This is a genomic window from Oceanobacter antarcticus (assembly GCF_044962685.1).
In the GTDB taxonomy this organism is placed as follows: domain Bacteria; phylum Pseudomonadota; class Gammaproteobacteria; order Pseudomonadales; family Oceanobacteraceae; genus Oceanobacter; species Oceanobacter antarcticus.
Map to the genome: position 1 here is coordinate 1 of NZ_JBBKTX010000030.1, position 51,343 is coordinate 51,343.

The 51,343-nt window shown below is 53.9% G+C and carries 46 protein-coding genes, 1 other RNA gene and 1 pseudogene; 18 read left to right on the forward strand and 30 right to left on the reverse strand.

What is annotated here, in order from left to right:
* Nucleotides 1-248 precede the first annotated feature (248 nt).
* Entirely contained in the window at nt 249-1,100 is an 852-nt protein-coding gene (locus WG929_RS18535) for an AraC family transcriptional regulator (RefSeq protein WP_416207260.1), read from the reverse strand.
* Nucleotides 1,101-1,185: 85 nt separating this feature from the next.
* Between WG929_RS18535 and WG929_RS18540 the strand changes: the two genes are divergently transcribed.
* Nucleotides 1,186-2,586 (forward strand): SLC13 family permease, encoded by a 1,401-nt coding sequence (locus WG929_RS18540; RefSeq protein WP_416207261.1) that lies wholly within the window; start codon nt 1,186-1,188, stop codon nt 2,584-2,586.
* An 88-nt stretch (nt 2,587-2,674) separates the two neighbouring features.
* On the opposite strand, the gene WG929_RS18545 is transcribed toward WG929_RS18540, so the two are convergent.
* Nucleotides 2,675-4,531, reverse strand: coding sequence for a DEAD/DEAH box helicase (locus WG929_RS18545; RefSeq protein WP_416207262.1), 1,857 nt, complete (start codon nt 4,529-4,531; stop codon nt 2,675-2,677).
* Nucleotides 4,532-4,820: 289 nt separating this feature from the next.
* Between WG929_RS18545 and ppnP the strand changes: the two genes are divergently transcribed.
* Nucleotides 4,821-5,102, forward strand: a complete 282-nt coding sequence (gene ppnP / locus WG929_RS18550) for a pyrimidine/purine nucleoside phosphorylase (protein ID WP_369854688.1) — start codon at nt 4,821-4,823, stop codon at nt 5,100-5,102.
* Between the two features lie 51 nt (nt 5,103-5,153).
* On the opposite strand, the gene WG929_RS18555 is transcribed toward ppnP, so the two are convergent.
* Nucleotides 5,154-7,796, reverse strand: coding sequence for a putative bifunctional diguanylate cyclase/phosphodiesterase (locus WG929_RS18555; RefSeq protein ID WP_416207263.1), 2,643 nt, complete (start codon nt 7,794-7,796; stop codon nt 5,154-5,156).
* A 390-nt stretch (nt 7,797-8,186) separates the two neighbouring features.
* Here WG929_RS18555 and WG929_RS18560 point away from each other — a divergent pair, with 390 nt between their 5' ends.
* Both WG929_RS18560 and WG929_RS18565 read left to right on the forward strand, forming a co-directional pair.
* The gene (locus WG929_RS18560) at nt 8,187-8,441 is read left to right on the forward strand and encodes a DUF3820 family protein (protein WP_416207264.1); all 255 of its coding nucleotides are present in this window, start codon (nt 8,187-8,189) and stop codon (nt 8,439-8,441) included.
* Nucleotides 8,438-9,157, forward strand: a complete 720-nt coding sequence (locus WG929_RS18565) for a glutamine amidotransferase-related protein (RefSeq protein WP_416207265.1) — start codon at nt 8,438-8,440, stop codon at nt 9,155-9,157. The genes WG929_RS18560 and WG929_RS18565 overlap by 4 nt, the downstream gene beginning before the upstream one ends.
* Nucleotides 9,158-9,177: 20 nt before the next feature.
* Here WG929_RS18565 and WG929_RS18570 read toward each other — a convergent pair whose 3' ends face one another.
* Nucleotides 9,178-9,492: a DUF3301 domain-containing protein gene (locus tag WG929_RS18570; protein ID WP_416207266.1), complete on the reverse strand. Its 315-nt coding sequence runs from the start codon at nt 9,490-9,492 to the stop codon at nt 9,178-9,180.
* A 199-nt stretch (nt 9,493-9,691) separates the two neighbouring features.
* Between WG929_RS18570 and WG929_RS18575 the strand changes: the two genes are divergently transcribed.
* Both WG929_RS18575 and WG929_RS18580 read left to right on the forward strand, forming a co-directional pair.
* On the forward strand, nt 9,692-9,970 hold the full coding sequence (locus WG929_RS18575) for a peptidylprolyl isomerase (protein WP_369854694.1): 279 nt from the start codon (nt 9,692-9,694) through the stop codon (nt 9,968-9,970).
* Between the two features lie 111 nt (nt 9,971-10,081).
* A complete protein-coding gene (locus WG929_RS18580; RefSeq protein WP_416207267.1) occupies nt 10,082-11,209 on the forward strand; it encodes a CvfB family protein in 1,128 nt (375 codons plus the stop codon).
* Between the two features lie 121 nt (nt 11,210-11,330).
* On the opposite strand, the gene WG929_RS18585 is transcribed toward WG929_RS18580, so the two are convergent.
* On the reverse strand, nt 11,331-12,173 hold the full coding sequence (locus tag WG929_RS18585; protein ID WP_416207268.1) for a zf-HC2 domain-containing protein: 843 nt from the start codon (nt 12,171-12,173) through the stop codon (nt 11,331-11,333).
* Nucleotides 12,170-12,721: a sigma-70 family RNA polymerase sigma factor gene (locus tag WG929_RS18590; protein WP_416207269.1), complete on the reverse strand. Its 552-nt coding sequence runs from the start codon at nt 12,719-12,721 to the stop codon at nt 12,170-12,172. The genes WG929_RS18585 and WG929_RS18590 overlap by 4 nt, the downstream gene beginning before the upstream one ends.
* A gap of 158 nt (nt 12,722-12,879) precedes the next feature.
* On the opposite strand from WG929_RS18590, the gene WG929_RS18595 reads away from it, so the two are divergent.
* Entirely contained in the window at nt 12,880-14,187 is a 1,308-nt protein-coding gene (locus WG929_RS18595; protein WP_416207270.1) for a c-type cytochrome, read from the forward strand.
* A gap of 290 nt (nt 14,188-14,477) precedes the next feature.
* On the opposite strand, the gene norR is transcribed toward WG929_RS18595, so the two are convergent.
* Nucleotides 14,478-16,031 carry a nitric oxide reductase transcriptional regulator NorR gene (gene norR / locus WG929_RS18600; protein ID WP_416207271.1) on the reverse strand — a complete coding sequence of 518 codons (1,554 nt, stop codon included), beginning with the start codon at nt 16,029-16,031 and terminating at the stop codon, nt 14,478-14,480.
* Between the two features lie 183 nt (nt 16,032-16,214).
* On the opposite strand from norR, the gene hmpA reads away from it, so the two are divergent.
* Together hmpA and WG929_RS18610 are read left to right on the forward strand one after the other, a co-directional pair.
* The gene (gene hmpA, locus WG929_RS18605) at nt 16,215-17,405 is read left to right on the forward strand and encodes an NO-inducible flavohemoprotein (RefSeq protein WP_416207272.1); all 1,191 of its coding nucleotides are present in this window, start codon (nt 16,215-16,217) and stop codon (nt 17,403-17,405) included.
* A 32-nt stretch (nt 17,406-17,437) separates the two neighbouring features.
* A complete protein-coding gene (locus tag WG929_RS18610) occupies nt 17,438-18,640 on the forward strand; it encodes an NnrS family protein (protein ID WP_416207273.1) in 1,203 nt (400 codons plus the stop codon).
* Here WG929_RS18610 and WG929_RS18615 read toward each other — a convergent pair.
* From WG929_RS18615 to WG929_RS18640, 6 genes and pseudogenes are all read right to left on the reverse strand, one after another.
* On the reverse strand, nt 18,608-19,000 hold the full coding sequence (locus WG929_RS18615; RefSeq protein ID WP_416207298.1) for a transglutaminase-like domain-containing protein: 393 nt from the start codon (nt 18,998-19,000) through the stop codon (nt 18,608-18,610). The genes WG929_RS18610 and WG929_RS18615 overlap by 33 nt on opposite strands.
* A 22-nt stretch (nt 19,001-19,022) precedes the next feature.
* Nucleotides 19,023-19,286: pseudogene (locus WG929_RS18620) on the reverse strand (transposase); the annotation flags it as partial.
* A 215-nt stretch (nt 19,287-19,501) separates the two neighbouring features.
* Entirely contained in the window at nt 19,502-20,104 is a 603-nt protein-coding gene (locus WG929_RS18625) for a flavodoxin family protein (RefSeq protein WP_416207274.1), read from the reverse strand.
* A 56-nt stretch (nt 20,105-20,160) separates the two neighbouring features.
* Complete coding sequence (locus WG929_RS18630; protein WP_416207275.1) at nt 20,161-20,613, reverse strand: Rrf2 family transcriptional regulator; 453 nt, start codon at nt 20,611-20,613, stop codon at nt 20,161-20,163.
* Nucleotides 20,614-21,087: 474 nt separating this feature from the next.
* A complete protein-coding gene (locus WG929_RS18635; RefSeq protein ID WP_416207276.1) occupies nt 21,088-21,918 on the reverse strand; it encodes a transglutaminase-like domain-containing protein in 831 nt (276 codons plus the stop codon).
* 111 nt (nt 21,919-22,029) lie between these two features.
* Nucleotides 22,030-23,418, reverse strand: coding sequence for a DEAD/DEAH box helicase (locus tag WG929_RS18640; protein ID WP_416207277.1), 1,389 nt, complete (start codon nt 23,416-23,418; stop codon nt 22,030-22,032).
* Between the two features lie 297 nt (nt 23,419-23,715).
* Between WG929_RS18640 and WG929_RS18645 the strand changes: the two genes are divergently transcribed.
* The 3 genes from WG929_RS18645 (at nt 23,716) to efpL (ending at nt 27,857) form a co-directional block, all read left to right on the forward strand.
* Nucleotides 23,716-25,311: an ABC-F family ATPase gene (locus tag WG929_RS18645; protein WP_369854701.1), complete on the forward strand. Its 1,596-nt coding sequence runs from the start codon at nt 23,716-23,718 to the stop codon at nt 25,309-25,311.
* 647 nt (nt 25,312-25,958) lie between these two features.
* Nucleotides 25,959-27,140, forward strand: coding sequence for a MalY/PatB family protein (locus WG929_RS18650; protein ID WP_416207278.1), 1,182 nt, complete (start codon nt 25,959-25,961; stop codon nt 27,138-27,140).
* Between the two features lie 144 nt (nt 27,141-27,284).
* Nucleotides 27,285-27,857 carry an elongation factor P-like protein EfpL gene (gene efpL / locus WG929_RS18655; protein ID WP_416207279.1) on the forward strand — a complete coding sequence of 191 codons (573 nt, stop codon included), beginning with the start codon at nt 27,285-27,287 and terminating at the stop codon, nt 27,855-27,857.
* Between the two features lie 134 nt (nt 27,858-27,991).
* On the opposite strand, the gene WG929_RS18660 is transcribed toward efpL, so the two are convergent.
* The 10 genes from WG929_RS18660 to ybfE form a co-directional block, all read right to left on the reverse strand.
* A complete protein-coding gene (locus WG929_RS18660; protein ID WP_416207280.1) occupies nt 27,992-30,196 on the reverse strand; it encodes a VWA domain-containing protein in 2,205 nt (734 codons plus the stop codon).
* A 366-nt stretch (nt 30,197-30,562) separates the two neighbouring features.
* Nucleotides 30,563-30,937 carry a hypothetical protein gene (locus WG929_RS18665; protein ID WP_369854705.1) on the reverse strand — a complete coding sequence of 125 codons (375 nt, stop codon included), beginning with the start codon at nt 30,935-30,937 and terminating at the stop codon, nt 30,563-30,565.
* Between the two features lie 3 nt (nt 30,938-30,940).
* Nucleotides 30,941-31,381: a YcgN family cysteine cluster protein gene (locus WG929_RS18670; protein ID WP_416207281.1), complete on the reverse strand. Its 441-nt coding sequence runs from the start codon at nt 31,379-31,381 to the stop codon at nt 30,941-30,943.
* Nucleotides 31,378-31,662: a YcgL domain-containing protein gene (locus WG929_RS18675; protein WP_416207282.1), complete on the reverse strand. Its 285-nt coding sequence runs from the start codon at nt 31,660-31,662 to the stop codon at nt 31,378-31,380. Before WG929_RS18675 ends, WG929_RS18670 begins: the two co-directional genes overlap by 4 nt.
* A 33-nt stretch (nt 31,663-31,695) precedes the next feature.
* Entirely contained in the window at nt 31,696-32,841 is a 1,146-nt protein-coding gene (rnd, locus tag WG929_RS18680; protein WP_416207283.1) for a ribonuclease D, read from the reverse strand.
* A 51-nt stretch (nt 32,842-32,892) separates the two neighbouring features.
* Entirely contained in the window at nt 32,893-33,441 is a 549-nt protein-coding gene (locus tag WG929_RS18685; protein ID WP_416207284.1) for a toprim domain-containing protein, read from the reverse strand.
* The gene (locus tag WG929_RS18690; RefSeq protein WP_369854710.1) at nt 33,441-33,767 is read right to left on the reverse strand and encodes a YbaB/EbfC family nucleoid-associated protein; all 327 of its coding nucleotides are present in this window, start codon (nt 33,765-33,767) and stop codon (nt 33,441-33,443) included. The genes WG929_RS18685 and WG929_RS18690 overlap by 1 nt, the downstream gene beginning before the upstream one ends.
* Before the next feature lie 44 nt (nt 33,768-33,811).
* Nucleotides 33,812-35,968 (reverse strand): DNA polymerase III subunit gamma/tau, encoded by a 2,157-nt coding sequence (gene dnaX / locus WG929_RS18695; protein ID WP_416207285.1) that lies wholly within the window; start codon nt 35,966-35,968, stop codon nt 33,812-33,814.
* Nucleotides 35,969-36,046: 78 nt separating this feature from the next.
* Nucleotides 36,047-36,143, reverse strand: an RNA gene (gene ffs / locus WG929_RS18700) — signal recognition particle sRNA small type.
* A gap of 127 nt (nt 36,144-36,270) precedes the next feature.
* Nucleotides 36,271-36,540: a LexA regulated protein gene (gene ybfE, locus WG929_RS18705; RefSeq protein WP_369854712.1), complete on the reverse strand. Its 270-nt coding sequence runs from the start codon at nt 36,538-36,540 to the stop codon at nt 36,271-36,273.
* 164 nt (nt 36,541-36,704) lie between these two features.
* Here ybfE and WG929_RS18710 point away from each other — a divergent pair, with 164 nt between their 5' ends.
* Entirely contained in the window at nt 36,705-39,098 is a 2,394-nt protein-coding gene (locus WG929_RS18710) for a Lon protease family protein (protein WP_416207286.1), read from the forward strand.
* Nucleotides 39,099-39,408: 310 nt separating this feature from the next.
* Here WG929_RS18710 and WG929_RS18715 read toward each other — a convergent pair whose 3' ends face one another.
* Nucleotides 39,409-39,873, reverse strand: coding sequence for a DMP19 family protein (locus WG929_RS18715; RefSeq protein WP_416207287.1), 465 nt, complete (start codon nt 39,871-39,873; stop codon nt 39,409-39,411).
* 239 nt (nt 39,874-40,112) lie between these two features.
* Nucleotides 40,113-41,051 carry an alpha/beta fold hydrolase gene (locus WG929_RS18720; protein ID WP_416207288.1) on the reverse strand — a complete coding sequence of 313 codons (939 nt, stop codon included), beginning with the start codon at nt 41,049-41,051 and terminating at the stop codon, nt 40,113-40,115.
* A 252-nt stretch (nt 41,052-41,303) separates the two neighbouring features.
* Between WG929_RS18720 and WG929_RS18725 the strand changes: the two genes are divergently transcribed.
* Entirely contained in the window at nt 41,304-41,483 is a 180-nt protein-coding gene (locus tag WG929_RS18725; RefSeq protein WP_416207289.1) for a hypothetical protein, read from the forward strand.
* Between the two features lie 20 nt (nt 41,484-41,503).
* Here WG929_RS18725 and WG929_RS18730 read toward each other — a convergent pair whose 3' ends face one another.
* From WG929_RS18730 to WG929_RS18745, 4 genes are all read right to left on the reverse strand, one after another.
* Nucleotides 41,504-42,121, reverse strand: a complete 618-nt coding sequence (locus tag WG929_RS18730; protein WP_416207290.1) for a MiaE family protein — start codon at nt 42,119-42,121, stop codon at nt 41,504-41,506.
* Entirely contained in the window at nt 42,118-42,534 is a 417-nt protein-coding gene (locus WG929_RS18735; RefSeq protein ID WP_369854718.1) for an acyl-CoA thioesterase, read from the reverse strand. The genes WG929_RS18730 and WG929_RS18735 overlap by 4 nt, the downstream gene beginning before the upstream one ends.
* Before the next feature lie 165 nt (nt 42,535-42,699).
* Complete coding sequence (locus tag WG929_RS18740; protein ID WP_416207291.1) at nt 42,700-43,497, reverse strand: 5'-3' exonuclease H3TH domain-containing protein; 798 nt, start codon at nt 43,495-43,497, stop codon at nt 42,700-42,702.
* Nucleotides 43,498-43,591: 94 nt separating this feature from the next.
* Complete coding sequence (locus WG929_RS18745) at nt 43,592-45,478, reverse strand: ABCB family ABC transporter ATP-binding protein/permease (protein ID WP_416207292.1); 1,887 nt, start codon at nt 45,476-45,478, stop codon at nt 43,592-43,594.
* A 65-nt stretch (nt 45,479-45,543) separates the two neighbouring features.
* Between WG929_RS18745 and WG929_RS18750 the strand changes: the two genes are divergently transcribed.
* From WG929_RS18750 to WG929_RS18765, 4 genes are all read left to right on the forward strand, one after another.
* Nucleotides 45,544-46,617, forward strand: a complete 1,074-nt coding sequence (locus tag WG929_RS18750) for a M14 family metallopeptidase (RefSeq protein ID WP_416207293.1) — start codon at nt 45,544-45,546, stop codon at nt 46,615-46,617.
* Nucleotides 46,618-46,735: 118 nt separating this feature from the next.
* Nucleotides 46,736-47,449: a TorF family putative porin gene (locus tag WG929_RS18755; protein ID WP_416207294.1), complete on the forward strand. Its 714-nt coding sequence runs from the start codon at nt 46,736-46,738 to the stop codon at nt 47,447-47,449.
* Nucleotides 47,394-48,230 carry an alpha/beta fold hydrolase gene (locus WG929_RS18760; RefSeq protein ID WP_416207295.1) on the forward strand — a complete coding sequence of 279 codons (837 nt, stop codon included), beginning with the start codon at nt 47,394-47,396 and terminating at the stop codon, nt 48,228-48,230. The genes WG929_RS18755 and WG929_RS18760 overlap by 56 nt, the downstream gene beginning before the upstream one ends.
* Before the next feature lie 227 nt (nt 48,231-48,457).
* The gene (locus tag WG929_RS18765; protein ID WP_416207296.1) at nt 48,458-48,835 is read left to right on the forward strand and encodes a Rieske (2Fe-2S) protein; all 378 of its coding nucleotides are present in this window, start codon (nt 48,458-48,460) and stop codon (nt 48,833-48,835) included.
* A gap of 139 nt (nt 48,836-48,974) precedes the next feature.
* Here WG929_RS18765 and WG929_RS18770 read toward each other — a convergent pair whose 3' ends face one another.
* Nucleotides 48,975-51,047 (reverse strand): transglycosylase SLT domain-containing protein, encoded by a 2,073-nt coding sequence (locus WG929_RS18770; protein WP_416207297.1) that lies wholly within the window; start codon nt 51,045-51,047, stop codon nt 48,975-48,977.
* Nucleotides 51,048-51,343 lie beyond the last annotated feature (296 nt).

Genomic DNA, 51,343 nt, shown 5'->3' on the forward strand with positions numbered 1-51,343 from the left:
CCGGATGATCTCGACTCGGTGTCGCCGACTTTTGACTTGACCCGTCAGGCCTGCAAGTCGGCTTCGTGATTCGAAACCATCCGGTGGCCCAGAGTGAGCACCGGATTAAATAGATGTCCCCCCTAGATTAAAACATCAGGATTCAAGCATCAGGATTCAGCAATAGTAACGGTTTCCTGTCATCGGACAGCCCAGCAATCTGAAACAATCCGCTCACTCATCACCGTCGAACACCGCCAAACACCCGTTTAGTTCAATAGCCCTTGCTGGGCAAAACGCTGTGGAGGCTGACCAAAGTAACGCCGAAATGCCGCCACAAAGGCACTGCTGCTGGAATAGCCAAGTGACAACGCGATGGCAGCACTGCTTTCGCCTTCCCCCAGCCGCTGCATGGCTTCCATCAGCCTCAGCCGTGCACGCCATTGGCGAAAACTCAGCCCCGACTCACTGCGAAACAGCCGTTCAATGGTGCGCGGACTGGCGCCCGCCGCTGCGGCCAGTTGCGGTAATGAGCGCCCATCGGACGGATCCAGAGTTAACATATTCATCACCGCCAGCAAGCGCCTGTCTTGGCCGACGGGCAGGTGCAACGGCGAGGTTTCCAGACCGGACAGTTCATCCAGCAACACCTGAATCAGTCGAGCCGACTTGCCCTGCGCCGGTACCGACAAATCCAGTAGCAGCAAACGTAAAATCAATTCGCGCAACAGTGGCGTCACCGACATCACCTGACACTCAGTTGGTAACCGATCAAAGACGGAAGGATCAATAAAGAGGTAACGTATCGACGCCGGACTGACGACCAGAATTTCATGCTGCAGGCCACCGGTTATCCATACCGCATGACTGGGTGGTACCAGCCAGCTACCGCTTGCCGTGTTAACCCGCAACACCCCCGAGGCCGCCCAGGCCAGCTGACCGCGCACATGCTCATGGGCCGTACGCAGCGAACCGGCAGACAAGTCCTCTCCCAGATAAAGCACCGGTCGTTGCGGATCGATGCAACTGCTCATAATACGACCAGCACCACCCTCTGGACGCTGATGTGTTGCCGCCGCACATTGGTGATACATCAATCCTGGCGTAAATTCGATATTCATTGGCGTTCTATCGACTGTTGACATACCAGCAGCGTGCCACAATAACGGCCATACCCGCAACACCCTACAGAAGGAGCATTTTCTGGTGTTACTCAAGCAACCCAAATACCTGTTTTTGTTGGCGATGATGGGGTTGGCAGCACTTGTCTTGCTGTCGCCGCTGTCGTCGCTCACCAGCACCCAGAACCAGACGCTGGCGCTGGTTCTGCTTATTGTGCCGCTCTGGTCAACCGGTGCGATTCCTGAATTCCTGACCGCCCTGATTTTTTTCCTGATCGTTATCCTCTGTGGCCTGGCACCTCCCATAGAGGTGTTCGCAGGGTTTTCATCCACCGCGCTGTGGTTGATTTTTGCTGGCACAGTCATTGGTATGGGTATTCAGAATACCGGCCTGGGGGATCGCCTGGCCAGCGGCCTGCAAATACTACTGGCGGGCAGCTATCATCGCCTGGTCATCGGTCTGGTACTGATCAGTCTGCTGCTTGGCTTTTTGATGCCGTCATCCATGGGACGTCTGGTGATGATGCTGCCGATTGTGATGGCGCTGGCAGACCGGCTGGGCTTTCAGTCTGGCAGCCCAGGACGCTCTGGCATTCTGATCGCCGTTGCCATTGGCTCCCACATCCCTACCGTGGCCATTCTCCCCGCCAATATCCCCAATATGGTACTGAGTGGCGCGGCGGATTCGCTTTACGGGATCCAGTTCGGCTTTACCGATTTTCTATTATTACACTTTCCGGTGCTCGGACTGGCCAAAGCCGGGTTGCTGATCGCGATCATCCTCTGGGCCTATCCGGCACGCGAGTCGAACGAGATTCTGGCGCAAGGCAATACCACGACCAATGCCATCAGGCGGCCGTTTGATGGTAAACAAATCCGTATGTTGGCCATTCTGGCCATCGCTCTCGGACTTTGGTTGACGGATGAATGGCATGGGGTTAACCCCGCCTGGGTCGGCCTGGGAGCCGCCATTTTTCTGATGCTGCCAGGTGTCGGGTTGATCGATGCAGAAAAATTCAATATGAATATCACCATGTTGGTGTTTATTGCCGGTATTCTCGGCATTGGTGCCCTGATCAATAGCACGGGGCTTGGTCAATGGCTGGGACAACAGCTGGAATACGCCTTACCACTGGAACCAGGCCAACACTTTCGCAACTTTCTGTCGTTAGCCGCCAGCGCCTTTCTTACTACCCTGCCCACGACCCAGGCCGGAGCACCGGCCATACTCGCACCGATGGCCCAACATCTGGCTGAATCATCCGGGTTTCCGCTCCAAACCGTACTGATGACCCAGGTTCTGGGTTATTCCAGCATTATGTTTCCTTATCAGTCTGGCCCCTTGCTGATGGCGATTTACATGACCGGGGAACCCGTGCGACGAATTCTCAAGGTGCAGTTTCCACTGTCACTGCTCACCCTGCTGGTACTGGTGCCCGTGGATTACTTCTGGTGGGATTTTCTCGGTATGTTTGAGCCGTCATAAACAAAAAAACCGGATACCTGTGACGGCATCCGGTTTTTTAGTATCTGATGGATCGCGGCGCTTGATCCGCTATCCGGTCAGCACGGGATCAACCCTGACTGGCGTTGCCCTTGCGCGGCGGACGGCTGCTGCGAGGCGGCCCATCCTGACGACGACCATCACGACGCGGTGCATCACCACGGCGATTGTCAGTGCGACGATTGTCATTACGACGCGGGGCTGCGGAGGACGATTCCAGCGCCAGCTCTGAACGGTAAGGACGAATCCCCAGTGCCTGACCACAAACACGGGCCTTGCGCAGTACCGCCATGGCGGGTTCTGGCATGCCATCTGGAAGATCGACAACAGAGTACTGTTCAAAAATCTCGATGTGACCGATGAAGGCACTTTCCAAATCAGCTTCGTTGGCAATCGCGCCAACCAGGTTACCCGGCTTGAGACCATGGTCGTAACCAACACCGACCCAGTAACGCTGCATTTCCACATCCGGCTTGCCTTTTAGCGGCTTGGCACGGGCATCCGGTGCGGCTTTACGCGGTTCACGCGATTGACGCGGCGCACGTTCATTGCGATCACGCGGCTCACGCGTTTCGCGAGGCTCACGACGAGCGCGCAAGTCTTCGTTTTCGTCCAGGAACAATGGCTTGTCGCCTTGAATCAGGCTTGCCAGTGCTGCGGCCAATTCCAGTGGATCCACTTCGTGTTCTTGTTGCAACGATTCAACCATCTCGCGATAGACGGAATTTTTTTCCGGGCTGATGGCTTCCAGAATGCGCTGCTGAAAGCGCGACTTGCGCTTGGCATTGACGTCTTTTGCCGTTGGCAGCTGCATTTCTTCAATCTGCTGACGGGTAGCACGTTCAATGTCGCGCAACATGCGTTTTTCACGACCACGAACAAAAGCAATCGCCGCACCTTCACGACCGGCACGGCCAGTACGGCCAATACGGTGTACGTAGGATTCGGTGTCTTGCGGAATGTCGTAGTTGATAACGTGGGAAATACGCTCAACGTCCAGACCACGAGCCGCGACGTCGGTCGCAACAATAATATCCAGTCGACCGGCCTTGAGCTTCTCAACCGCTTTTTCACGCAGCTGCTGCGGAATGTCACCATTCAGCGGCGCACAACGGAAACCATGCTGTTGCATGAAATCAGCCACTTCTTCGGTAGCCTGCTTGGTGCGTACAAACACCATCATGGCATCAAAGTCTTCCACTTCAGCAATACGCAACAGCGCATCGTTTTTGTGGGCGCTGGTTACAAACCAGTAGCGCTGGGAAATATTGGAATTGGTGGTGGTCTTGTTCTGGATCTTGACCTGTACCGGGTCTTTCAGGTGAGTCTCGGCAACACGCTGGATTTCTTTTGGCATGGTCGCGGAGAACAAGGCAACCTGACGGGTGCGTGGCGTGTGCTCCAGAATCCAGTTAACGTCGTCGATAAAGCCCATACGCAGCATTTCATCGGCTTCGTCCAGTACCACAGCCTTGATGTCAGCCAGGTTCAGGCTGCCACGACGCAGGTGATCCATCACTCGGCCGGGTGTGCCCACAACCCATTGCGGACCACGCTTCAGCTCGCGCAACTGAGTACCGTAATCGGTACCACCATAAATAGCCGTAACGTTGATGTCGTTCATGTAACGACTGTACGTTTTGATGGCTTCAGCAACCTGTTGGGCCAGCTCACGGGTAGGAGCCAATACCAGTACCTGAGGTGTTTTGAAATCTGCCTGGGTGCGTGCCAGCAATGGCAAGGCGAAGGCAGCGGTTTTACCAGTACCGGTCTGGGCCATACCCAAAACGTCCTGACCAGCCAACAATGGCGGAATACCTGCGGCTTGAATCGGAGAGGGTGCTTCGTAGCCCAGCTCTTCAAGTGTACGCAGAATAGAGAATGGGAGGCCCAGGCTGGCGAAACCAGCGGGTGTAGTATCGGTCATATATTACCTATAGCAGTCACAGAGGCAGGGCGTTGGCCGTGTCTTTCAGAACAATGTCTGAACTGTGAGCTGATACCTGCACCTGTCTGTAGTGACGGTGGTCTCTGGTACCAACTATCTGCATTCGGCCTGGCCCGACATGTTTGTTTGTCGAAAGGGGGGCGGACTATACAGGATAGAAAAAATAATTTCCTGTTCTTTCTTGGCGTTGTAACAAAAACTACACGCTATTCTGCTTTGACCCTCAACTCGCTATACTCCCGGCTCATTTATTTGAGGAGTAACCCTGATGCTGAAAGTGAACCAGTATTTCGACGGCAAAGTCGCTTCGATTGGCTTGCAAACAAGCACGTTGCCAGCCACCGTTGGCGTCATGCTGCCCGGTGAATACGAATTCGGCACCAGCCAGAACGAAGTCATGACGGTCGTTTCCGGTGCCATCGATACGCTGCTTCCCGGTGCAACCGAATGGCAGTCCTTTGCCCAGGGTCAATCCTTCGCCATTGCTGCTGAGCAGAAATTCCAGGTGCGTATCACCACTGACACCGCGTATTTCTGCACTTACGAATAAGTTTTCGAACAAGCCAGTAAATAAGCCGACGACTCGGGTCGCCTGTTCGATTTACTCGGGCAGCGACTCAGAGGGTAACGCCTGCAGCATCCCTTCGACAGACTCCGGCTCCAATGCCTGGTCATACCAGAAGCCCTGGTGCACCACGCAACCGGAACGGCTTAAAAAATCCGCCTGACGGGCATTTTCAACCCCTTCGGCAACCAGCCCAAAACCCAGCTCCTGTGCCATTTTAACAATGGTACGGGTGATAACCTGGCTGTCCCCCGCGTCTTCCACTCCAGAGACAAAGCTGCGGTCGATTTTCAGCTTCTGTAACGGGAACCGATGCAAATAACCCAGCGATGAATAGCCGGTACCAAAATCATCAATCACCAGACCAATGCCCAGATCATTGATGGCTGAAATCAGTGTCAGTACCTGCGGTGTTGGCTCCAGCAATGCCCCTTCGGTCAGTTCCAGTTCAATATCACCGGGCTGCAAGCCGAACAATCCAACCAGCGATTGCAGTTGCTCCAGCAAATTGCCGGCAACAAAACTTTGCTGCGATATGTTCACCGCAACCGGTACCACAAGCAGGCCCTTGCTGCGCCAATGGAATATCTGGCGGGCCGTTTGCTGCAAGGTAAAACGGTCAATGTCCGGCATCAGACCTGCATCATGGGCACTACCCAGAAAACGATCCGGCAGCAACAAGCCGTCGGCCGGGTGCTGCCAGCGAATCAAGGCTTCAAGCCCGACCAGTTGGCCGGTGATGGCATCAACCTGGGGCTGATAAAACAGCCGCAGGCCACTGCCGTTTTGCAAGGCCACACGTAACTGACTAATCAGCTCCAACCGCGACGCGGCCGCCAGGGTCATGTCATTGTGGTAATAACAAACTGAATCGCGCCCGGCGCGCTTGGCTTCATGCAACGCGGTATCGGCGTTGTTAAGCAATTGCAGGGCTGAGTCTCCATGTTGTGGGTATATTGCCACTCCCATACACACGCTGACATACACTTCGAACCCGGCATCCAGGTCGTAGGATTGCTGCTCCAACTGGCGAATCCGGGTAACCACCTGCAAGGCATCATCCTGACTGGTCAGGTGCGGAATCAGCACACAAAACTCATCACCGCCGAGACGGGCCACATTTTCGCTACCCAGCCCACAACGAATCAAACGAAGACCAAACGCCTTGAGCAATTCATCGCCGTAGACATGCCCCAGGCTGTCGTTAATGGGTTTGAAATCATCAATATTAATGACCACAACGCCGACTTGCTTCGGTGCATCAGCCGTCGTAATGGCGGTTTCAATACGCTGGATGGCCAGGTTACGGTTAGGCAGGCCGGTGAGCACATCCCGATTCGCCAGCCATTCGGTGGACAGCGATAGCTGGCGACCGCTGGTCGCACCCTGCAACATGATCACCAGATAACGTACTGACTCATCCTCCCGCCGAATGGTCGTCACCCTGACCAGATGAGCAACCACATCTCCGGATGCCAGACGGTGATCTATTTCACCGACCCAGCTACCGGTACGACAGCTACTGACCAGAATATTGCGATAAAACGCGGGCGGGTGCTGCGCCCGGTGAAGACTCTGTAATTGTTTGCCTGCCAGTGTTGCGGCGCTATAACCGGTCATCCGGCAAAACGCCGGATTGACGGATTCAACGGTGCCGCTGCACGACAACACCAACACCCCTTCCTCCATCTGCTCAACAATCCGGTGATACAGGGGCAACGTGCTCTCCAGCCGGTTGGTCGAACCGATATCCTGCACCAGTCCATAACGCCAGATCTCGCCGTTTTGCTGTCGTTCAACCTCGGCTCGCACGTACACGCGCCGCTGTCGACCAGTGGGCAGCACAATCCGACACTCCAGCTGATAACCTTCCCCCTGCCTCAGACTCTCGGTAACCGTCGCCAATACCCGCTGACGATCGTCCTGGTGAATACGTCGCGCCAGATAGGGTAAACGCACCGCCTCGCCATCCAGCAAGCCAAACAACTGCTTCAGCTGTGGCGAGACCCGCAGCAAATTCGTAGCCGGGTGAAACTCCCAACTTCCCACCCCGGACAAACGCTCAATGTCCTCAGCAACCCTCACCTGGCACTGCAGCAGAGTGTCCAGTACTCCGACATCCGCGAACACCACCGCCATATGCGCCAGCGTCAGCAATGCTGAACGTCCTTCGCTCGACAGCACCATTTCGTCTTTTTCAAAAGCAAACGCCATCACCGCCCGCGGGCTGCCATGACTGACCAGGGGTAACACTAACCCCGGCATACCACCGAGCAAATATTGCCACACCGAAATGTCCTGGCCCGATTGCGGTGCCCGGCACTGGTAAATATCCGATAACGCCTCACCAGACTGTATCAGCGAGTCCAGTGAAAAATCCGCCAGCCGATTCAGCACATCCACCGGCTGCTGGCTAACCACCACATCCACCCGGCTTTGCCAACTGATTACCGGCGACGAAATCAACAACATGGCATCGACAGCACCCATCGCTTCGGCCACCAGGAACAGCATCCCTTCCAGATCCCCCTGAACCGTATCCCCTTCACTCGATACAAACGCCCGAGCACAACGCTCAACCACCTGACATAAACGGCGATTTCGGCTGCGGTGAAGGGTTTGGTTCGCTGCCACCAAATTCGAAGCGGGTTTGGCTGATTCGGGAAACGATCCGATCACAGAAATTCTCCCGCAGGCAGTTCACAAAACGACCTGCAATCCAATAAAAGTACAACCTGGGCAGCGTCAATCTACAGACGAAGAACCAGACCTCTCATCAATTTGACGTAATCGCCCGCAACAACCACACGCCGACAGGTTACTCTTGTAGAACCGTCGTCCGGATAGCTAAAAAGATCTACTGTACGACCGATCACCAATGACTTATATATCAAAAATGAACGTTTACGCCTATAGGAACCATACAAAGAGTTCTATTAAAAAATAGCCGCCACGGACTGATAGCCGTTACCAAGATAGTTGAATTTTTGCTAATTTATGTAATAACAACGACAGAAACTTGTGCTTTATGAAATAAAAGTGTCACTACAGCCTACGGAAAAATGCGCCATGTTCGATAAAACTGATCTGATCCGGCTAATTTCCAACACCATGCCATTTGGCAAATATCAGGGCAAAATCCTGATGGATTTACCGGAAGAATACCTGTTGTGGTTCGTCAACAAAGGTTTTCCCGAGGGCGAACTGGGAAGACTGATGGCGCTGGCACTTGAAATACGTATTAATGGATTGGAAGATTTGCTGACACCGCTGCGGCAGTCCGTGCAGCCCACCTCCAACACCCGACAGGAAACACGACATTGATACGGCTTGGCCTGCTCGAAACCGACGAGCTATACCCTGACCTCATCGCCGACTATCACTCCTACGGACACATGTTCGAACAGTTTTTCCGTTCACTTAACACGGAACAGGACTGGGAGTTTCGTTATTACCGGGTAACCCAGGGGGAGTTGCCAGTCTCTCTGGATGAGTGCGATGTGTTTTTGATTACCGGCTCCAAAACCGGCGTATACGATGACGTTGGCTGGTTGTCGCCGCTCTCGGCCTGGGTGCAACAGGCATATGCCGCACACAAACCATTAATCGGTATCTGTTTTGGCCACCAGCTGCTGGCCCACACTCTTGGCGGCACAGCCGCCCGCAGCGAACGGGGCTGGGGGATCGGGGTGCGTCTCAGCAAGGTGATACAACAGCCCGAATGGTGCAGTTTGTCGGCTGAACAATTTCGACTGATCTACAGCCACCGCGATCAGGTAGAACACCTGCCCGCCTCAGCCACCCGGCTGGCGTGCTGCGACTTCTGCCCGAACGCGGCGTTTTATATCAACAACCAGGTGTTAGCTTTTCAGGGCCACCCGGAATTTACCGCCGAATACACACGTCGTTTGCTGCCTCGTCGCCAGCAATGTATTGGTGAAGCGCGCTATCAGTCCGGCATGGCCACGTTGGTAGAGCCAACGGATGCCTCATTAATCGGTCAATGGATGCTGGATTTCATCACCTACAGCCAGAAGTAGACCCGTTTCCGGACTGCAGATCAGGTACGATAAGCCGCCATCTCGACGGCTTGTAATGTCAGGCCACGCATCTGCACCGTACCGCTATAGCGGTGCTCCCCGGTGGAACTGAACTCAAAGCCATAACAACGTTGCCATATCAATAAACTGCCCCGTCCAATGGCCGGTTTCATACGCTCCAATACCAGGGTGTCATCCAGCAGCTGCACCCCTTCGTCCTGGCAACGTCGTCGCGCATGTTTGAGCGCCACCAACCGCACCTTCTGCTGTACCGACCAGCCCCACCAGATCACCGCCAGCAGCAGCAAAATCACCAGACTATCCAGAGTCACCATCACTGCCACCTACCTCGCTTGTTTCCGGCTGCCCTTGTTTTAAGCCGCAAGTGTGCCCGGCATGTGCTGACAACTCAAACCGGATAGCAATCCCTCAACCGTATCCTCAGCGATTCAGCTGCACGGCAGTTTCTGCTATTCTGTCCGGCTGCAATCGTCAGCCCTGCAACCCATCCCGTTATTCTGTGGAGCCACCACCATGCCTCGTGCCTGCGCCCGCCATATTCTGGTAAAAACCCGTGAAGAAGCAGACAAACTCAAAACCCAGCTGGATAACGGCGCGGACTTCTCTCGCCTGGCACAAAAATTTTCCCAGTGCCCGTCAAAGAAAAATGGCGGCAGCCTCGGCGAATTCAACAAGGGCGATATGGTCAAGGCCTTTGACGATGTCGTGTTCAAGGGGCCAGTACTCAAAGTTCAGGGGCCGGTAAAAACGCAATTCGGTTTTCATCTGATTGAAACCATTTACCGTAACTGACCAGCAAACCAGAATCACCGGTTTCAGCATTCCGGCCAGCAAGACCATCCAATTCAGGGCTACGATTACAAAGGCCCCTACCACTATTACCCGCACTGTTGAGACATCCTTATGCTGCAAGCCGGACTGTTCCATACTCTGACCGTTATCGACCAACAACCCCAGGGGATGTACCTGGATGACGGCTTTGCTGGCAAGGTGTTGTTGCCCAACCGTCAGGTTCCCGAAGGTACTGTGATTGGCGACTCACTCACGGTATTTGTCTATCTGGATTCAGAAGACCGTATTATCGCCACCCTGCAGCGCCCCCGTATCCAGCTGAAGCAAGCGGCTTGTCTGGAGGCAGTGGATATCAACAACACCGGGGCTTTCCTCGACTGGGGCTTGCCAAAAGATCTGTTTGTCCCCTTCGCCGAACAGCAGCAGCGCATGGAACAGGGCAAGTCGTACGTGGTGTACCTTACCGAAGACAATACCGGCCGCCTGATCGGCAGTGCGAAACTGAACCGTTTTATCAAGGATCAGGCCATTGCCAATACCATCTACAACAAGGATGCCGAGCCACCACTCAAGACAGGAGATGCCGTCAAACTGTTGATTGCCCAGCGCACTGACCTCGGCTACAAGGCCATCATCAATCATCAATGGTGGGGGCTGCTGCACAATGATGACATCCGCACGGCCGTTCGTATTGGCATGAAACTCGATGGCTTCGTCAGAAAAGTGCGCGAAGATGGCAAGGTCGATCTCAGCCTGGAACGGATTGGTCACCACCGCGCCGATGGCCTGGCAGAACGGATCATGAAAAAACTGCAAGACAAAGGCGGCGTGCTGCATCTCAGTGACAGCAGCCCTGCGGATTTGATTGAAATGCACTTCGGCACCAGCAAGCGTGCCTTCAAGATGGCGATTGGCAAACTCTACAAGGAACGCCGCATCCTGATCGAACCAGACAGCATCCGCATCAACGGCGATGGCACCGCCATCGCCGTACCGGCCAGTCAACGTAAACATCACAAGCCTCGGCCGGTACAGCAAAAAGCTGCAGTCCAATCGCAGCCCGATACCGACAAGCCGCGACAACACGTGCCACTCGCACCGCAACCGCAGGTCGACCACGATAGCGCTTCAAAAGAACCCGTTACCGAAGCCCACGCGCCCAAAGCCCCACCGGTGAAAAAAGTATTTCACAGCAATCGCAAGCCACGGGCGTCGACCATGAAGTTAAAGAAGGACTGATTGGCAGCGCCGACTGCCGGTGCTCAAGAGCATGACGCTGGCGGGCATGGCCATTGGGATATATGGCGCTGCCCGCTCAGACTGGCAGCGCCATCCGTCGTACCAATTTTCACCATAACGATCAGAACGTATGAATCTCTCCCACATCCGGCAAGGCGTTTTCTGATCCGACAATCAATACACCGGATATTTTCGTCGGAATCGCCAGCACCGACGAATCCCCCCGGTAATGAAAAACGCCGCGGTGTTCTACCGCTTCCCTCACCTCAGGATGACGGAAAAACACTGCCTCACTGATGCGGAGCACCAATAGTGTCGATTCCCCACTACGTAACCAATAGGCCTGAGCCTGCTCACCGCCCACCTGCGTACTCCAGCTGGCCAGCACCCGGCTGCCCGGCCAGCTCACCGGACTATCATCGGTCGGCCCGGTTGCTCCCGCAGCTGATAACGGCAAAGGGCTGGCTTGCATACGCTGATATTGCGCCAGCGCATCGCTGACCATGGGAACGTCTGAAGCAGGCTGGAACGGTGGCAAGAGCAAGACCAGCAGCAAGACACACGCCATTGCCCAGCCACTCAAAACACCCCAATGGCCGTTGAACCCTGCCAACCAATCCCTCCATTTTTCCCTCTTTGAGATCACAGGCGTTGTCACTCCAGGACAGTCAGGACGGTTGTTTACCCCGGTCTCGACAATGGCATCCAGTCGTTGGAGCAACCCGGTCGATACCGCAGCAGATTGGCCGTACTGTCCCAGTCGCTGTTGCAGTAAAGTTTGCCGGATCAGATCCTCACGACAGTGCGCACAGCCAACCAGATGCGCCTCAACCTGACGCTTCTCGTCTTCTTCCAGTTCCTGATCGACATAACCCGCCAGCAAGATCTGCAGTTCGGCATGTAACGCCTCTTGTTGCTGCGAGTCGTAAACAAATCCGCTCATGGCTGTTTCCAATCCGCTCATGGCTGTTTCCTCATACTGTTGGTCTTACGGGCATCCAGCAGGTTGGCTGCCAACATGCGGCGACCACGGGATAAACGGCTCATCACCGTTCCCTTCGGAATATCCAGGGCATAACCGATGTCGTGATAGCTCAAGCCTTCTATATCTCGCAGTATCACCACCCATTGAAAATCATCCGGCAATCGGCTTATGGCTTGTTGCAGCTGTTGTTCATTACGCTGCGCCAGGAGCTGTTCAAAAGGGCCTGGGGCTGAACACTCATGGGCGTTCAATAATTGGTCATCCACCCGCAGAATCGGAGCCAACTGCGAGCGATGTGCCTCCTTGCGCAGTTCATCCGCACGTACCCGGCCCAGGATTTTCAGCAGCCAGGGATACATCAGCTGTTCATCCTGCAAGCTGGAAAAATCACGCCAGCCGCGCAGCAACGTCTCTTGCAACCAGTCTTCGGCCTGAGCCCGATTTGTTGCCTGCCGCATGGCAACAGCAAGCAGACGAACACGCCAGGGTCGGGTTAACTGCTGAAAAACGTCTGCTGTTGAATTCATGGATAATTTATCAATTGAGTGACACTCGGTTCGGTTCTCTCCCCAACAGACGGGCTCAGTCACTGTTTTATTCCCGCTAAAAAATAAAAAAATTCTCGGAATAAACCGCAACGTCTGTACGCCTTCAGAGGAAATACCCAATCGTATGGAACCAAACCATGAAATCCGCTCTATCACTGCTTTGTCTGAGTCTGATCATTCCTCTGGCCGCAGCGGCCACAGCAACTGAACAAACAACAACTGAACAAACAACAACTGAACAAACAGCAACGGAAAAACAAGCGGCCAGAGCGCCTCAAAAAGCCGCCGTCTGTTTTGGCTGTCACGGCAGTGACGGCTTTGGTCTGGGTCAGGAATATCCGAACCTGGCTGGCCAAAGTCAGTGGTATTTACAGAAGCAACTGCTGGCGTTTCGCAGTGGTGAACGCCAGGATCCAACCATGAAGGTCATGGCAGCAACCCTAACCGATACCGATATAAACGAACTGAGTCACTGGTTTGCCGGGCTTGGCCCTCGCGCCGATCGCCAAACCGCAGACCCGACCAACAAGCCGGGCGCGCCATCTTCCACTGCCGCCATCAGCCAATATTTCAGCGGACACCTATTCGCGACCATGAAAGCCGGTGCCACGATCCATGACCTGCCGCACAATACGGTCTGGGCAGGAGGCCCGGACATGCTCTACAACGCCTTGTCTCCCGATCAGAAATTGCTGCTTGCCACCAGCCCGTCGACCAATACGGTCTATATATTTGATGCCCAAACCGGCCAGCAACGTGCCATTGTTAACGTCGGCAAGGCCCCAAAAGGCGTAAAAATAACTCCGGATGGCAAGCTGGCTTATGTCAGCAATGAAGGCGGTGCCAGTGTCAGTGTGATTGACCTGGGCACCCATCAGGTGATTGATACCATCAAGGTAGAAGAAGCACCACACAACGTCCGTTTTAATCGCTCAGGCACTCTGGCTTACGTCACCCTGCAAGGGGGAGCTGGCATTGGTGTGATCAATACCAGCACCCGAAAACAAACCAAAGTAATCCCGGTGCCAGGCATTACCGGACCACACAATATTGACTTGTCTGCCGATGAAAAAATCGCTTACGTCCGCGACTTTGTTCACCATGTGGCAGTACTGGATCTGGTTAAAGAAAAGGTATTAAAGGTGATTACCGTCGGTAATGGCCATGGTGGAATCGATGTATCCCCCGACGGGTCGGTCATTGCAACAGCCGCTATTGGGGACAATATTATTTCCATCATCGACCCGATCAGCTGGAAAAGCACCAACGTGATCGTCGGCAATGGCCCCCACGGCATCCGTACCAGTGCCGACAGCCGCTGGATCTACGTCACGCTGACCAAAGAAAACCGCATCGCCATTGTGGATGCCAAAACCCGTCAAGTCGTTGCCAAAATCGACGTTGGCCAGTTTCCATTCTGGCTGGCCTTGCCGGGTAATATCTAGTAGCAGGCGTTCTCAATTATTTGACACGGCCTGTCAGGGTACAAATCCCGTCATTCAGAGAGCAGAGAATGGCGAGTCCTTTTCAAGTCCGACAACACCGCATGGCGGGATGATGTTGACCCTGACCCTTCGGGCTTAGGACTGTGCTCTTTTAGGCCCGCCAGATGACTGTCGAGGCCAAAGAAAGCGGGTACCTGACAGGTCACTTTCGCTGTCCGTTCCTTGCTCAATTTCCAACTCAGTATTCGACGTGAATAGCGATCCATCACCGTCGGTATTTATCAGCAGCCTTATCCAACATGGATGCCAAGCCGTTTTACCAGCCGGAGCAAATTACTCCGGTCGACCTGAAGTACACGGGCAGCCGCCGACACGTTACCGCCCTGCTCTGTCAGTACCCGACCAATCAGCCGGGTTTGGTATTGTCGGGTCAGCTCAGTCAAGGAGCCGGATAATGCCTCTGCCCCACGATCAGGGTTATCTTCCTCTGGGCTTGGCGGTTGAACCTCGATATCTCCCAGCGCCAAGGTTCGGCTATCGATATACACCAGTGCTCGACCAGGTTCTTGTGCCCGGGATTGTTGTTGTGCCCGAAGCGCAGCACGCCCCAGAACGTGTTCCAACTCCCGGACATTGCCCGGCCATTGATAACGTAACAAGGTCTCGCGTGCATCCGCTGTCAACAGCAGCTTTTGAACATTCAGGCGGTGTTGCAGACGCTCCAGGAAGAACTCTGCCAACTCCAGCACATCCCGGTGACGCTCTCGCAGAGCGGGCACCCTAAGAGGAAAAACACTTAAGCGGTGATACAGGTCTTCCCGGAAACGGCCGGCAGCCACTTCGTGCTTTAGGTTGCGGTTAGTCGCAGCAACCATCCGCACATCGACCTTGTGTGTCTCATCACTGCCGACCCGCTGGATTTCACCTTCTTGCAGCACCCGGAGCAGCGTCGCTTGCAAGGTCATGGGCAATTCACCGATTTCATCAAGAAACAGTGTCCCGCCATCAGCCAATTCAAAGCGGCCGGCCCGTGCCTGACTGGCCCCGGTGAATGCGCCACGGGTGTGGCCGAACAGCTCGGCCTCCGCCAGGGTCTCTGGCAAGGCGGCGCAATTCAGGTAAATCAGAGGCTTGTCCGCTCGCGCCGATTGCATATGCAAGCGACGGGCAATCAACTCTTTGCCAACCCCGGTCTCGCCTTCAATCAATACCGTCATGGAAGTAGGTGCCACAACATCTACGTCACTGATCAGCCGCATGATTTCGGCACTGGTACCCACGACGCCGGTTGAAAGACGTTCCCGATTAAGTGCTTCGGTTACCTGTTGCCCACGGTTGATCTGCTGTCGCAGTGTTGCAATGCGTTCTGCTGCAGTAATCACCGCACGGGTCAGGGTAATTGCCAGCTCCTCGGCATGAGGAATCGTTTCATCAAACTGTCCCGGGCGAGAAGCATCCAGGGTAATGACGCCCCAGTTGCGCCCATCAATCTGAATCGACATCCCCATGCAGTCGTGCACGCGAGGGTCAATGCCGGGCAAGCGCATCAGGCCGTCATATGGGTCTGGGAGCAGCGAATCCGCAGGAAACCGGATCAGCCGTTGGTGCTCAAGGATTTGTTTCAGTCTGGGGTGATGATCCGGATGAAAATGTCTTCCCCGGGTTTCTTCGCGCAGCCCCAGAAAGGCAATGGGCCGCAACACTTCGCCCGAGAGCCGCAAGAGTGCGATGGCGTCACAGGGAATGGTGTGCCGGATAGCTTCCAATAAACGACGGTACCGAACATCAACTGGCAACTCACGGCTAAGGTCTTCGATGACTGAGATGTAATGTTTAAATGGCATGTTGTCAATATTACCTCGATGAGGTCATTTCAACCACACCCGCTTGATGTAAAAAAGACCCAATAAAAATTACTCCTTACATATCAATAAGTTATAAATGGCACAGTTATTGGAAAGAACCGGAGGAACATTAACTTTTACAGACAGCGCCCACCTGCCGGTGCACCAAGAGGACAACATCCGATGCTATCCCCCAGCCAAATCGACATCATCAAAGCAACCGCCCCGGTTGTCGGTGCTCATTCCCGAGAGATTACCGAATGCTTTTATCCTCTGATGTTCCGCCGTTACCCTGCGGTGGCAGATCTGTTTAACCAGACACACCAGCAAAAAGGCACCCAGCGTCAGGCACTCGCCAACGCCCTGGTAGCTTATGCCACCCATATCGACAAACTGGATGCCCTTGGCAGCGCTGTTGGACTGATCGCTCATAAACACTGCGCCTTGAATATTCTTCCGGAACATTACCCGATCGTTGGGGAGTGCCTGATGGAGGCTATTGGTGAAGTACTGGGCGACGCGGTAACACCGGATATTGCCGATGCCTGGGGAGCGGCCTATCAGCAACTGGCCGACTTGCTGATTCAGGTAGAAGAAGGGCTTTATTCCGACCATGCCCAGCGTCGGGGTGGCTGGCGCGGAGAGCGCCGTTTTGTGATTGAGCGTATCGAAAAAGAAAGCGCGGTTATTTCATCGTTTTACCTGATCCCGACAGAGGGTGAAGAGAATATCGATTTCACTCCTGGCCAGTACATAGCACTGATACTCGATATTGATGGCCAATCGCTGCGCCGCAACTACAGCCTCTCCGATGCTCCTGGTAAACGTAGCCTGCGGATTTCAGTAAAAAAAGAAGCCAATGGCACGGTATCCGGATACCTGCATAACAGAGCCAGGCCGGGTGACGAAGTCATGCTGACAGCACCAGCCGGTAATTTTGTCTTACCGCCAAAATCCGAACAGCCACTGGTATTGATAACAGGAGGGGTCGGGATAACACCCGCAATCAGTATGCTCAACAGCTGTGTGTCGGACGGTCGCCCGATTGTGTTTGTTCACGCGGCAATCGACAGCCAACACCACGCCTTTAAAGAGCATATCGAGACACTGGCCAGTCAGTATGCCAACTTGAAAAGCTTCGTTATTTACGAAAAACCGCTGCCAGGAGATGCACCAGATGCTACCGGTTTTCTGAATCAGGATATGCTGGCACGTGTGCTACCCGAAAACCGAGACGCCAATATCTACTTTCTTGGCCCCAAACCTTTCATGGTATGCGTTAACCAACTCTGTGATGCGCTGGCAATACCCGAAGACCGACGTCACCATGAATTCTTTGGCCCGGCAGAGGAGCTTGCCATAGCGGCAGCCTGACGCCCGACACTGATGCAGGAGCACTCATCACTATGACCAGCCCAGAGCCAATTTCCTCACCATCGAGACAACTGGAATGGGCATGGTTTGCCCTGGCATTTCGTCCTTTTTTTGGACTGGGAGCCATATTTGGCGTTATCTGTATTGGCCTATGGATGGCCAGCCTCAGCGGTGCACAATTAATTGCTCCTGCTGGCGGTCTGTACTTCTGGCACATGCATGAAATGCTGTTTGGATTTGTTGCTGCCATTGTGGTCGGCTTTTTGTTGACCGCAGTCAAAAGCTGGACCAATCAACCAGGGCTCAGCGGCTTACCACTGGGTTTGTTGGTTGGCGTCTGGTTCGTTGGCAGAGTGGTGATGCTGTTACCAACACTCTTGCCAGCCAACCTCATTGGTTTGATTGATTTTCTTTTTCTCCCCCTTGCCGCAGTGGCACTGGCCCGACCAGTTATACGGGTAAAAATGTGGCGCAACCTGATGTTTGCCCCCATTTTGCTACTGATGAGCGGTCTGAACGCCATGATGCACGCCGACCCATCCGGTAGTGGTATCATCAGCCAGCAAGCTGCCGCCCATGGCATGATTCTGCTGATTGTCCTGCTGATGTGTGTGATTGGTGGGAGAGTCTTCCCCATGTTCACGGCCAATGGCACGCAGACACCACGGGTGACACCCTTGCCGTGGCTAGAAAAAGCAACGATCCTGACAACGGCACTCTGTATTCCGGCTGGTATGGCGTTACTGCCAGCAACCGAAGCGATGACTGGCATTATTCTTATGACAGCCGGAGTATTAAACGTCTGGCGAGTATTCCGCTGGCGTTTTATTGTCGCCTTACAAACACCGATGCTGTGGTCACTGCACATCAGCTATTGGTTGATGTCCATTGGCCTGCTTTTGATCGGCCTGCACCAGACCACCGGGCTTCTCACCGCATCCATCAGCTACCATGTGATTACGCTTGGAGGCATCAGCCTGATGATACTGGCGATGGTGACACGAGTATCCCTTGGCCACACTGGCCGGAAGATTCAGGCTACGCCGGCCATAACCGGCGCCTTTCTGTTGATGGTTGCCGCCACTTTTGTACGTATTCTACCCGCGATATTACCCGGCCAGGCACTCTGGTTAGTTATTCTTGCAGGGCTGCTCTGGATGGCGGCGTTCAGCCTGTTTGTTATTGTCTTTTTCCCTATATTGTCACGCGCACGCCCCGACGGCACACCGGGTTAACAGGCCTGCCCCGCTACCCTGCATGCCGCAATCGGGTTCGCTCTTTTCAGGCCGTGGATACCAGCCCACCATTTCTATTCTATAGGTGAGTTCCCAGTCCACGGCAGAAGCTTCAACCTTGATCGACGGCATCGTCGCCAGACCAACAATATTGGCAAAAGACGCATCCGCCGCATCACGACCAATACCGATTCTCACCAGACCACTGACGGGTGCCATCCGGGTGGCATCAAACAGAAACCAGCGGTATTCCAGGTACACTTCAAAAAAGCTATGGAAATCCGGTGGTTCCAGCCCAACCGCATAACCCGATACATAACGGGCCGGAATCCCCAGGGCATTACATAAAGCAATACTGATGTGGAGTGGCCTGCTCCGTAGGCTATTCCACGACCATCACACCACCCGCCCGGGGAATCTCGATGCGGATGGTGTAACGCTTATCCGAGACCGATATGTTACGGAATTCAGAGGAAACCTCCGGTAGATTGACCGGCACAAATTCCGGCGTTGTTGTTGATGCTTTCGGTGCTCGCTGCGTTTCACTCACCCAGCGCCGAATCCCGTTGGCATTGAGGCCGTTACCCAGCGCGATTTGTGAAACCGAAACGCCAGGCGCCAGGTATTGGGCGACAATCCCCGCTTTGAATTCCCGGGAAACGGCGCCGCCGTTAGCAAGGGTTGGTTGCGCTGACGTTGGTCTTAACCACGGGAAGACAAACGGACACTATCCTGAGGCAGTAGCGCCTGACTCAAGATGGGATCACCGGACGCTTACAGAACTGCGCTCTTTTGGTTTAATTGGAAGGGGCGAAAAGCGTTTGCATTCCGCCCTTTAGCTTGGTCGCTAATTCAACCCCATCAGGCTTGTTGTTTCAGGTGTTGTTTGCCTAACATTAACTGCTTGGCAACGGTTGCGACCCGTTCGCCCAAGTGTGAGGCTGTTAATAAGTCTGCTTGAGGCGGGGCGACCTCAGGCCCTTCATCTGCATTTGATTGAGCGGCAGCCCCTGTGAAAAAGCCAAGGCGATTCAAGTCTTGTTCAGATCCACTGGTTGTATTATTTGCTGGTGGCAGCCCTAGATTAACCCAGTGCATACCATGTTGCGCCGCAAATACGCTCAGAGTTGATAAAGTTTGTGACTTATCTCCTGCACGTGAGGCCGAATTGGTAAAACCTGCGGCGATTTTGTCTTTCCATAAAAAACCCGCTGCAAACACGGTGTTTGATGTTTCGTCCATAAACGCTTTGAATTGCGCTGAAATACAGCCCATGTAGGTTGGTGACCCAAAAATTATTGCGTCGCTTTTGGTTAGGGCTTCCCATTTGTTGAAGCTGCCGTCAACCTCATACAGAAAAACCTCTGCTTCAGTTTTTCTTGCTCCGTTAGCAACAGCTTCCGCTTGTTTGGCAGTGTGTCCGTAGCCGCTATGGTAAACGATAGATACGATAGGATTGGTCATTGTTTTTTACTCCGATACTGTGTTGCCAACATAGCAACACTTTTAGTGAAAAATAGTTACAAATTTATAAATAGTCCGCCGTGGGTTTTACCGCGCTCGATCACGTTGGTGGCTATTTGTTCAAGCGAAACAGCGCTAAGTGTTTCTTCAAGTGCTGATTGCGCTTCATTTAATGTCACCGCTAATATCGGCAGAATGTTGCGCCCAACCATACATTTTTCGTTAGGCGATGAGCGGTGGGTAGAAAATAGAGTTTCTCTCTCGACTGCTTGGTAGATGTCTAGCAGGGTAATTAGGCTCGCTGGTTTGGCTAACAAAGCACCGCCACCTTTGCCTAGCCGTGCTTTGGTGATGCCCGCTGAATTAAGCATGCTTAAAATTCTGCGAATAACGGTTGCATGGGTATTTGTACTGTCTGCAATCATGTCTGACGGCACAGGCCTACCCTGTTGCAGCGCAATAGCAGTTAATACATGAACGGAAACAGCAAATCGAGTACTTGTAGACATGGAGTTCACCCTACCAAAGTGTGCTCATTGCTGCAACAGATACATTTTCGTTGATTTGCTGCCAGTAAATGCTGGCAACCGATGTTTTGGTTTGCGTGCGTTTTATCACGTCCTCCGAGTGTTGGTGACAGCCCCACTGTCGACACCAGAGAAAGCGGTGCCAAATTGCAGGTTCTGGTACTGATGCAGAGCATGCTGCTGATGGAGGTGTTCAGAAAACCACCGGATTTGCTGGGCAATATGGAGCCGTTAGGGCTGGGGTTTGGTTAACCGAACAGCAGTGACATTGTTTAGGAGGCGTTCTCAATGATTAGCCCGAGCCTGTTGAGAGCCGGCTGGTTTTAGAATAAGGCATGAGGAGTGTGGTTTAGCGAGCCGACTAACGCCGTGCTGAAAGCCACTGGCCTCAGACCGAAGGGTCAGGGTCAAATAATTGAGAACAGCCGGCTAGGTTCCAAAGCGATTCCCAAGCCTTCAAGCCGTTGAGACTGGGCCACCATTTTTATAAGTGAGTTCCCAATCCACCGCCGTGGCTTCCACCTTGATCGATTTCATCATCGCCAGACCAACAATATTGGCAAAAGACGCATCTGCCGCATCACGACCAATACCGATTCTCACCAGACCACTGACCGGTGCCATCCGGGTGGCATCAAACAGAAACCAGCGGTCTTCCAGGTACGCTTCAAAAAAGCCGTGAAAGTCCGGTGGTTCCAGCCCAACCGCATAACCCGATACATAACGGGCCGGAATCCCCAAGGCACGGCACAAGGCGATGCTGACATGAGCAAAATCCCGGCACACGCCAGCACGCTGGATCAGCACATCACACGCGCTGGAAGAACCATCGGTACTGTCGGCCACATAATCAAGATGATCATTGACCCAATTACAAATCGCATCTACCCGCAAATACCCGGGCTGTAACTGGCCAAATTCTTTCCAGGCCAAACGCCCAAGCCGATCAGACTCGCAGTATCGACTCGGATTCAAAAAAGACAGTACAGAAGTAGGCAATTTATTATGCTCCACTTCATTCAAATAGCGGTTCTGCTCGATATCGGGAGACAACTCGACGGTGGCATTGTAATTAATGGTTAATTCACACGGCTCAGCATCGATACGTACACCGCGAGAACCAAAGTTGTTCAGCTGAAACCACTCTCTGTTCATGGAGGGGGAGATAAAGAGATTTTCCTCCACTGTTTTTTGATGGTCGGTAATCGCTGCCGCTATATTAAAAACAAAGCTCGACGGCGAATTAACCGTGTAAACAAGTTCAGACGCTATTTTTACAAAATGCATAATCCGTATCCTGTCATGTTGAGTAACCCACATAGGCCGTCAACCTTCCCGGCCCACCTCGCTCAGTGCATTCACCCTAAACTAACCGTTTTACCGCCCAAGACTACCGATCTAGCGCTTGCCTCGTCCACGTCGGCGATCCGGAGCGCTACGCTTGCGATCTCCAGCACTGTCAGAGGCATCAAAAACACGACCCAACGGCGTCTGACCAGAGCCAGGAATTTTTTTCTGTTTGGGTTTTTTCGGTTTTTTCACCACCAATCCGCCCAATCGGGTTTCCGGCACCTTGTGTGATGGCTCAAATTCAGGCCAACCACGACGTTCAATCAACTGCCCGGTCAAATTCTCGATCTCTGCCAGCGCTTGTACCTCATCCGCGCTGACCAGCGAAATCGCCTGCCCCAGACTGCCCGCCCGCCCGGTACGACCGACCCGGTGCACGTAGTCTTCCGCATTGATCGGCAGATCCATATTGATGACTCCCGGCAACAGTGGAATATCCAGCCCCCGCGCTGCCACATCCGTTGCCACCAACACCCGAACCTCGCCATCGCGGAAGCGTTGCAGGGCCGATTGTCTGCCCGCCTGGGGTTTATCGCCATGAATGGCATCGGCTGGTATCGAACGGCTGTTCAACTCGCGCGCCAGATCATCCACTCCCTGGCGGGTTTTGCCGAAGATCAATACCGACGCCCAGGACACCTGACAATCCGGCAACCCCTCTCCTTGTAACAGCCGCAGTAACAGCTCGGATTTACGTTTTTTGTCGACCGGGATCAGCCAATGCTGAACTGTCGCCGCCGCCTGATTACTTGCCCCCGCATCGATAGACAGGGGATCACGGGCAACATGGGAAATCATGGTACGGATACGGTCAGAAAAGGTCGCCGAAAACAACAGCGTCTGACGCTTGCGCGGCAAGGCGCACAACAAGTCGTCCAATTCATCAGTAAAGCCCAGATCAAGCATCCGGTCGGCTTCATCCAACACCAGCGCGGATAGCTGATCAAACACCACGGCATTCTGGCGGTACAAATCCAGCAACCGCCCCGGCGTAGCAATCAGAATATCCATTCCCTTGCGTAACGCCATCATCTGCGGGTTGATACTGACACCGCCATACACCGCATACGACCGCAATGGCAAACCTTCGCGGTAATGCAATACGCTGGTTGCCACCTGCTCGGCCAGCTCACGAGTCGGCACCACAATCAACACCCGCACCCGATTGCTGCCTACCGTTACACCCTGACGAGACGCTACCATCAACTGTTGCAGCAAGGGCAAAACAAAGGCAGCGGTCTTGCCGCTGCCGGTCGATGCCGCCACGGTCAAATCACGACCGGCCAGCGCCGCCGGAATCGCCTGTTGCTGCACCGTCGTTGGCTGCTGATAGCCACGCTGTTGCAACATTAAACACAGCGCGTTATCCAGCCCCAGCGAAGCAAAATCCGCTACCAACGACCCGGCAGTATTGCCCGGTCGGGAAGAATCCATCATCAAATACAACTCCCGGCACCCGGTGCCGTTAACAGCAGAAAAACGCGCAATGGCTGCCAGTATAAGGGCCGCATCTAAAAATGTAGCAAATGGTAGCAAATGATTGTTACCCCACTCCCCCATGCCAACAGCCCAAGACACTGAATTATGACAGCTCTGTAAAATTTACCTCCGTATAAATCGCACCAACAACAGGCTTTTAACCGTTTCCTCGCATCAGACAGGATCAAAAACGCCCAAAAAACCGGTATAGTATCGCCCTTTATTCAAAACCCTCCTTTCTTGCAGGACATCAACGTGATCTCCACCGCCAATATCACCATGCAGTTCGGTGCAAAACCGCTGTTTGAAAATATTTCCGTCAAATTTGGTGACGGCAACCGCTACGGCCTGATCGGCGCCAACGGTTGCGGCAAGTCGACCTTTATGAAAATCCTCGACGGCTCGCTGGAACCCAGCGCTGGTAACGTCTCCGTCACACCCAACGAACGCCTGGGCAAACTGAACCAGGATCAGTTCGCTTACGAAGCCTTCACCGTGCTCGACACCGTGATGATGGGCAATAAGGAAATGTGGGCCATCAAGGACGAGCGTGACGGTATTTACGCCAACCTTGAAGCCACCGAAGACGACTACATGCGCGCCGCCGAACTGGAAGGCGAATTCGCCGAACTGGACGGCTACATGGCCGAAGCCCGAGCTGGCGAACTGCTGTTGGGGGCCGGCATAGACACCGCCCTGCACACAGGCCCGATGAGCGAAGTAGCACCCGGCCTCAAACTGCGGGTATTGCTGGCCCAGGCACTGTTTTCCAACCCAGACATCCTGCTGCTCGACGAACCGACCAACAACCTCGACATCCACACCATTCGCTGGCTCGAAGGCATTCTGAACGACATGAAGTGTACGATGATCATCATCTCGCACGATCGTCACTTCCTGAACTCTGTTTGTACCCACATGGCGGACATCGACTACGGTCGCATCCAGATTTATCCGGGCACCTACGACGATTTCATGATTGCATCCACTGCAGTCCGTGAACGTATGCAATCGGAAAACGCCAAGAAAAAAGCCCAGATCGCCGAACTGCAGCAATTTGTATCGCGCTTTTCTGCCAACGCCTCCAAAGCCAAGCAGGCCACCTCTCGCGCCAAGCAGATCGACAAGATCAAGCTCGACGACATCAAACCATCCAGCCGTCAGAGTCCGTTTATCCGCTTTACCCAGGAAAAGAAACTGCACCGTCAGGCGCTGATCATCGAAAACCTGGGCCACACTTATGCTGGCGAACAACCCCTGTTCAGCAAAACCGACTTCATGATTGAAGCGGGCGAAAAAATTGCCGTTATTGGTGCCAACGGGGTCGGTAAAACCACCTTCCTCAAGTGCCTGGTCAACGACATCACCCCCACCAACGGTGAAGTACGCTGGTCAGAAAATGCCAGCGTTGGTTACTACGCCCAGGATCACGAATACGAATTCGAAAGCAACGAAAACCTGTTTGACTGGATGGAACACTGGAAATCCACCGAACACGACGACCAGGCAGTACGTGGTACCCTGGGTCGATTGCTGTTCAACCAAGACGACATCAAAAAATCCGTCAAAGTCTGCTCCGGTGGAGAAAAGGGCCGTCTGCTGCTCGGCAAACTGATGCTGCACAACCACAACGTGCTGGTGATGGACGAACCCACCAACCACATGGACATGGAATCCATCGAAGCGCTGAACATGGCACTGGACATGTTTGAAGGCACGCTGATCTTCGTATCCCACGACCGTGAGTTTGTTTCGTCGCTGGCGACCCGGATTCTCGAAGTACGCGACAACAAGATTGTCGACTTCCACGGCAACTACGACGAATACCTCAAGTCTCAGGGTCTGCAATAAACCACGAACCCTGAACAGGCGTCAGGTAAATACCTGACGCCTGTTATCTTTATCTGCACTCTGTCGTCATTCCGGCTTGATCCGGAATCGATGCATCCTCCTTTCGGACTCCACCAAACCACCCTGTTTTTAGAAGAGACGCCCTCCGTGGCTGTCCGATACGACGGCGCATATTGCACAACGGTCTATATTGTACAACGGCGCATATCGCACAACGGCCACGGACGGAGCCGGGCCCTACGTCATTCAAAATCCCAACGGATTGGTACAATACGGAAATGCAACACCACCGAAGGGACGCCCTCCGTGGCTGTCCGAAACGACGGTGCATATCACCAACGGTGCATATTGCACAACGGTCTATATTGCACAACGGCCACGGACGGAGCCGGGCCCTACGTCATTCACAATCCCAACGGATTGGTACAATACGGAAATGCAACACCACCGAAGGGACGCCCTCCGTGGCTGTCCGAAACGACGGTGCATATTGCACAACGGCGCATATCGCACAACGGCCACGGACGGAGCCGGGCCCTACGTCATTCATCATTCTGAATTTGATTCAGAACCTCTACTCCCTCTTTCTGACCCGGTAAAAAATCAGTACTGTTCATGGCTGCTGCTGTTATTTTCAGGATACCCGTATGGCTGCCCCCGCTTCATTTGATTTCGACGCCATCATTCCTCGTCACCAGACGGGGTCGTTCAAGTGGGATTCTAATCCGGGTGCCGATGTGCTGCCGATGTGGGTCGCGGATATGGATTTCAGCGCGGCACCTGCTGTATTGGATGCGCTGGCACGCCGGGTAGAGCACGGGGTATTTGGCTATACGCTGATTCGCGATGGCTATTATCTGGCGCTGTCTGGCTGGTTTGAGCGTCGTTATGACTTTGTTATTCAACGTGACCAGGTGCTGACAACAACCGGGGTCGTACCGGCGATTTCAGCCATCTTGCGGGCGCTTACCACGCCGGGGGATGGCGTGATTGTACAAACACCGGTGTATCACTGTTTTTTCTCATCGATTCGGAATCAGGGCTGCAACGTGGTGGAAAATCCGTTGCGGCTGATCAATGGCCGTTATCAAATGGATTTTACCCATCTGGAACAGCAAGCAGCGGATTCACGTAACAAGCTGTTGCTGTTATGCCATCCGCACAATCCTTCCGGGCGGGTGTGGACAGCTGAGGAGTTACGTCGTTTGGGAGACATCTGTGCGCGCCATCAGGTAGTGGTGGTGAGCGATGAGATTCATTGTGACTTGTTATTTCCTGGCGAGTCTCATCAGCCGTTCGCCACCCTTGGGCCGGAGTATCAGGCCAATGCCATCACGCTGAACTCTCCCAGCAAGAGTTTTAATCTGGCCGGATTACAGATCGCCAATATCATTGTCGCGGATCAGGGTATTAAGGCGCTCATCCAGCAAGCGCTGCATATCCACGATGTTGCTCAGGTGAATCCGTTTGGGGTAGAGGGTCTGATTGCAGCCTATAACGAAGGCGGCCCCTGGCTGGATGCGTTACTGGATTATCTGTACGGCAACTATCAGCTGATACAGTCGTTTCTGCACAGCCGCTTGCCTCAGTTGACATTGTATCCGCAACAATCCACTTATCTTGCCTGGATCAATACCACCGCCACCGGGCTGTCATCCGATGAGTTGGCGCACCGTCTGTTGACGGACGGCAAGCTGCGTATCAGCAGCGGCAACGGGTTTTTGCCGGGTTCTGAAACCGCCGCTGCGTTTATTCGCCTGAACTTTGCCTGCCCCAGGGTTTTGCTGCAGGACGGCCTTGAGCGTTTGTATCGGGTAATTAACGGATAGCCAGTGTAATACGTTCTTTCGACGGCACCTTCTGCCGCTGGTGGCAGACAGTCGTTTTTCCGCGACTAACAGCGTATAGTCGCGCCTCTCAGATTGGGCCCCTGCGCCCCAGCATGCAGACATCATCAAGAGGATCCAGCAGTCATGCCAAAAGCGAGTGAGATCAAGAAGAACGCCGCCGTTGAGTACAACGGTCGAGTGTATTTTATTAAAGACATTGAGCGCTCTGTGCCTCAGGGTCGTGCCGGTGGCAGCCTTTACCGCATGCGGATGTACGATGTGGTTAGCGGCCAAAAAATGGATGAAACCTTCAAAGATTCAGACATGCTGCCGTTTGCCGATCTGACGCGCCGCCCGGCGATGTTTTCTTACGTCGATGGTAACGCCTGGGTCTTTATGGATAACGAAGACTACACGCCCTACCATCTGGATCAGGAAGTGATTGAAGAAGAAATTCTCTTCGTCAATGATCAAACCCAGGATTTGCAGGTACTGGTCGTTGATGGTCAGCCCGTCGGGCTGATTCTGCCCTCTATTGTTGAACTGGAAATCGAGGATACCGAGCCATCGATCAAAGGGAACTCGGCAACGGCGCGTACCAAGCCAGCACGGTTGACTACCGGTCTGACGGTGCAGGTACCTGAGCATATTTCCACGGGCGATGTGATTCGTATTAATGTGGAAGAGCGTCGCTTCCTTGGCCGTGCCGGTAAGTAACGACGTGTCAATCTATCCAGCTGGCTGGCTATCTGGCAGCTGGCTGGAATGTAATGCGGGCCACAGCGTAGCCCGTATGTATGGGTTCCGGTATTGATTTTGGCTTTGGTGCCAGTATCGATTTTACCGCAACGTCAGTTTTTGTTGTCGTCATCCGTATCAAATTCACCCCAGTCATCGTTGTCGTCCAGCTCGCCAATGTTTTCATCGGCTTGGGCAGCGGTTAGTGGGTCAATATCGGTATCGCCAGCCAGCGATACCGGATTGTCCTTATCTGACAAAATATCGTCCTCACCCACAATCTGTTCCTCGCCTTCCGACATAAAGGCTTCGAAATCATCCATATTCTTGATGTTTTCCGCCTCTGCCGCATCGTCGTCATCCAAAGAGCTTGATGCTCCCTCTGGCTTTGCCGCCACCACAGCAGATTTTTTCCGACGCAAGAACCACCACGTCAGGCCACCCATCAGCAAGCATCCAACAACACCCGCAACAATCGCTAGCCAGAGCCCGCTGGACGAAGGCTTATTATTGTCATCCGTAGTGGAAGTTTCTTTCGATTCGGCCTTGGCTGTTGCAGGCATCTCAACCGGCGGTTTGGCGACCGGTGTTGCGACTTCAGCTCTGGCTTGCAGCGGTTCTGGCTCGGCATTCAGCTTTTCTTCTGGCACTGGAGCCGGTGCGGCTGGAGCAACCGGTACTTGCGTTATTGGCTGATCCACCAGAGGAGCGTTTACCGGGGCTGGTGCTTGACCCAGAGGATAACGCACCTGAAGGATTTCCGGCTGGCTGCGGAAGGTTTTGCCCCCCGTTGTGACACCACGAATATTTAATTCGTACTGATAGATACCTGAACCTTCGGTGGCCATCGCGGGTAATTCCCAGCTCTGACGTTCGGAGTTAAATGACATCGATGTGATTTTGGAACTGCCATCCGGGTTAACGCTACGCACTAATACCCGGCTAAGTCCGGTATCAACCAGTTCGGACGTAGCTGCTACCTTGATGGTCAACACTTGCCCGGCAGTATCTTCGTTACGACTCACCACAAATGGCTCGGCCAGACTGGCGCTCATCACCCGTTTGCGAGAGAAGGTTCGGCCCTGTGCCTGAATTTCAAAGCGGTATTCACCAGGTGCTCGGAAGCGTTCCAGAGTTTCCCGAAAAATGCCGTCGTCAGGGAGGGATTCCGGATCAGAAATCAGTTTGCTGCCGGAGCGGCCATCCGGCGTGGTAACGGTCAGGGTAAAATCGGTTAGCCCTAACAAGGCACCAGCCGTCACCATATTGCCTTCGTTATTCAGCGCAATGGCGATATCCAGCGGGTCACCACTAAAAATAGTGGCGTCGATACCCTCCACTTGCAACGTCAGGTCAGAGAGAATTTGCACCCGGTTTTCGGGATCAAGATCCGCTTCAACCTGCCATTCGCCAGATTCAGGCGCAGTGAGTGTCATCAGGTCAAAATTGACATCCCGGTGCCAGCGCAATTCAGCGGTGCGGGTGTTGGCATCGTATACCTTGCCAGACGGTGATATCAGCCGGGTCGTTTGACCACCCGGCTTACGGAAGATCAGGGCGGTAAATTCTTTCACGCTGGCATCAATGGAAAAACGATTGTCGTTCAGCGGCACTTGTTCTGCCGGAGCCGAACGTTCAAATGCCCGCAAGAAGTGGCGCGTCAGATCATCGGCATTCTGTGGTTGTAAAAACAGCCCGTCAGTTTCCAGCGCTATTTGCTGCAGCAGCGCCTTGTCGGCGGCATCCGACAAAGCCAGGGTATGAATACGCACACCGGCCTGTTTGAACTTTGGCAGTACCTGTTGCAGCAAGCGCTGCCGGGAAGCCACATTAGCCGCCGCATCCGGGCCGCCACGGGTAACATCAATCATGCCATCGGTGAGCAGAATAACGCTTTGTTGGTAGCCGTTGTCGGTGGCTATTTTCCAGCTCGCCTTGTCGAGTGCTTCAGTGAGATTGGTGCGCTGCCCTGCCGAGTTAATCTGCTGGCTGGCGGCTCTGGCCCGAAGACGCCAATCATCATTGACCGCTGCCAGCGGCACCAGCATGTTGACGTAACGTCCAAAAGTCCAGACTCCGGCCTGGGCACCGTTCGGCAGTAACTCCACGACAAGATTCAGCGCCGGAATACGCAAATTATTCGGGTCGGTCTGCTTCATGCTGCCGGAGATATCGATAATGACCCGGACATCAACCCGATCAGCATCCGCTGCGGCGGCCAACGCCAGTGTCGGCAACCATGCCAGCAGCACAACCAGGGCACAGATTGCCGAACGGAACAGCCATCGAATATCAAACCACGGTAGTAAACGACACATATCGAGGCTCCCGAGCAAAATCAGAGATTAGCTGCCGACATTCGACGCCCTTGCTCCGTGCTGTACCAGCCAGGCGATGAGGGCATGTCACACCCGGATCCTGTTGATCATCGTATTGGTGCATATCATCCAGCATAGAGTCTTGCCCGGTTTCCTTGCCTGTCTACAAGAGGAAAGCAAGCCGGATGCGGTAGCAACGGCTTACACAAAGATTGCTTTATTCATCAGCACTCTATGTAAACCTAGCAAAGATCTTTGTTTAGGCCAGCAACAGAAAGAAAAACAAAGTGAATAACCGCCGTTGCGTCACCATCACACAACGGCAGCTGGAGGAGATTTGCCGGGAAGCCAAAGCAGCAGGGCTTATTACTCGTGGGCGTAGTTTACATCGGGAGGTTGGGTCGACAGCGGACGCTGCAAACGGACGATCCAACGCACCAGAGCGTAAAGGATGCCAAGCAACAGCCCCACCAGCCACCAGGTCAGGGCATTTTGAGTGATGACAGGTTCATCACTTAGCGCTGAAAAAGCGGCCACCATAAAGGCTGGCGCATAATAGTCAGAACCTGGGCTGATCGGGGCTGGCGACAGCAGTAATACCGGGCCAAGCATTACCAGCATATCGCGCAGGACACTCGACGATGTCATCAAGCAGAACATGGCGCGCCAGCACCAGCAGCCCAGCAGTGCAAATCCAAGGTATATTGCCCAAGCCTGCACCGGGTTATAGAGGTTATCCATGCGTCATGCTTTCCAGATTATGTGATCTTCCCAATCGTCTTCCGGTACCTGATCATCAGGCACCCCCTTCCCCGCAATCGAAATCCCGGCCTTGTGCACCGAGTTCGAGTCACCGCTGATCAGCGGATGCCAGTCGAACAGTGGCTTGCCCTCGGCCAGCAAACGATAGGCACAGGTATCCGGTAGCCAGAAAAACTGGCTCGCCTGCTCCGGTGTTAACCAGACACAGGCTGGCACTTTTTCCTGACGCTGCTGATAGACGGTACAGCGGCAATCTGTGGTATCCATATAGCGACAGTGAATATCGGTATAGTAAACCTCGCCCGTGTCTTCATCTTCCAGCTTTTGCAGGCAGCAACGAGCGCAGCCATCGCAAAGTGATTCCCACTCGGCCTTGCTCATGTCATCCAGGCGTTTGTATTGCCAGAAAGCGCCCTGGCTCATTCGGTGTCCAGTTTGCAGAACAGATCAAGCTTGTCGGTCTCTTTCGGTGGTGGCATCTGCAAGCAAAACCCTTGGGTTGCTATTTGTTCAAGGATGCGCTCACCGGAGAACCGGGCAAGTTGTTTTTCCGGTGTGATGATCATGGTCATCGCCAGTTCAGGTTTGCCGAATTGTTCCAGCAAGACTTCCGGCACTTTTTTCAGGCCGTCCTTGCGAGAGACATACAGGTAGGTTTCATCTTTTTTGCGGCTTTTAAATACGTCGCAAAGTACTTTGTTCATGTTCAGTTCCTGCGGTAGGTCGAGCCATGTGGCTCAGTGACGGTCGTCCACCTTGGTCATCATATCCAGCAAGGTGTCGCCAATCTGGGATTTACGCCAACCCTGAAGTACATCCGGTAAGACATAGGTGCCGCTGTTCCAGCCGGAACGAATCAGCGCGTCCAGGGCTTTTTTCCGGGTCAGGATTTCTGGCGGTATCTCCAGCACGGCTGCACGACTGGCAACGGCATCCCGAGTGAGTTTCAGCCACTGTCCGGCTTCGGGTGTCAACGGTCGGTCGAGCGCCACTGGCCAGAGAGCGTTATCGTCCGCCATCGCCTGGCTCACGATTTCCAGCAGCACTTGAGCATCTTTACGAACCATCTCGGGTCGCAAACCGGCTTTCACTAGCTGATCCCGATTTTTGGGTTTGTAGCGTGCGATATTCCAGAGGCTGTTGTCATCCACCACCTTGCTACGAGGCACATCACGCTCACGCGCTTGCAACTCGCGCCAGCCCACCAGTTCTTGCAGCAGGTGCTGCTCCTGCGGGCGCAGCTTCCAGGCCAGTTTGACCCGTCGATAATAATCTTTGGGCACTTCTTGCTGGCTCTGCTCTTCAATCGTGCGCTGGCAGTCTTCTTCCAGCCAGCTCATGCGATCCATGCTGACCAGCTTTGCCACCAGCATGGGGTAAATCTGGCGCAGAAAATACACATCGGCAACCGCATAGCGAATCTGGTCTTGGCTCAACGGTCGCGCCAGCCAGTTCGAGCGGGTTTCTTCCTTGTCGATATCAATATCCAGCAAGGCAGCAATCAGTCGCTGGAAGCCCATCGATCCGCCCAACCCGGCCATTGAGGCCGCAAGCTGGCTGTCTGCCAGTGGACTGGGTAACACTCCGGTCAGCTGCCGGCAAACTTCCAGGTCTTCAGCACAGGCATGAAAGACCTTGGTCACAGCAACAGCCTGAAACACCTGCGCCAGTGGCTGCCATTCGGTCACACTGAGCGGATCAATCAGGTAGCAATGCTGACTGTCTGCCACCTGCAATAGCCCGACTTGCGGGTAAAATGTCGAGGTGCGGACGAATTCGGTGTCGAGTGCCAGAAAGCCCTCATTCATCCAGCCCTGACAGGCTTCCGCCAGCTGCTGGTTGGTCGTAAGCCAGATTGGCTCGGGCACTTGAGGGCTGGTCAACACATCTCTCCCTGGTTCAGCTGCGGCACACCGGCCCGGCAAATCTGAACACTAGTCGGTCGCAGCCACATCGGAATCACTTTCCGGTTGCTGCAAAAAAGGCACACCGGCCCGTTGGGCCAGGGTTTGCACATAGAATCCGGTCGTACGCCCTTCAACAGACGTATCCAGACAAATCACCAGCCGCGACGGCTGTCGCTGCGGGTCGCATAAACGTTGATACAGGGCGCCCAGTCCCAGTTGCTCAGGGCCGATACCATCCACCGGGGAGAGCAAGCCATGCAGCACAAAACATTGTGCGGCGGGATCAATATCCGTCAGTTGTTCAGGCTGTGCCAGTACCCATAACTCGGTATCCGCTTCCGCCTGCCCTGAACACTGGCCACACTCACCACTCACGCTATAACAGCGACACACCGGGCACAGCGACACCTGACGGCGCACTGCCACTAGCGCCGCTTCAATATCAGCGGCCAGGGTCGGTTGCAGTGCCAGTTTGCGCGCCATACGTCCGGCGGCCTTTGGCCCAATTCCTGGCAACTGATCCAGACGCTGGGCCAACGCCACCAAGGGCGCAGGAATAACACCGCGTACTGCCATCAGAATGGCAGTTTCATACCCGGTGGCAAGCCCATGCCTGCCGTCATTTTCGACATGTGTTCCTGACTGGCGCTCTCGATCTTGCGTACCGCGTCGTTCACCGCAGCGGCCAGCAAGTCTTCCAGCATGTCTTTGTCTTCTGTCATCAAGGAATCGTCAATCGCGACCCGCTTGACGTCGTGACGACCATTCATAATGACTTTTACCAGCCCAGCGCCCGATTCGCCGGTCACTTCGGCCTCTGCCAGCTGGGCCTGCATTTTTTGCATATCTTCCTGCATTTTCTGGGCTTGTTTCATCAAGTTGCCCATGCCGCCTTTGATCATGTCGATCTCCTCGGATGGCGGGCCTTTTGCCCGCACGGGTTATATTATTCGCCCAGTGGTCGAATCGTGTCTTCGACCACTGTCGCATTAAAAGCTGTCAGTATATTGCGGACATGATCATCCGTCTCGATTGACTGCAAGGCAATATAGCCTGCTTCTGCCGCCATACGCTGACGTCGTTGTTCCGGTGTTTCTCCGGCCGGGCTACGTAATACCATTTCAATTCTGGCCGTCGGAACCAGCGTTTGTAACGCCTGTTCGACCCGCTGCTGTTGACCTGGATTAAACAGCGCACCTTGTTGTGGATCAACATCGAAGCAATACAGCGAATCGCGTACTTCCACCAGCGCGCTATTACGAGCGATGGACAAGGGTAGCCCGGCCAGCGGCAGGTGTTCCAGCCACATCCACCAGGTATGAGGAGCCAGTGGCGGTAAATGTTCCGGGTTGACGATGGCGCGTTGAACCGTTTTGACCGCTTTGGGTGCCGTAGTGGCCTGCGGTGCTGGCTCAAACGTCATGGTGTTATCGGCAGGTGCATCCATCAGACGGCTGAGATTGCCACCGGCGATGGCAGCGCGATCAGCAACAGGTACTGAGGGTTGAACAACAACCTGCTGTTCGGGAGCATCAGGAAGCGACACCCTTGGCGGTAGTGGTGGCGGTAACGTGCTGGGTGTTTCTTCATCCAGCCAGGGAGGCGGCTCGTGGGCCGGATCTGAAGTTGTCACGACTGTGGGCGCGGCGCTGCCTGGGCCTGTCTCATGAACCACATCATCTGCACTCAGAGCGGATACCGGCAAAACACCCGTATCCGGAAAACTTGTTGGAGCCGTTTGGGTTGTTGGGGTTGCTTGAGCTGTTGCTGGCAGATCCTGCCACTCAGACTCGACGGGGACTATTTCAGCAGGTTCAGCAGGCAAAACGTCAGTCGGTACAACAACCTCACCGCCGACAGCGTCGGGTTGCTGAGTGGCGACAACGCTATCCTGCTCAGGAGAAGGAAGGCCCGTCAGTGACTTTTTTTTTTGCCCGCCATCCGGGTCAGCCTGAGCCGCCGGGCTGGTGAGCGCGGAATCCAGATCCAGATTCGCCAGCGCTGCTGGTAACTGTTCCGGCATCGGCCGAAACGCCAACATCCGCAGCAGCAGCATTTCAAATCCCTGGCGCGGATCAGGCGCCAGCGCCAGATCCTTGCGGCCACTGAGGGCGATTTGATAATACAACTGCAAGTCTTCGCCATTCATGGCAACCGCCAACGCCAGCACGGCATCGCGATCACCCTGAGAATTTTCAATCGCATCCGGCACAATCTGGGCCAGTGCCGCCCGGTGCCAGATCGTCAGCAGGCCCTGGACAACTTCATCAAAATCGGGGCCGTGCTCGGCCATTTCCGCTACTTCGGTTAACACTTCACGAGCATTGGCCCTGGCCATCACCTCTGCCATTTTAAACAGGCGCCCCCGATCCATGGTGCCCAGCATGCTGGTCACTTGGGTTTCCAGCACCGTCCCTTCACCAAACGCAATGGCCTGGTCAGTCAGACTGAGGGCGTCACGCATGCTGCCCTGGGCAGCGCGCCCCAATTGCCACAGCGCCGGGGTTTCATAGCGGATGTCTTCTGCTTGCAACACGGTTTCCAAATAGCCAACAATGCTTTCCGGAGTCATGTTTTTCAGACTGAACTGCAGACAACGGGACAAGACCGTGACGGGTAATTTTTGTGGATCGGTGGTGGCAAGCAGGAATTTGACGTGCGCCGGTGGCTCTTCCAGCGTTTTTAACAGCGCATTAAAACTGTGCGTGGAAAGCATGTGTACTTCGTCAATCAGATAAACCTTGAAGCGTCCACGAGTCGGAGCGTACTGGACGTTATCAAGCAGCTCGCGGGTATCTTCGACCTTGGTACGGGATGCGGCATCGACTTCGATCAAATCAACAAAGCGGCCTTCGGCGATTTCCCGACAAGAAGAACATTCGCCACATGGCCGGGCACTGATGCCCTGTTCGCAATTCAGACATTTGGCAAGAATACGGGCAATGGTGGTTTTACCCACACCCCGGGTGCCGGTAAACAGGTACGCGTGATGCAGCCGCTGCTCATTCAGCGCATTGATCAGCGCTTTGAGTACGTGCTCCTGGCCGACCATTTCGTCAAAGAACCTGGGCCGCCACTTACGTGCAAGTACCTGATAACTCATGGAACGCTGACTCGGCTAAAACAAGGAAGGCGCATGATAACGACTGGCGGGCAGGATGTCAGTGTTATTGGAGATGACTCCTGCCAGCCACACCCCGGCACACGAGTCGACTACTACCGTTGCTCCCTTCCGGGCCTGGCGGGGTTCGTAGCTTATCGTTGCGAGGGGACCAGCAGGAGCCACCATAACAGCCTGACTTTCGACAGGAGGGCAAATCCTACAGATAACTTTTTGGGATATCAAGGAATTAACCTAAAGAAAGGACTTAACTTAAAGAAAATATATCCGAACAGGTATATCAATCAGAGGTGCAGCCAATGTTTCAGGGCCAGGTTAATGATGTCTGCCCGGCTCAGCCCCAGATCATCACAAGCCAGATCCAGATAATCAATGACATCCGCTTCGACCTTCACTTCCAGCCGCTGCAAACCGCGCTCCTTGTCACGCTGACGCTGAAAGCGCTTGTTAAACCGGCTCTGCACTCGACGATCATAAGGGTTGCTCTTTGGCCGCCCACGGCGGGGAGACGAGAACATATCGATGGTGGTGCGATCTTCGGGTTGAATGGACATAGCAGATCCGGCTGAAAAACGGCGGCATTATGCCGCCTTGACGATGAATTGCAACGCCATAGCGAACGATTCCCCCTTCTCTGCTCGCCATGACAGCAACAGAACTTGCCAAGGGCCTCGCATCTCAATACTGTTGACTGCTTTCTTTGCTGAACACGTTACCGATGTCCGATACCTTAGCTACCCGTTTATCCTCCGACCAGCTGACACAAGCAGTGAATACCGAACTGCTGGATTTTATCTCCACTGAAGAGCTGGAACCCTTCCATGGCGTCCTCGGCCAGGAACGCGCCGTCAACGCCATTCAGTTTGGTGTGGCCATGCAGCGTCCCGGCTACAACATTTTTGTAATGGGTGATACCGGTACCGGCCGCTCATCCTATGTCCGGGACTACCTCAAAAGCGAAGCCAAACGCCAGGCTACGCCTTCGGTATGGTGCTACGTCAACAATTTCAGCAACCCCAGAGAACCGGGGGTGGTTGAGTTACAACCAGCGGAAGCCAATCAGCTACGCGATGATGTCCGTCAGCTGATTGACCAGTTGCTGGCCACGTTTCCGGCCGTACTGGAACACCCGTCTTACCAGCAGAAAAAAGCCGCTATCGATTATCAGTTCAACCGCAAATACGACAAGGCGATTGAACTGGTCGAAAAAGACGCTCACAAACAAGGGATTGCGGTTTACCGCGATGCCAATGCCATCAGCTTCACCCCGATACGCGATGGTAAAGCCCTGGATGAATCCGAATTTGCCCAGCTGAATGAAGAGGAACGCGAGCTGTTCCATGAAACCATTGCCACCCTCGAACAAATGCTGGGTGACCAGTTAGCCGAATTACCGCAATGGAAACGTGAAACCAGCGATCTGCTGCGGGAACTGAACCAGCAGACCATCAGCGACGCCATCAAACCCTTACTGACCCCGATTCGTGAACGCTTTGGTCACCATGAACGGGTCTCCGCCCATCTGAACGAACTGGAAGAACACCTGCCACGGCTGGTACTGGAAGAACTGGTGGACGAACGTCTGCTGGAACTGCGGGAAGAATACGTCAAACGCAACCGCCTGGAAGAGTCGTTGCTGCCCAATGTGGTGACACACCATTCCGCCGATAGCGGCGCTCCGGTGGTTTACGAACCCCACCCCAGCTATGGCAATCTATTTGGTCGTATTGAATACACCAGCGACCAGGGTGCCCTGGTAACCAACTACCAGCGTATTTGTCAGGGTGCCTTACACAAGGCTAATGGCGGCTACCTGATTCTGGATGCCGACAAGGTACTGACCGAACCACTGGTCTGGGATGCCCTGAAACGGGCGATACAGTCCAAACAGCTGAAAATGGAATCGCCCTACTCCGACATGGGGCTGTTTAACACCACCAGTTTGTTGCCGGACACCATCCCCCTGTCGATCAAACTGGTGCTGATCGGCTCACGTCAGGTGTACTACCTGCTGCAACAATACGATGAAGATTTTAACCGTCTGTTCCGAGCAGTGGTGGATTTTGACAACGACCTGCCCCTCAACGACGACACCCTGTACGCTTACTCCCGGCTATTAAAAAGCCGGGTTGAAGAGCAGGGATACGCTCATCTGAGCCGGGATGCCGTTGCTCGCATGGTACGCTTCAGTGCCCGTCTTGCCGAACAACAAGACTCTCTCAGCGCCCACATTGGTGAACAGTTTGACCTGCTGGCCGAAGCCGACTTTATTCGCAAGTTGGCCCAGGATCCGGAAATCACCCCGATTCATATCGACCGTGCACTGCTTGCCAAACAGCAACGCACCGGACGAGTCTACGACAAACTGTTTGAACAGATGCTGGATGGCACTGTGCTGTTGGAAACCAGTGGCCGAGCGGTCGGTAAAATCAACGGTCTGACCGTTATGTCACTTGGAGATACCAGCTTTGGCTCCCCTGCCCGTATTACCGCCACGGTTTATCCCGGTTCCAAGGGCGTGGTCGATATCGAACGGGAAGTCAGCCTTGGCCAGGCGATTCACTCCAAGGGTGTGATGATTCTCAGTGGTTTTTTAGGCAATCGCTACGCGCAAAAATTTCCGCTGGCCATTTCCGCCCACCTGGCGATGGAACAATCCTATGGCTATATCGACGGCGATAGCGCCTCACTGGCTGAGCTGGTGTGTCTGATTTCCGCTCTGATCAATAGCCCGATTGAACACAGCTTTGCCATGACCGGTTCTATCAACCAGCATGGCGAAGTGCAGGCCATTGGCGGTGTGAATGAAAAAATTGAAGGCTTTTTCCGGCTGTGTGCAGCACGCGGATTGACCGGAGAGCAAGGCGTCATTATTCCGGCATCCAATCGCCGCAACCTGATTTTGCATGATGATGTTGTACAGGCTGCTACCGATGGCCAGTTCCACATTCACTGTGTTACCCATGTCGATCAGGCGCTTGCAATCCTGCTGCGCAGAGAAGCGGGCCAAGTCAACGAAGAGGGTGAGTTTCCAGCTGGCAGCGTCAATGGCGACATCATCGAACGGCTAAAAGCCATTTCGAGCATGGCTGACCAAGACAACAAAAAATAACGGGCGCGGCCCTCCCTGGAGGGTCGGTATTTGGCAAAACAATATGCCATGAAATATCACGAGCTGGGCGGGCAGCAGAAGTTGCACTGTCTGCACAGCACGATGGCAGTGCAAGCCAGCGGCCCGTACTGCCGTCGTGCCAGCAGTGCCACAACGGATAAAACCTAGCAGACTGTCAATTTTCTATCGCCGTCGCCACTGCGGTGTTAACAACAGGCTAAAATCAGTCATTTATTCATTATAAATGCCCTCTTTTTTCCTGTTTTTACCTAGCATGGACTGCCTCGAAAACAAAAAAATCAACAGCCGGCTAGTGGAACCCTTTCAGATTTCGCGCCACGAAATGCAGAGTCAAGCCCACCAGACTATCACTGACTTCATAAAAGCGCTCATCCAGCTGGGCGATTTCATCCGTATGGTCACCTTCAAGCTGATCAAACAACGCAATGCGTTCGTCTTCATCCTTGGGCACAACACGCCCCGGAAACAGATCAATCAACTCGTCAAGTAACGCGTGGGTGTCGCGGGACTTGATTCGCTCCAGGGCCTCCAGAGTGTCTTCCGCCAGAGCGCCAACCTCGTGGTGAAAAAACTGCACAAACCCGCCGTTTTCCATTTCTCTCAGCAGACTATCGATGCAGAAAACCGTTTTTTCGGCATCCGTCAGGGCGTTGTACCCCAAATCTGCTTCCTTGTCATAGATCACATCAGTGATCTGAAGAAATGAATCAGTCTCATCAGCAACGTCCAGCGCCGCCTGAATCTCCATGTTCATACGTCTAACTCAGCACTCTCACAGTTAAAGAACAGTCTGGTCAAGATAGCCCAAGCAAAATTGTTTGACAAAGGTTTTACTGCCTATTTCTCCGCTGTGTCCATTTGCCAGACAGATATAGACAGCCTGCAACAGCAGCTCACATTTCAGCCATCAATAAAAACCTCTGTTTCCATACTCTCCACCCCCCTTCAACACCCATGGGAGCGGTGCTTTTTCATCTACAGGGAAGAGCATCCTCAGTCCGGGCAAACCGAAGCAGCCCTGGTCAGCTCAATAATACGCCGAGCGGTTGGCCCAGGATGCTCCATTGGAAAACAATGATTTCCGGCCACCCGCTCATGATGCAGTAACGGATTAAGCCTGCTGGCACGACGCGCCCCCGGAGCAATAAAGCCAAAACCTGACGCTGCCACCAATATATGCACCGGTATCGTTGTTTGTCGCACGGTCTGCCACAGCCCCAGGGGGGCAGAAGCAAAAATCCGTGCCTCCCATAAAGGTGAGCACGCCAACGCTACCGAACCATTCTCCTGCGGCCGCAAACCAGTGGTCAAAAACCCGTCAAACGCGAGTGCATGCCAGTCCTTATAAAGCGCCTTGCCTCCAAGATACTGCGCCGCTGCTGCTGCCGAAGGCCAACAACAACGGCGAGCACCGGCCCGGCGTACCAATGGGTTTCGACGCCAAAGCCGAGTCATCTGCAAGACCTTCTGGGCACGAATCAGAACCGGAGAAAAAAGTACCGGATCAAGCAAGATAAGCTGCTGAAAAAGGCCGGGACACTGGTGAGCCATCATTAGCGTTAATATCCCCCCCATGGAATGACCCACGCCAATCACAGGCAAAAACGACCCAGGTACTCCAGCAACCCGTTCAGCGGCTAAAACCGATTGAACATATTGAGCCAACTCAGCGGCAAGCTTTTCCCAATCAGGAAAACCGGGGTTGGTTACCGCCGCCGATTCGCCATGTCCTGGCATATCGGTTACAAGCAAAGACCAGTCCTTTGGCAACTCATTGACCAATGCCAATAACGACAATCCGCTGAATCCATTGCCATGTAACAGGTGTAAGACAGGTTTGTCCGCTAATCCCTGCCGCCAATAGCCACAAATTGAGCCGACCGAAACCTTTTTCCAACCCTCGACACCACAAATGTTCATAATTTTCGGCATACTCCCCGCCATCCTGTTTTGGCCAAAAATTTCGCGCTGACACAACCGTCAGGATTCACTGCTACAAACTGGGCATTGATCAAAACAGCACTGAAAAAAACACAGTAGACTGTACGGCGAAAAGACTAATGGGTGATAGAAGCACTGGTGAGGCAACAGACTGCATATAACAATCATGGCAACGCAGCGCGGCCGGAGCACGCCAGACTTCACGGAAGCATTTTTGATACGACCACATAAAAGGGAACCACAATGACCGCACCAGCTGTAACACGCGCACTCGAAGCCAACCGCCGATTCACCGATTTGAAAGACGCCCAAGCCCGCTTATCTCAGGCCCGCCGGGATCTCGAAGCCAAGGTTATCGACGAAGATGAATATCACACCGTCACGGATGTGTGCCTGAAAATTATCCGCGCCTGTGCCGACTGACCCAACCCGGACATGACGCTTCAGGCAGCAGTCGGCACACCGCTGTGAAACCGGAATTCGGTATCCGGCTGCTCAATCAGTTCGCCCTCCAGAGCGCGGAAAAATGCTACACGCGGCTGAATAGACTCCTTCGCATATTGCTGTGCGAGGCCCAGATAGTCCTGATAATGTCGCCCTTCAGAGCGCAACAGTGAGCGGTAGAATTTTTCCAGCTGACTGTCCAGCAAGGGTGCAAGTTTGGCGAACCGCTCGCAGGAACGCGCTTCAATAAAGGCCCCGATAATCAGCACATCAATCAACTCGTTTTCACCACCCTTGCGTACCGCTTCGCGCAAGCCTGCGGCGTAACGTGACGACGATACATGACGATAGGCAATACCGCGCTCGCGCATGATGGCTATCACCTGTTCGAAGTGCAGTAATTCTTCACGTGCCAGCTGGCTCATTTTTTTCAGCAAGTCTTCGCGATCAACGTGCTTGTAAAGCAGGTTCATTGCCGTCGTCGCGGCTTTTTTTTCGCAATTGGCATGATCAATCAACAGGATTTCCTGCTGCTTTAAAGCTTCTTCAACCCAGGCATCTGGCGTCGCACAGGCCAGAAATCCGCCAATCTCGGACAATATTTCGTCGAGCGTCATAGACCATCCTCAATCATCTTTTCCAGAACGGCGCGCACCTTACCGGAAATGGGTACCGCGCGCTGGGTTTTCCCGTCCATCAAACAAAAGGTAATAGTGGCATCAGCAACGACAGCTGTTGGCTCGCCCGCTTCCAGCAACATAACCTGCTGCTGCATCTGTGCGCTCTTGTTACCGATGCTGGCCATCTTCGAGACAATACGTAACACCTCGCCATCGTAAGCAGGCCGACGGTAAGAAATATTGATGTTGGCGACCACAAAAGCCAGCTGATCATCTTCAAACAAATCGAGAAAGTGGTGGCGATCAAAATAATCCCAGCGCCCTTCTTCCAGAAATTCCAGGTAACGGCCATTGTTTACGTGGTGATAGATATCCAGATGGTAACCACGAACCTTGATATCAACTGACATACATCTACTCCTGATCATCTGGGGACATCTGGTTAAGGCGGCATCAAAACAGGGATTGACAGAATAGTCATTAGCCATGTGCCTGTTTTCAGCGCCATCGATCAACCGATTCTATTGAAACAGGCGCGCTTATTCAAACGATCGTTTGACTGCAAGCCGATATGGCTAAAATGTCTCGGTATCCCGGACACAAAACCGCAAATCATGAAGATTGATTCCCAGCGGTAAATCATCGCTCAAGCGAGCCAGTTCTCGGGTCAGCAATGCCTGCTGCCAGTGGTTTTTCAAGCTGTCCACTATCCGGCTAGTAACCCCTGCCAATTCCGATAGCTGCTCCAGGGCAATCAGCACCCGATCAAGGCGATAACAATGATCCAGCAACTGCGCCGCTGTTTTGGGGCCAATACCGGGCACACCGGGCAGGTGATTGGTGGTGTCACCGGTTAACGCCCAGAAGTCCACCAACTGGCCTGGTTGCAGACCAAAGCGGGCATAAACCGCCGCCTCATCCAGCAATTGCCGGTCAAAATGATTGGCGACCCGAATACGGCTGTTAACCAGCTGACAAAAGCCTTTGTCGGTCGACAGAATCACGCTGGGCACTCCGGCGAGCGCCGCCTTGTTGGCCAATGCAGCGCAGACATCATCCGCTTCCCATCCCTCCTGGCGGAAGCAATACACCCCTGCCAGTTCCAGTTGATGACGTAATTCATCCAGCCCGTTCTGAAGCTTCTCAGGCATCGGTGGGCGGTCTTTTTTGTAATCAGGCCAGAACCGGTGACGCCAGGTTTCAACGTGATCTTCAAAGACCATCGCGACATGGCTGCATTCCAGCCGCCCGACATTGCTGTTAATAATGGCAATGGCGCGACTGGCTGTCGCTTCCAGTGCCGTCGGGCTATTTTCAACCGCCGCGTAGACACGGCGAATCAGGTTCATCGCATCAACGATCAGTAATTGCATGAGCTGTTCTCCTTGTCCTCCGCATACCTTTCTACTCGGTACACCGTTTCCAGCCAACACTCAGGGCACCACGATGGACGCCTGCTGGCCGCTGTCATTCCACGTTTCCATCGCCTGCCTGTATGTCGTCTGCCATAACATCACCGGAGTCCGGTTGTTGCTGGTGTTGATGCTGGTGTTGATGCTGCTGGGCCTGCCAGAGTGCAGCATAACGCCCCTGCTGCGACAGCAACCGCACATGGCTGCCACGCTCAACGATCCGGCCACCGTCCATCACCGCAATCTCATCCGCATCCACCACGGTCGACAGTCTGTGGGCAATAATCAGGGTGGTATGTCCTTTCGAAACCTGCCGGATGGCATCCATGATGCCGCGTTCGGTGTGTGAGTCGAGTGATGACGTCGCTTCGTCAAACAACATAATGGCCGGGCGTTTGAGTAGCATTCGGGCAATGGCAATACGCTGCTTTTCACCACCGGACAGTTTCAGGCCACGCTCTCCCACCACGATATGCCAGCCATCGGTATGACGCTGAACCAGACTGTCGAGGTGCGCCATGGTAATGACCTGCTGCAACTCCTCATCCGAGGCATCCGGGCGGGCGTAGAGCAAATTGTTTTTCAGGGTATCGTTAAACAGCACGGTATCTTGCGGCACCATTCCGAGGCTGGCACGCAACACCGCTTGAGGCAGTTGATCGATCGGCTGACCATCAATCAATATTTCACCCGCCGCCGGATCATAAAAACGAAACAGCAAACGGGTCAGGGTCGACTTGCCAGCACCACTACCACCCACAACGGCGAGGGTTTTGCCTGCCGGGATGGTCAGGTCGAGCTGATCCAGCACCTGATAATCGTCACGGTAACTGAAACTTACCTGCCGAAAAGTGACTTCTCCGCCTTTGAGGTTAAAGGCAGCCGTACCTTCATCTTTCACGGCGGATTGTTCATCCAGCAGTTCGAACATGCGTTCGATATTGGCCATGGATGCCTTCAGTTCGCGATAGACAAAACCAAGAAAATTCAGCGGTAAAAATAACTGGAACATAAATGCGTTGACCAGGGTGAAATCGCCGATGGTCATTGTCCCCTGCACTACATACCAGGCAGCAAACATCAACATCGACAGCATCGCAACGCTGATAATCAGCGCCTGCCCGGCATTCAGACCAAACAGCGTATAACGGTTTTTTTGGCGCGCCTGCTCCCATTCCGCCAGCGAGTCATCATAGAGCTGCGCTTCCCGTGGCTCGGCATTAAAATATTTAACCGTTTCATAATTCAACAAACTGTCGAGTGCCCGCGCATGGGTAGTGGAATCCATCCGGTTCGCTTCACGCACATACTGCGTCCGCCACTCGGTCATACGGAACGAATAAGCCACATAAACCACCACCGCAAGTGCCGTAATCAAGGCAAATACCGGCGGGTAATTAAACAGTAGTAAACCGATCACCAACAGCAATTCCAGCACAGTGGGTAAAATACTGAAGATAATAAAGCGCAACAAAAAGCTGATACCCTGAACACCCCGTTCAATATCGCGCTGCAAGGCACCAGTCTGGCGATCGAGATGAAACGCCAGGCTCAAACTGTGTAAATGACGAAAAACCCGCAACGCCATACGGCGCATGGCCCGCTCACTGACCCGGCCAAAAACCAGGTCTCGCAATTCGCCGAACAACACACTCATCAGACGGGCCAGACCGTAGGCCAGCAACAACCCCAGCGGAAACCACAACCACCACTCGCCTGCTGGCACACCGCCAGCCGGTAATTGATTCAGAGTATCAACCTGATGCTTGAGCAAAAACGGCATACCGACACTGGCCAGCTTGGCGCCAACCAGACACAACAAGGCAACAATAACGCGCCAGCGGAACTCAAACAGGTACGGCAACAGAGTGGGCAGCCAGTCCCAACCCTTGCGGGCAGGCGGAACCGGGTCATAACCATGCGCCGATGAAAAGGATTTCATCCAGAGGGTGCTCTATGATTAGAGTCAGAACGGATCAGCGCCGCACCAACAGGGGAAAAACATCTATGAATGGGCGAATTTACCACATTCGCAACGCCTTGCCGGAATTGGTTGAACTGGAAGCCCTGATTGACGAGGGTCGTGACAGCATGCGGATATCCGTACCGGCCCATATTTCCCATCAGAATGAGCAGCTGCCGATCTATGCAATTGAGATGGGCTCTCGCGCTGCAACCGCTCCGACACTGGCCTTTATTGGGGGCGTCCACGGCATTGAACGTATAGGCAGCCAGATCATTTTGGCGTTTATGCGCAGCTTGTTACACCGCAGTCAGTGGGATGAACAACTGCAACAACAGCTGGCAAGCATACGCCTGCTGTTTATTCCCATCGTCAATCCTGCTGGAATGTGGCAAAACAGCCGCTCCAATACCAATGGTGTTGACCTGATGCGCAACGCCCCGGTCGAAGCCGAACACCGCACGCCGTTTCTGGTTGGTGGCCAACGGCTATCGGCTCGCTTACCCTGGTATCGGGGTAAAAAAGGTCACACCATGGAAACCGAAAACCTCGCCCTGACCGAGGTGATTGCACAAACCCTGTTCAGCCAGTCGCTGTGTATTTCACTGGATTGTCACAGCGGTTTTGGTTATCGCGACCGGATCTGGTTCCCCTATGCCCGCAGTCTGGCACCCTGGCCCGGACTGCCCGACGCCTACGCCATGACGCGCCTGTTTGAGCATTCCTATCCCAACCACAACCTGTACCTGTTTGAACCGCAAGCCAACAGCTATACCACCAGTGGCGACATCTGGGATTACCTCTACGACGGCTACCGGGCTGCCAACCCCAACGGCGTCTACCTGCCACTGACCCTGGAAATGGGCTCCTGGTTATGGGTAAAGAAAAACCCGCGCCACCTGTTTAACTATCGTGGCCTGTTTAACCCGATACTGCCGCATCGGCAGCAACGTATCCTGCGTCGTCACATCACCTTATTCGAATTTTTGATGGCCGCCATCGCCAATGGCCCGGCCTGGGTTCCCGCCACCGCCAGCGAACACCAACATTCCCTGCAGCAGGCACTGGAACGCTGGTATCCTGAACGTGCCAAAGAAACCAATGTACTGATTCCCTGATCAAACGAACGCCACAGCCAATCCACAGTCAGAGCACAACACCGAGGCGACAGACTGCGACCGATTCGCGTATGATAGCCGCCTTTGATTCGACCCAACCCAGAGAAAGTACGCCACCATGCTGTTTGTACGCCGTATCGCCACCCTGCTTGCTTGCACCGCTGCCGTTGCCGTCACCTCAACCAGCCATGCCGAACTCAGTGCCAACCTTGGTCTGGTATCGGAATACATGCGCGACGGCATCAGTGAAACCCGTGGTGAATACGCAGCCCAGCTAGGAACAACCTATATACACACTTCCGGCCTGTACGGCGGTCTTTGGGCCAGCGAGCTGAAACGCAACGACGATCACACCCACTCGGAATGGGATCTGTTTGGCGGTTTTTCACACCCCATCAGCCACAACTGGGGCATTGACCTGGGAGTGACCCGCAACACCTTCCACGGCGACTGGGAAAGCAACCAGCAAAGTTATGGCGAAGGCTTTCTGCGTGCAACTTACAACCAGTCACTGGTTCTGGGCATCCGCCAGACCAGTAACTTTATGGGCAGCGAGTTTCCACGCCGGGTATTGGAAGCCTCCTACACCCTGCACACCGCCAGTTTCGATTTTGAATTTTATACCGCCCAGCATCGCTACCTGGAGATTGATGACGACTACAATTTCGGTAACGACAACCGCGACAGTTACTGGCACTTCCGCGTTGGCGTAGAACGTACCTACCACCAGTACGACTACCGCCTGACGCTGGAGCGCACCAACCTGACGAGCGACTATGATGCAGGCACCACGTTCCAGTTCGGCATTCACCGCTACTTCGACCTCTGGTAAACAACACCTGCAGCCAGGGCGCACCTGCGTCCTGCTGCGCGGGCTGATTCGCAGCCGCCACCACTGGAGCCACTTCCCCCAGCTCCTCAACCAGCGGCCTTCAGTTCATCAGGTCATCCTGCCGGAACTGGCTGGCAATGGTGAACGATCACTCGAAGCCACCCCCGCTACTCTCCATGACATGATGGAAGACCTGCGTCAGCAGACCCGGCAACTGCTGCCTGAATCACCACCAAAACTCACCTTGATCGCCATCTCCATGGGCGGCATGATCGCGACTGAATGGGCCAGTTGCTACCCGCAAGAAATTGCCGAACTGCACCTTATCAACACCAGCTTTGGCCGCTTCTCAGCCCCCTGGCAACGCATGCGTCCTCGCGCCCTGACCCGACTCCTTCGAGCCACTCCGGGACTGATTCGCGACCCTGCCGCTCTCGAAGCACCCATCATGGAGCTCACCCTCAACCATCCAGCCATACAGCATCAACAACTGCAAGACTGGCAAGATTTCTCCCGCGCCCACCCCATGACCCTGACCAACATCGCCATCCAGATTCGTGCCGCCAGCCGCTATCAAGGCACCGCCCAGTCACCCTGCCAGCGTGCATTTATCTACACCAGCCTGAACGACCAACTGGTGTCAGCACAATGCAGCCAGGCGATTGCCAAACACTGGAACAAACCCCTATGGGAACACCCAAGCGCCGGACACGACCTGCCGCTGGATGACGGTACATGGTTAGCAGAATGTTTCGACCACACCGCCAGGCCCGCAGCCTGAGCAGAACGTAATAAGCAGCAGCGGAAGCTCATTTGCAAAGCCAACCAACAGCCCTGAAAAATGTTGCCAGCATAGATAACACCGCATCGGAGATATCTGACTCTCCGAACTCGACAGGTTGTATTAATTCGATGCTGCAAAAAAAATACGATTTGTTATAAATGAATACGCTACATCGAAGTGGCGAAGGCTTTGAAGTCTGTTTTAAACAGGGCAGGTAAATACCAATGAATACCAAACCCCACCTCTGGGTATGTCATAACAATCAACTCACTGAAGGTGGCTACCAGCTCGTTGACGTTATCTATGCAAACGAACCTTCCTCGGTGGTGATCTTTCGTCATCAGGGTACGTGTTTGGCCTATCGGAATTTATGTGTCCATATGCCGCGCAGACTTGACTGCGAAAAAGACATGATTTTTGACCGTAGCGGAAAAAATCTACGCTGCTCGATGCATGGCATCATCTATGACCCAGTCAGCGGCGAATCGATAAGCGCCATTTGTAACGGCGAAAAACTAACACCTGTTAAAGTGCTGGAAAATGACGACGGCGTATGGATTACTGACAAACGAGTCAAGCCTATAGCGGAAACCGGCAGCTGAATCAAAACAGCACAGCCACTACAGCACAACCAATACAGGAATACGCCTGATACAATATGCCTTCGGCTATTGGCATCCTACAAAAACACAGAGCCGAACAACGTTTTCAGGTTTTCAGGTTTTCACGAAGAACCCTCGGTTAATTTACCGTATCTGGCTCACTCGGCTCTGACTGTTGCTGATATGCCAACAGCAACCGTTCACTTGGCGACAACATCGCCACTTCCTGTCCTGCCCGTTGGGCATAAATCACCCGAAAGGCCAGCACGTTCTGTACGTACTGGCGGGTTTCGGCGTAGGGAATGGTTTCTATCCAGGCATCCAGAGGTAAGTGCCCGCGTTCTTTCAGCCAGCGTTCTACCCGATTTGGCCCGGCGTTGTAGGCAGCACTGGCATAGGTGCGGTTGCCATCAAAGCGTTGGTACATTTCAGCCAGATAAGCGCTGCCCAGGGCAATATTGGTTTCCGGGTTAAACAACGGCTCAGTTCCCGCCAGGGAGATGCCGTATTTTTTAGCGGTCAATTTCGCGGTTGATGGCATCAATTGCATCAGTCCCCTTGCCCCCACTGGCGACATGGCTTCCGGTTTGAAGGCGCTTTCCTGACGCGCAATCGCCGTTGCCCAGGTTACGTCAATTTCATTTTTACTGGCCTGGCGATCAAACAGGTCGGTGAATAATGGCGGAAACCGGGCATCCAGATAATTCCATTGCTGCTGACGAATGGCATCCATAATGGAGCGATGATACCAGCCCCACTCGAAAGAAAGTGCTGCCATGTGCTGCCGTTCGTCGGGCGCCAGTCTTGCCCGTGCAGAAAGCCATTCCCGCTGGGCCTCGGTCGGTCGATCCAGTTTCAGCCATTCTTTGGCCCGTTGAATGGCTGGATTTTTTTGCAGCTCAGTGAGCACGTCGGCATTCACGTTGAAGGGCTGGTTATTCAGATGATACGGCAGCTGTTGATGGGCGGCCGCCAGAAAGCCGTAAAAAGAGCGGGATTGCGCCAGTTGATTCCAGATGTCATCAAGCGGCTGACTTTCACTGGTTTGGCCTTCAACCGTTTTGATTTCGGCCACCGATTCATCACCGATCTCATCGTCAACCACCGGACTAACGGGTGTTTGATTTTGCATCGCATTGACATACCAGTATTGCCAACGGTCGGAGGCTTGCAGATCGGCCGGTAAGGTGGTTATCAAAGTAAGTACGACGGCCCAGTCGATCACATCGGCACCCAATGCCTGCCGCAATCTGGCTTCGGTTAATTCAGAATATTGATGGTCAGGGTCAAGGCGACTCAGTAACTCTGCCGCCGTGTCGGTTTGAGCATAGGCCAGTCGCTTGCCGATATACACATCCAGCGTGTGTACAAGAGAAGATGCTGCAGGCAAGTGCGATCGGTATGCAAGCCACTGTTGCGCTGCGGGTTCGACTGATTGACGGGCAAGGCTCTGGAAGGCTTTTTTAATCACCTGCTGTTGGGCCATTGCCGGGAAGATGGAGACATCAGCGGTGGCAACCCGCTCAGGTTGCTTCAACAAGGCTTCATAGGCGGATGCCAATCGGTTGCCGTCTTCATCCAGATAACGGTGCAAGTAGCGGGCTAATCGCATTTCACCGGCCTGAGCCGCCAGCCAATAGCGTTTTTGCGCCATGCTCGCCGTTGGATTACCGAGTTGTGCCCATTGTTCAAATAAAGCATCGCATGCTTTGGGCTGGGATTTGCCCACCAACCATAACGAAGCCGTCAGCGCCAGGCCTTGTTCTTGCTGATCAGTGTGCAGATACGCCTGGGCCAAATCACATTGGTACGCCGCACTCTTGTTCGGCAGACGCTGATAGGCGGTTATCCATTCTTGCCAGCGACCGTCTTTGGCCAACTGGGTTAACCAGGCTTGCTGCAAATAGGTACGACTGGGGAACAGTGGATACGCATCCAGAAACTGGTTCACCTCTGCTTGAGTGAGGCGAGCCGGAAACCGCAGATAAGCCTGATATTGCAGATACGGGTAAAGCGGATACTGTTGCAGCGGCGTCAGAAGGCCAGCAACGGCCTCGTAAGACGCTGTTTTTAGCTGCTGCTCGATCTCGACGAATTGCACATAAACGGCATCCGCTTCAGGTTCCAGAAAATGTTCAGTGCCTTCATCGGCAACTGAGCTAACGCTGTACAACATGATCAGCAAGCTTAAAACCAGTTGTGCTGCTTTCATTTTAGTGACTGACGTTTACGTAGGGTTGCGAAATCTTCAAGCATTGATCAACGATGGTCAACACTTTGTCGACGAGTGTGACAAAAGTATTCAAATAACCTCAGCTACGGCACTTGGTCAATGTGAAGTCTGGAAAAGTGGAGATCTGGATCTGGATCGACCTACTGAGCGTGGTCTAGTGTCCCTTAACAAAAGTTCACTTGGTATTGTTCTTATCTGATAATCGAGCAATGGACTCGATGATCTGGTCAGCAGTTTTTTGCCACACAAAGGGCTTCGGATCATTGTTATAAACG

What these genes read in the sequence shown, in the direction of transcription:
- efpL (WP_416207279.1), top strand. Translation starts at nt 27,285, where the DNA reads ATGCCAAAAGCGAGTGAGATCAAGAAGAACGCCGCCGTTGAGTACAAC.
- WG929_RS18640 (WP_416207277.1), bottom strand. Translation starts at nt 23,418, where the DNA reads ATGATGGATTCTTCCCGACCGGGCAATACTGCCGGGTCGTTGGTAGCG.
- WG929_RS18560 (WP_416207264.1), top strand. Translation starts at nt 8,187, where the DNA reads ATGTTCGATAAAACTGATCTGATCCGGCTAATTTCCAACACCATGCCA.
- WG929_RS18745 (WP_416207292.1), bottom strand. Translation starts at nt 45,478, where the DNA reads ATGAAATCCTTTTCATCGGCGCATGGTTATGACCCGGTTCCGCCTGCC.
- WG929_RS18635 (WP_416207276.1), bottom strand. Translation starts at nt 21,918, where the DNA reads ATGCATTTTGTAAAAATAGCGTCTGAACTTGTTTACACGGTTAATTCG.
- WG929_RS18545 (WP_416207262.1), bottom strand. Translation starts at nt 4,531, where the DNA reads ATGACCGATACTACACCCGCTGGTTTCGCCAGCCTGGGCCTCCCATTC.
- ybfE (WP_369854712.1), bottom strand. Translation starts at nt 36,540, where the DNA reads ATGTCCATTCAACCCGAAGATCGCACCACCATCGATATGTTCTCGTCT.
- WG929_RS18730 (WP_416207290.1), bottom strand. Translation starts at nt 42,121, where the DNA reads ATGACGCTCGACGAAATATTGTCCGAGATTGGCGGATTTCTGGCCTGT.
- dnaX (WP_416207285.1), bottom strand. Translation starts at nt 35,968, where the DNA reads ATGAGTTATCAGGTACTTGCACGTAAGTGGCGGCCCAGGTTCTTTGAC.
- WG929_RS18725 (WP_416207289.1), top strand. Translation starts at nt 41,304, where the DNA reads ATGACCGCACCAGCTGTAACACGCGCACTCGAAGCCAACCGCCGATTC.
- WG929_RS18610 (WP_416207273.1), top strand. Translation starts at nt 17,438, where the DNA reads ATGACCAGCCCAGAGCCAATTTCCTCACCATCGAGACAACTGGAATGG.
- WG929_RS18750 (WP_416207293.1), top strand. Translation starts at nt 45,544, where the DNA reads ATGAATGGGCGAATTTACCACATTCGCAACGCCTTGCCGGAATTGGTT.
- WG929_RS18660 (WP_416207280.1), bottom strand. Translation starts at nt 30,196, where the DNA reads ATGTGTCGTTTACTACCGTGGTTTGATATTCGATGGCTGTTCCGTTCG.
- WG929_RS18590 (WP_416207269.1), bottom strand. Translation starts at nt 12,721, where the DNA reads ATGAATTCAACAGCAGACGTTTTTCAGCAGTTAACCCGACCCTGGCGT.
- WG929_RS18765 (WP_416207296.1), top strand. Translation starts at nt 48,458, where the DNA reads ATGAATACCAAACCCCACCTCTGGGTATGTCATAACAATCAACTCACT.
- WG929_RS18630 (WP_416207275.1), bottom strand. Translation starts at nt 20,613, where the DNA reads ATGTCTACAAGTACTCGATTTGCTGTTTCCGTTCATGTATTAACTGCT.
- WG929_RS18575 (WP_369854694.1), top strand. Translation starts at nt 9,692, where the DNA reads ATGCCTCGTGCCTGCGCCCGCCATATTCTGGTAAAAACCCGTGAAGAA.
- WG929_RS18760 (WP_416207295.1), top strand. Translation starts at nt 47,394, where the DNA reads ATGATGCAGGCACCACGTTCCAGTTCGGCATTCACCGCTACTTCGACC.
- ppnP (WP_369854688.1), top strand. Translation starts at nt 4,821, where the DNA reads ATGCTGAAAGTGAACCAGTATTTCGACGGCAAAGTCGCTTCGATTGGC.
- hmpA (WP_416207272.1), top strand. Translation starts at nt 16,215, where the DNA reads ATGCTATCCCCCAGCCAAATCGACATCATCAAAGCAACCGCCCCGGTT.
- WG929_RS18685 (WP_416207284.1), bottom strand. Translation starts at nt 33,441, where the DNA reads ATGGCAGTACGCGGTGTTATTCCTGCGCCCTTGGTGGCGTTGGCCCAG.
- WG929_RS18770 (WP_416207297.1), bottom strand. Translation starts at nt 51,047, where the DNA reads ATGAAAGCAGCACAACTGGTTTTAAGCTTGCTGATCATGTTGTACAGC.
- WG929_RS18740 (WP_416207291.1), bottom strand. Translation starts at nt 43,497, where the DNA reads ATGCAATTACTGATCGTTGATGCGATGAACCTGATTCGCCGTGTCTAC.
- WG929_RS18675 (WP_416207282.1), bottom strand. Translation starts at nt 31,662, where the DNA reads ATGAACAAAGTACTTTGCGACGTATTTAAAAGCCGCAAAAAAGATGAA.
- WG929_RS18665 (WP_369854705.1), bottom strand. Translation starts at nt 30,937, where the DNA reads ATGGATAACCTCTATAACCCGGTGCAGGCTTGGGCAATATACCTTGGA.
- WG929_RS18670 (WP_416207281.1), bottom strand. Translation starts at nt 31,381, where the DNA reads ATGAGCCAGGGCGCTTTCTGGCAATACAAACGCCTGGATGACATGAGC.
- WG929_RS18715 (WP_416207287.1), bottom strand. Translation starts at nt 39,873, where the DNA reads ATGAACATGGAGATTCAGGCGGCGCTGGACGTTGCTGATGAGACTGAT.
- norR (WP_416207271.1), bottom strand. Translation starts at nt 16,031, where the DNA reads ATGCCATTTAAACATTACATCTCAGTCATCGAAGACCTTAGCCGTGAG.
- WG929_RS18595 (WP_416207270.1), top strand. Translation starts at nt 12,880, where the DNA reads ATGAAATCCGCTCTATCACTGCTTTGTCTGAGTCTGATCATTCCTCTG.
- WG929_RS18580 (WP_416207267.1), top strand. Translation starts at nt 10,082, where the DNA reads ATGCTGCAAGCCGGACTGTTCCATACTCTGACCGTTATCGACCAACAA.
- WG929_RS18625 (WP_416207274.1), bottom strand. Translation starts at nt 20,104, where the DNA reads ATGACCAATCCTATCGTATCTATCGTTTACCATAGCGGCTACGGACAC.
- WG929_RS18735 (WP_369854718.1), bottom strand. Translation starts at nt 42,534, where the DNA reads ATGTCAGTTGATATCAAGGTTCGTGGTTACCATCTGGATATCTATCAC.
- WG929_RS18690 (WP_369854710.1), bottom strand. Translation starts at nt 33,767, where the DNA reads ATGATCAAAGGCGGCATGGGCAACTTGATGAAACAAGCCCAGAAAATG.
- WG929_RS18535 (WP_416207260.1), bottom strand. Translation starts at nt 1,100, where the DNA reads ATGAATATCGAATTTACGCCAGGATTGATGTATCACCAATGTGCGGCG.
- WG929_RS18650 (WP_416207278.1), top strand. Translation starts at nt 25,959, where the DNA reads ATGGCTGCCCCCGCTTCATTTGATTTCGACGCCATCATTCCTCGTCAC.
- WG929_RS18720 (WP_416207288.1), bottom strand. Translation starts at nt 41,051, where the DNA reads ATGCCGAAAATTATGAACATTTGTGGTGTCGAGGGTTGGAAAAAGGTT.
- WG929_RS18710 (WP_416207286.1), top strand. Translation starts at nt 36,705, where the DNA reads ATGTCCGATACCTTAGCTACCCGTTTATCCTCCGACCAGCTGACACAA.
- WG929_RS18570 (WP_416207266.1), bottom strand. Translation starts at nt 9,492, where the DNA reads ATGGTGACTCTGGATAGTCTGGTGATTTTGCTGCTGCTGGCGGTGATC.
- WG929_RS18755 (WP_416207294.1), top strand. Translation starts at nt 46,736, where the DNA reads ATGCTGTTTGTACGCCGTATCGCCACCCTGCTTGCTTGCACCGCTGCC.
- WG929_RS18585 (WP_416207268.1), bottom strand. Translation starts at nt 12,173, where the DNA reads ATGAGCGGATTGGAAACAGCCATGAGCGGATTTGTTTACGACTCGCAG.